Genomic DNA, 57,335 nt, shown 5'->3' with positions numbered 1-57,335 from the left:
GCCGGCCCTCGACGGATCCCTCGTCGGCTGCGCCTTCGCGCCGCGCTGTCCACTTGCGCAGGATCTCTGCCGCCATGTCGCGCCGCCGCTTGAGCCCAAGGTACCGGGCCATTCGGCCGCCTGCCACTTCAGCGAACTCGTTGCGGCATGATGCTCAGGGTGTTCATCGGACGATCGGCGTTCGCCCAGCAAAGGGGATTAGGGCATGACTCAGCTGCTTGAGGTGCGAGACCTCAAAACCTATTTTCCAATCCGAAAGGGCCTGCTGCGTCGGACTGCCGGCCAAGTGAAGGCCGTGGACGGCGTGAGCTTTACGATCGCGCCCGGCGAGACTTTGGGCCTCGTGGGCGAGAGCGGCTGCGGCAAGTCGACGGTCGGTCGATCGATCTTGCGGCTTCTTCCGCTGACGGCCGGCGAGGTCATGTTGAACGGTAGCCGGATCGACCATCTGCCTCCGGCCGGCCTGCGGTCCATGCGCCGCGAGTTGCAAGTGATCTTCCAGGATCCCTACTCGTCCTTAAGCCCGCGGCTCAAGGTCGGTGCCATCATCGCCGAACCGTTGCGCAACTTCGGCGTCGCATCAAGGGATGAGATCCGCGGACGGGTCCGCGATCTGATCACGAAGGTGGGCCTCCGCCCCGATGCGATCGACCGCTACCCACATCAGTTCTCCGGCGGCCAGCGCCAGCGCATCGGCATCGCCCGGGCACTTGCCCTGAACCCGAAGCTTATCGTGTGCGATGAGCCGGTCTCGGCCCTCGACGTCAGCGTGCAGGCGCAAGTCGTCAATCTGCTGAAAGACCTGCAGGCCGAACTGGGACTATCATATCTTTTTATCGCTCACGATATGGCGGTGGTCGAACACGTCAGCCATCGCATAGCCGTGATGTATCTCGGCAAGATCGTAGAGATTGGAGAGCGCAGACAGATCCTCGCCGAGCCGCTCCACCCCTACACACAGGCACTGCTTTCGGCTGTGCCTGTACCGAACCCTAAACTGCAGCGGCGACGGATCGTTCTCAAGGGTGACGTCCCCAGCCCTGCCAATCCACCCGCCGGCTGCCGCTTTCACACCCGCTGCCCCTACACATTCGACCGCTGCCGCGTGGAGGAGCCTCGCCTCGACGAGGTACGCCCCGGGCGCAGCGCTGCCTGCCATCTAGCGTCTGCATCTGGTACGCAACTTACGACCTGAAATTAGATCTTCGATCACTCGCCGACTTAAACACTGCAGTGATGATGCGGGCTGGGGTCGCGATGAAGCTTGGTGGTTTATTTCTATTCCTTTCCGCCACCTGCCGAACTGAGCCGTTGGGCGTGGTCTTATGAACGTCGGCTTACCCTGTGATTACAGAAGTTCGGCTTTCTTCTGCCTCGTGCCATTTTCAGACGTTCCAGGCATATGAGCGCGAATTTCGCAGAAGGCTTTTAATGGAACGACCCTCGTCACTTCCCCTAGCAGCGAGTATGATCGCCTCTGGGCCATCCGGAGTGAGGGTGATCCGATGAGAAGACGAGACCTCCTGCTTGGTGCGCTTGCCGTGCCGCTACTCCTTACTTCGCTCCTTGCACAGACGCCGGAGAAGGTCTGGCGGGTCGGCCTGCTGACTCCCAACCAGTTCGGCGCACGCATCTTCCGTCAGTTGAATCTCCCGGAACTGGCGAGGCTCGGGTTCGTGGAAGGGCGTAATCTCAGCGTTCAGGTTTTCTCCGCCGATGATGCCTACGAGCGCCTTCCTGCTCTGGCGGTCGACCTCGTCGCGACGAAGCCTGATGTCATCATTGCCGTTGCTCCGACTGCGATCAGGGCCGCTCGGGCGGCGACCAGCACCATCCCCATCGTGATGGCCTATGCAGGCGAGGACCCTGTCGCAGCAGGATGGGCACACAGTTACTCCCGTCCTGGCGGCAACATCACAGGTGTCGTTCTGCTCAACCCGGAACTGGAAGGCAAGCGCCTGCACCTCCTGCACAACACCTTCCCCTCGAGGCGGCGGATTGCAGTGCTCTTCCATAGCCGCTCCCGGAACACCCCCACGGATCGATCAGTCCAAGCGGTAGCGCAGAAGGCTGGGATCGCTATTCAGAGCTTCTACACGTCAGGCCCGGACGAGTACGAGGCGACCTTCAATGCGATCCGCTCATCCGGTGCAGACGCTTTGCAGATCGCAGGTGGGCCGATCTTTGCCAACGACGCCGCTCGTCTGGCAGAGTTGGCATTGAAGGCCGGGGTGCCGACGATCTGCGAGTGGCCTGACATGGCGAGGAGTGGCTGCCTGATTGGCTATGGGGTGGACCGTGCCGCGCTCCAGAGGCGTGTTGCCGACTTTGTTGCTCGCCTCCTTCGTGGCGCACCCGCGAGTGAAATGCCCATTGAGGACCCGACCACGTTCGAGCTCGCCGTCAACCTAAAGACTGCCAAAAGCCTGGGCATCGACGTACCAAACACGCTCCTCGCGCAGGCTGATGAGGTCATCGAGTAGAAACGGGAAACTACGGCGCAATCTGCAAAAAACGGTTTCACGGAACTGGACTCGTCACCCGAGCAAATCAAGGATAAAATTCGCTCCACAAAGGAGGCGTGCCATGGGCCGCTCCCGCACCTACGCTATGGCGATTTGCCTCTTGCTCACCTGCGCCGCTGAGGCCCAGCCTTCGACGAAGACAGCCCGGATCGCGATGCTGTGCCCCGTCCGCTGCATTGGAGCCGGCTACGCTGCCTTTGAAGACGAACTCCGCAGGCTCGGCTGGGTCGAGGGCAGTAACCTCACGGTCGAGCGGCGAGCCCTGGAGGGCCGCTATGAACGTGTGTCTGAGCTTGCAGCCGAGATCGTTCGGTTAAGACCTGACCTGATCGTTGGCCCAGGCGCGCCGATCGCCCGTGCCCTCAAGGAGGCCACATCAGACATCCCCATTGCCTTCTCCTTCGTCGCTCATCCTGTCGAGATCGGTCTGGTGCAAAGCCTTGCCCGTCCAGGGCACAATGTTACCGGGGTGGCCGCGATCACACCCGGCGCATTCCTCGTAAAGCAGCTTGAGGTCTTGAGGGAGCTGCTGCCACAAGCAAAACGGGTCGCGGTGCTGGCGACCGCAGCCAACGATGACTATCGCCTGGCCTTGTCGCGCGAAGTGCCCTTGGCCGCCCAACTTGGATTGCAGATTGAGGTGATCGAGGTTCGCACCCGCGACGAAGTCCCTTCTGCCGTCGACAAAGCAAAGACCCTTGGTGCAGACGGGGTGTTGGTTCTGGGCGACGCAATTCTGAACACTCCCCCAAACCGCATGCCTGAACTCCTCGCCCAAGCGCTACTTCCGGCGCTCTACTCGAATACCGAGGCGGTACGAACTGGAGGGTTGATCTCCTACACGTCGGATGTTGTTGCAATCGCCCGCCGCCACGCGCACTACGTGGACCACATCCTGCGAGGGGCCTCTCCGGCCGAGATGCCTGTGGAGCAGCCGACAGGATACATCCTCATTTTCAACCTCAAGACAGCCAAGGCGCTTGGGCTGACGGTGCCGTCTTCGCTCCTGTCACAAGCCGATGAGGTGATTGAATGAGGCGGTGCGGCTCCCATTCATCCTCCACCACGACTGGTCAGGGACCCTGGCTATGACTGGGGGGCGGCTTCGACCACATGGCCTCTTTCAGAAATATTTCCTTGTGCTGTTCCTGGCTGTGGTCATCCCACTTACCGCCAATGGGCTCAGCGAAGCCTGGTTCGGCTACCGCGACCAGCGGGCGAGACTGGACCAACTGCTCGGCGTCGAGGCGCGATCAGCCGCCGCCAGGATCCAAGGCTTCCTCGACGGCATCACGGGCCAACTCGGTTGGCTGGTGCAGCTCCCCTGGACCGAGGAGCCGGACGAGCGCCGGCGCATCGATGCCCTGCGTCTGCTGCGTCAGGTGCCCGCGATTGTCAGTCTCACTTTGGTCGACGGAACCGGACGGGAGCGGCTATACGTGTCACGCGTCGGTCTGAACCGAACCGAGAGCCGTACCGACCGCTCCACTGAAGCACCCGTCACTGGAGCGCGCTCGGCGCGGATCTGGTATAGCGAGGTCAGCTACTACCGCGGCTCCGAGCCCTATCTGACAGTCGCGATCTCCGGCAACCGTCCCTCCGTTGGTGTAGTTGTGGCAGAGGTCAACCTCAAGCTCATCTGGGACGTGATCTCGGCCATCAGGGTAGGAGAGACAGGCTTTGCCTTCGTTATGGATAGGCCAAGCCGGCTTGTCGCTCATCCAGATATCAGTCTCGTCCTGCGCGGGTCGGATGAGGCCACACTGGCTCCCTTCCAAGCAGCCCGACAAGCAGTTCAATCCGCCAATACAGGGTTTGTAACCAGCCGAGACGCCGAGGGCAGCCACATCGCGGTCGCCGCCGCGCCCATTGCGGGGCCCGACTGGACGGTGGTGGTCGAGCAGCCGCTCTCGGAAGCATTTGGACCCATCTATGCCGCCCTGTGGCGGACAGCAGCCCTCCTTCTCGGCGGTGCAGCCTTTGCCAGCCTGCTTGCCTTCGCTCTAGCCCGCCGGATGACCGAGCCGATCCGCTTGCTCGAGGAGGGCACCGAGCGCATCGGCGCCGGGCAGTTCGAGCACCGCATCGAGATTAGGACCGGTGACGAGCTCCAGCGGCTGGCCGACAGCTTCAACGCCATGGTGGCCGAACTCGCCCTATCGCAGGAGCGGCAGGAGCGGATCGCCAAGCTCAGGCGTTTCCTGGCCCCGCAAGTCGCCCAACTCGTCGACCATGTCGGGGACGACACGCTTCTCGAGGGCCACCGCACCGAGGTGGTGGTGGTGTTCTGCGACCTGCGCGGCTTCACTGCCTTCTCGGCCAGAGCGACGCCCGAGGAGGTGATGAGCGTGCTCTCGGAGTACTACGAGGCACTCGGCCATATCATCACCAAGTATGCCGCAACGCTCACCAGCTTCTCGGGTGACGGCCTGATGGTGCTGGTCAATGCCCCTGTGCCAGTCGCGGAGCCGGCGCTCCGAGCTGTGGATCTGGCGGTAGAGATGCAGCGGAGTGTGCAGGAACTGATCGTCGACTGGCAGACGCGCGGTCACCGCATCGGCTTCGGAGTCGGCCTTGCCATGGGGCCAGCCACTGTCGGGCGGATCGGCTACGAGAGCCGATTCGACTACACGGCCATCGGCAGCGTTGTGAACCTCGCTGCCCGGCTGTGCGCCGCCGCGGCAGATCGGGAGATCCTGACGGATGCAGCCGTCGCCGATGTCGTGAAAGACAAGTGCTCCCTTATTCCGCTCGGACCGCGTGCCATCAAGGGCTACGAGGACGAACTGCCCGTTTTCAGCATCCTCTTCGAGAGCCGGTCTGACGCCGCCTAGACGCTGTGCTCTGTCGGCGGGCGAGCCTCATTCGATCACTTCGTCGGCGCGAGCAAGCAGTGGGGTTGGGATTGAGACCCCGAGAGCATTCGCGGTTTTGAGATTAATCGCGAGCTGGAAATTCGTGGGGTTTTGGACGGGAAGCTCACCTGGGCGAGTGCCGCGCAGAATGCGGTCAGCATAGGATGCCGCGCGGCGATACATGTCCAGCACATCAAATCCATAGGACATGAGGCCGCCCTCAACGGCGAAAATCCGGTTCGTGTAGATCGCGGGCACACGGTGCTGGGCGGTCACCTCGATGATCAGTTCACGATGGTCGACCAGGAATGTGTCGGGCATAGCGGCGAGCCCGTTGCCGCTCCCGTGGTCGAGTGCGCGGACAGCGTCTTTGATCTCATCGCTGCTGTGCACGCGGGCGGGCACAACGACGATCCCGAGAGAGGACGCTGTAGCTTGGATCGAGCGCAGGAACAGCGACTCCACGTGCGGGGCTGTCTGCGGATTGAAGAGGAGGCTGACGCGGGCGAGACCTGGCGACGCCTCTTTGAGCAGTTCCAGCCACTTCGGGCCCATAGAGATCTCGAAGGCCGTAAAGCCTGTGACGTTCCCTCCGGGTCGGGCTAGGTTGGTCACGAAACCGGATCCGACCGGGTCGCCAACCCTGCAAAACACAACTGGAACGACGCTTGTCTCCCGAACGAGCGCGGCAACCGAAGGCGTCGCGTCGGCAAGCACGAGGTCTGGTGCCAAGGCGACCAACTCTGCTGCATACGCCCGGAAACGATCCGCGCCCCCGGCTGCCCAACGTCGATGGAGTTGGAGATTTCGACCCTCCATCCAACCCAGACCCTGGAGAGCATCCCGAAACGCCTGCACACGGGCCTGTCCGTCCGGATCGCTCTCCCCGCTGGCCATCAACAATCCCACCTGCCGGATACGCTCGTGTTCCTGGGCTGGGGCGGGTCGCGACAACACGACGCCGCTCCCGACAAGGATCAGAAGATCACGCCGCCTCACTCGATCACCTCGTCTGCCCGAGCAAGGACACTGAGAGGGATCGCCCAGCCAAAGCGCTTGGCCGCCCCCGCATTCACCACCAGCCGGAACTCGGTCGGCTGCTGGATCGGCAGGTCACCGGGATGCGCCCCCTTGAAGATCCGGTCGACGAAGTAGGCCGCCCGCCGCATCTGGGCATGGTCATCGATGCCATAGGTGAACATCGCGCCGGCGTGAGCGAAGAGGGAGTAATCGGCTACGATAGGCAGCCCTGCCGCGTTCGCGAGGTGGATGATCCTCTCCTGATGGCCCATGAAGATTGGCTGGACGATGACCGCTTCGGCTCCCTCGTGCCGCATGGCTTCGAACACCGCCCGATCGATCCTCGCTGGTCCATCGATGAGGTATGGAATGAGCCTCAAGCCGCTCCTGTCGGCTTCGGTCTGCATGTTTCTCAGGAACGTGCCGGTATTGACGTCCCTTGACGACCCGAGAAACGCGATGACGCGTAGCTCAGGCCTGATCTCCTTCATCAGCTCGACACGTTTGGCAACGAGGCCGGGGCTGAACGTCGTCATTCCTGTGAGATTGCCGCCGGGGTTCGACAGGGACGCGGCAAAACCCGCGGCAAGCGGGTCGGAGACCAGCGATATCACGATGTGTAACGAGCCAGCCTCCTCCTTGGTAACGGCAATGGCGGGTGTTGTGGACACGACCAGGATGTCGACCTTGTCCTCGATGAGCTTGCGGACGACTGCGCGGGTGCGATCCCGGTTGCCATCCGTGAAGTGAGCCTCGACAGTGATGTCGCGACCCTCGACGTAGCCTAAGTCGCGCAGTCCCTTGCGGAATTGTTCCGCATGGACCGCCACTTCAGGGGGCCACCAACTCACAAAGCCGATCCGACGCAGACCCTGCTGGGCACGAAGAGGCAGCGGGCATGTGGCTGCCGCACACCCGGCCAGGAACTCCCGTCGTCTCATTCGATCACCTCGTCGGCAGCTGCCAGGATGGTCGGCGGGACGGCCAAACCCAAGGCCTTCGCCGTTCTGAGGTTCACGCTTAGGCTATAGGTGGTGGGAGCCTGGACCGGCAGATCACTAGGCTGGGCGCCCCTCAGGATCCGATCAATATAGGAGGCCAGATTGCGATGCAGTCCCTCTATGGTCGGACCGTAGCTGATCAGCCCTCCTGTTGTTACTGCAAAACGGGTGCCATAGATCGCCGGAATCCGATGATGGGCCGTGAGGTTGATGATCGTATGCCGGTACGTGAGGGTGAACTCGTCGGGAAGGACGAGGAGCGCACCGCCGGGCTTGGCGGCAAGGCCAACCACCACCGGCTCGATCCCGGAAACATCCTGCGCAAAGGCGAGGATGGGCTCGACCGAGAGCATCGCTGCCGTGGCCTCGAACTCGCGGACATAAGGTGAGGCCCGGTTAGGAGCCGTCTCTGGATTACACAAGATGGCAACGCGCTGGATCTGTGGATCAAGCTCCCGCAGGAGTTGCAGCCACTTCCCTGTCAGGGACAGCTCGAAGGTGGTGAAGCCGGTCACGTTGCCTTCCGGACGCGACAGGTTGTTGAGGATCCTGTTTCCGATCGGGTCGGAAACTTCCAGGAAAAGCACTGGAAGCGTGCGCGTCTCCGCACGCACTGCAAGGGTCGCCGGTGTTCCGGTCGTCACGATCACATCAGGATTGCCGCCAACGGCAGCCTTGGCGATTGCCGGCAGCTGAGCAAGACTGGTCGGCACGTGAATGTCAGCCCGGACGTTGTCGCCCCTGATCCATCCGAGTGGCCGGAGCTGCTCGGCAACGGCGGTCCAGTTGTTGGTGCTGGGTGGCCCGCGCTCCCGATGGGCCTCGACCCAGCCGATCCGGCGCACCCGATCGGCTGCAAGTGCCTGCGATGGCATTAAGGAGAGCCATGTTGCTGCGCCAAGGAGTTGGACAATGTCGCGTCGCCTCATGTGACCCCTCTGCTAAGGGACCACATGAGTATAGCACGACAAGACGTGGAGGGCTGAACAGGCTGTCCGGCGGCTTCGATCCCATGGGCGCAATTCACTCCGATTAGTCGAGATCCCGGGCCGCGCGCAGGGCCTCGTTGTGGGTCGTCACGACGTCGGGGAAGTCGAGGCCCAGATCGTCGCAGCTTAGGATCTCGCCGTGGCACCGGATATGAAAGAAAAAGCGAGGCATAGTCTTCCATAAGCCTTTTGGCTTGGTCGCGTTTCAGCGGGACCAAGAGGAGAGGTCGGCGACGCCACGCTCCGACCCCTCTCCGCCTGGTCCCGAACACCAAGGGATTTGCCACATCTCCAGGGTAATCCAACCATAGCCGGCTTCAGGCATCCTGGCATCAGGACGATTCCCCTACTCTGAGGATATCAGCCGCAGGGCCGCTGTCGTTCAGCCTACGCCCGTCATTGGATCGAAGCCTTCGCAGCCGTCGGCGAAGGCGAGCCCAGTCCCTCGTCCTCCAGCCCTGCCCGTCCACGCCCGAGGGACATCGTGCGCTCACCCATGACGGCGCCCCCGCCGAACGGTCCCGCCCGGCAACGCAGGTTTGCTTCCTCTACTCCGGATGGATCAGGAACCCAGCAAGCTGGGCTACGTTGCTCCTCATCAAGGGAGACGGGAATGTCAAAGCCCCGGAGCCGGCTCGCGTCATTGGCGAGATCATGCAGCGTCCTGGCCGCAGCCCTGATCCTCCCGTTCGCGATCGGCGCCGTTCCTGCCCAGGCGCAGGGCATTTTCGGGTTGTTCAGGGCCTTCTCCCAGCCGACAGCCCCTGCGCCGGCACCGCAGCCGTCCGGTTACCAACCCGATCCAGGATCCGAGAGGCCCCGGCGCAAAGCCCGCCCGCGTCCCAAGCCTGTGGCCGTCGCGCAGCCGGAGGTCAGGAAACCAATCGAGCCGAAACCCATGGGAGAGATCGACAACCCCGTTCCGGCGCTCCTGGCTGACGGCACGTTGCGCCGGGGCGACATGGTGATGTTCCCCGACGGGCTGCGGGTCTTCGCGGGACGGACTGGCGGGCCGCACAAGCTCACCGACTTCAAGCCTGTCGCTCAGGCCGGAAAGCTCCTCTCGCGTGAGACACGAAAGCTGGTCAAGCATCTGCTCCCGGCAGAAAACATTGCGTGGAGCACGGATGCGGTCAGGTCCGGCGGCAAGCTGGCCGTCAGCACCGACGATGTGGCGACGACCGGAAGCGTGACCCGGCGCAAGGCTCGTTAAATGGCACGGCCTTGCTGATTGCGACTCGGCATTAGAGTCTCGCGAGTTCAAGGACGGTCAGGGGCACAGATAGCCGCGGTTGCCGTCCGAGACGCACCGTGCCCCGTTCGGGAGGATGATCCCGCCCGAGCCATCAGGCGGCACGACCTCCCCGTTCGCCAGAGTGAAACCGCCACCCGGCTCCGCGGCCACCGTCGTGCCGTCGGGCAAAGTGTACCTGCCGTCACTGTAGGTGACGCGTCTCGTGTACGTGGGTGCGGAGGTCGGCGCCGGGGACGTTGAGGGCGTCGCTTGCGTCGACCCCAGGTTCGCGGGCGGCATGGGTGTGGCTCGCTGCTCGCCTGACGAGACGCACGCTGACAGCGCGAAGGACATCAACACGATACACAGCAGGCGCATGAAGCCTCTCCCGTCAAATCAGGAACGTTGCGCGCCCGTTGAATGCAAACGCGATCAGGAAAGAAAAGACTTCCGGGAGCTCAGCCCGTTCCCGTGGCGGAGTTCGGGTCACCGAACATCGACAGCTTGCCGAAATGCTCGGCCAACAGATAGTAGAGGGTGACCCTGTTCTTCGTCCGGTCACCCTTCATCTTCTCGCCGACAGCCATGATCGCCCTGTCGAGATCAGCATCGGGCTCGGCCAGACCGAGCTTCTTTTTCAGAAAACTCTCCCGCACCCGGGCGACCTCCTCCCTGTCACTCAGCGAGACCAGCGATGAATCCCGCTTCTGCAAGGAGATCCCGCAGTAACGGACAATCCCGTTGATCGCATTCTGGTCCGCGTTCGCGGAGTATTTCTTCACGTCCAACGCCCAGTCTTCAGCCATCGCTTCCTCCCACATCGACAAAGGTGAGCTGGTGCATTCCCACGACACCCCTTGGATGCCTGATCAGGAACGCGGCAGGTCCGTCGCGTCAGGCAGGCGCCCGTCGGGGGTGACCTTATCGACGGTCTCCGGCAACATCGTCGTGAGCCGCGACAGGAGTTCCTCCCGCGACAGTCCGGTCTGCTGGGTCAAGGTCGCGAGCACCTCGGGGCCGATGGCCTGTTCGAGCTGATCGGGAGCGATGGGCTTGTTCGGCCCGGTGCCGACCCAGGACTCGGCGACGTCGCCTTGACCCTGCTGCCTGAAGCTTTCCATCAACTCACCGAGGCCACCGCCCAGCAAACCTCCAAGCCCGCCGCTGCCAAGGCCTCCGAGCAGCCCGCCAAAGCCGGACTGTGGATCGCCCTGGCCCGCTCCCCCCAGACTTCCGCCGCGATTGCCGAGGAGACCACCCAGCCCACCCTGTTGGTCACCCTGATCCGGAGTGCCCCCGGCGCTCGATCCCGCCCCTCTCAGCATCTCGGCGATCTTGTCCCTGTTCTGGAAGCCTGCGACGGCAAGAAGCCCCAGCAGGGCCGTCATCGATGGAAATCCGCGACTCATTTCATTGCTCCTCAGGATGGGTTGGCCCGGCGGGAGTATCGTCGGACCTTCGGCGTTCGCGACGCTCCCACCGTCGCACACGAACGCTTCACGGCCATGGGTGCCCCATGACCCCGCTCGGGTCGGTGTTCAGGGGCCTCTCACCGGCCGGATGCCAGCCTCTTGACCAGTTGCCAGCAGGTCCCTGATCTCCGACAGCAGCTTCACGTCGGCCGGGATCTCCGGAGCCTTGAGAACGTCGACCTTCGCATCCTCCTGCCGCTTCAGCTTGTTCATCCCCCGGATCACGAAGAACAGCACCCAGGCCACGATGATGAAGTTCAGGGCCACCGTGATGAACTGGCCGTAGCCGACCACCGCCCCTTGCTTCTTGGCGTCGGCGTAGGAGGCTCCGTCCTGCACGGCCGCGGACAGCGGCAGGTAGTAGTTCGAGAAATCCAGCCCGCCCGTGACCGCGCCGATGACCGGCATGATGATGTCCTCGACCAGCGAGGTGACGATTGCCCCGAACGCCACGCCGATGATCACGCCGACCGCGAGGTCGACCACGTTGCCGCGCAGGGCAAACTTCTTGAACTCCTCAAGCATGGGTCAGGCTCCATTGGTCGTGGTACATGATCGATGGCGGGATCTTGCTTTCGGTGGACGCGGAACACGCTTCGCGAGGTGCTCGCGGGACACCCCCTGCATCGCTCGCTTGGGCGGACCCCATCAGGATTATCCCGATGCAGGTGGCGATCAGCAGAACCAGGAGCGTGCGTGGATAGAGTGCCATATCCTTATCCTTCCCTGTCGCAAGCGTGGGGTTGAGGGCGTTCGATCTTCTAAGGTCCAAGACTGTCGGAGAGCATGAGGCCGTTCAACGGGTGTCGCGTGGTGACACCCTGCGTTTCATCTGAGACATGGGCACGGTCGGCACCGGCGAGGCCTCCCCCAGGTGAGGGTCGTCCCGCGCCCGAAGGATGGCCATTGCCCGCGCGACCGCGTCATCGACGCGCTTGGCGTATCCGTGAACAGGGACCCTCAGCACCATCTCCGTCCTGCTCGGCATAGTCCCTCTCCTCAATGGCGGGAAGCTTCCGCCTCTATGGCGCCCCTTTGTCCTAGTGCAGGTCTCGTACCCGTTGCTGCGCGCTGGCGATGAGTTCAACCGCCCGATCCAACTCGTCCTCGTCGAGCTCGTTACATCCGCAACTGTCGACCACCGTGCACTTGGCATGCGAGTAAAGTTCCAGCCAGCACGATGGCAGGCCCGGCAGCACTTGCGCTTCCGGAATTTCCATCAGCCTCGCCTCCAGCGCGCCGATTTGGGCAACGGTCACCATGCGGGTCCCGTCCGTTTCGGGTGTGTAGACAAGCTGGATGTAGGCGCGGATGACGCGCTGCTCGATCTCGTCAGGATTCATGGCGATCCCGTCGAAGCCAGTGGGGGTCCTTGTCACCACAGTCATCGCGTGTCCTCAACCGTCGCTTGGCGGCGTTAACCCGTTCCGAATCCGCACTAGTGGTCCCGACCACGGACGCAAGGATCGCCTTGTCGATCCTTGCTCCTGCCGATCGCCACCAGGAAGCCAGCCGCTTCCAGATCCGCACTGCCATACCCCTTGTCTCGTTCCCCGGCCGGTTCCGTTTCCTGACGGGACGTCGTCACCGATCAGCAAACCGCATCGCAATTCGGTTTGGAATCAGGTGAGGACCGGAGGAGAGGGTCAGGATTACCCTACCATCCGGTTCACCCCATCCTCTCGACGGTCAGGGCAATGCTCAGGCTCAGCCGGCACCAGCCCTGTTCATCCCTGACCCTGACCTGGACCTGCCGCGCAAATGGCAGCCAAGCCCGTCCGAGTTCGATGGCGGCCTGCGTCGCCTCCTTCTCGGCCGCCTCCAGGCTGTCGATCTCCAAGCCGTCGGCATCCGGGATGAGTTCTGTTCCCTTTTGAATGTCGAAGTAGAAACGTGGCATGTCACCTACCCGGTTGTGGCCCGGAGGGAAGGCCTTGGGCCTGCGGATCCCGAAAAGCAGCGCCGTGAAGGGAACACCGGCAGGATCTTGAGAGGAATCGGGTGAGGACCGGAGGAAAGGGTCGGGATTGTCCTGCCTTCCGCGGCGGGAGGATCAGGGTTCGATCAGCTTGTTGCGGACGGCGTAGAGGGCGAGCTCGACGCCGGAACGCAGGTTGAGCTTCCGCATCGCGGCCGTTCGGTGGCTTTCGACGGTCTTGATGCTGACCTTCCAGCGTTCGGCGATGTCGCGGTTGCTCTTTCCTTCCGCCACGAGCTGGATCACCTCCCGCTCGCGCGAGCTCAGGGTTTGCGACGCCACCACCTTGCCGCCGCTCACGAAGGTGTCGAGCAGCGTCTCAGCCACCCGTGGCGAGAAGTAGGGCTGCTTCCGCAGCAGCGCGTTCACGGCCCTGACGACCTCGGCATCGTCCTCCGTCTTGAGCAGATAGCCGCGCGCGCCCGCCCGCAGCACGTCCCGGATCACGTCCTCGTTGTTGTGCATGGTGTAGATCAGCACCTCGGTGCCCGGGCTGGCGAGGCGGATGTGGCGAGTGGCCTCGAGGCCATTCAGCCCCGGCAGGGAGTAGTCGAGGATGGCCACGTCCGGCCGGTGTTGCGTAGCGAGGTCTACCGCCTCCTGCCCGTTCTCGGCGGTGGCGCAGACTTGCCAGCCGGCCTCGGCCTCCAGCAAGGCCTGCAAGCCCCGGCGCACGATGGCGTGGTCGTCGGCGATGAGGAGCTTCTTGGTCATGGTTTGCCTTCAGGTTCCGACAAGGCTTACCTCCGCTGCCGCCTTGCGCCTATCCGGTCGGGAACGGAGGGGTGGCTCGGGATTTCCCTGAGAGACGCTTCGGGACGAGGCCGCACCTCGCCGGACCCGGCTGCCTCTGCAACGGCGTCTCCGTCAAGTTGCTCTTCCAGAGAAACGACCGGAAACAGGAGACGCACCGTCGTGCCGCGGCCTTCCTGGCTGTTCAGTTCCACATCGCCGGAACTCTGCTGGACGAAGCCCAACACCTGACTGAGGCCGAGGCCGTTGCCTTGCCCTTTGGTGGTGAAGAACGGATCGAAGGCACGCTCCAGCACCGCCGGAGCCATCCCGATGCCCGTATCGGTCACCGTAACCTGGACCCACCGCTCGACAGCGGAGGAGTCGAAATTCCCACTCGGGCTGCTGGACTGGCCGACGTCGTTCGTCTCCACGATGATGGTGCCGCCGTCCGGCATGGCATCACGGGCATTCAGCACGAGGTTGAGCAGCGTCGCCTCGAGTTGGACCGGATCGAGCAGAACGGCACGGCCATTGGCGGAGAGCCTCAGGTCGAGAGCGATCCGGGGACCGGTCGCCTGCCGCAGGATCGGAGCAAATCCTTCGATACGCTCGTCGAGCACCGTTATCTGTGGCCGGAGCTCCTGCCGCCGTGCGAAGGCCAGCAGGCGGTCGATCATGGACCTTGCGCCGGTGAGGGCCTGGTCGGCGTCAACGATCAGCGACAATGCGTCCGGACGGTCGGCTAGGGAGGGCCGCAGCAGCCGGAACGTGGATTGCATGATCCTGATGGTGTTGCCGAGATCGTGCGCGATGCCGCCGGCGATCCGCCCCAGCCCTTCGAGCCGCTGCGCCCGGCTGAACCGGAGCTGCTCCGCCTGCTCACGGCGCAGGCTTTTCTGGATAAGGACCATCAGGGCGCCGATCAGGCCCAGCAGGACGACTGCCGAGATGGACACCACGATCGCATGCTCCCGCCAGGGCCGGAAGACGGTCCGCTGCGCCAGCCCGACGTTGACCACGGCCGGCACGGTCTCAAGGGCCCGGTACCCGATGACACGAGTCCAGCCGTCGATCGGGCTCGTGCCCCAGAATACGCCCTGGGGACTTCGGGTCAGGCTGGTGTTGAGCGGTTCCACGGCGGCGAAGGACTTCCCGATGGCTTCCTCGGCGGCCGGGCTGCGGGCCAGAAGGGTACCGTTGCGCAACAGGAGCGCGATGAAGCCACCCTCGCCGACCGAGAGCCCGCGGTAGAACTGCTCGAAGTAACGCGGCTCCACGGCCGCGACGACGATCCCGCCGAAGCTGCCGTCGGGTCGGTTGATCCTGCGGCTCAAGCCGACGAACCAGACCCCGACCGAGCGGCTTCGGAGAGGCTGCTCGACATGCAGGCCGAGGCCGGGATCCTCCTGGTGCGCCTTGAAGTAGGGCCGGTCCGCCAGGCTGACCCTCGGTGTCGAGGGGTAATCGGTATCGTGCGTGATGAACCCGTCCGGACCAATGACGTAGAGCGCGCGTACATACGGCAGGGCCGCCAACCGCTCCCTCAAACTGTTTTGGAAGTGAACGTCGTTGTCGGTCATGCCGGGAGCAGCCTTGAGGGCATCCCGAATCCCCAGGAGGGTGAAGTCGACCGCCTGGAAGGTCCGATCCGTCTGCTCGGCCAGCACATGAGCCAGGTTCCGGGCGTCCTCCTCGCCGCGCCTCGCAGCTTCGCCGTAGGTTTGGCGGAGTTCCAGCCCCGCCAGCAGGAGGATGCCAAGGGCCAGAAGTGCGGCCGGAGCGAGCGGGATCGCCAATCTCACGGACCTTGATCTCATGCAGCAATCCCTCAAGGTCGGGGTGGAGGTGCAACATGGGTTAATGTAGCAGGCCCGGCTTGGCCCGCCACCGGCAACGCACTGGTTCTTTCGGACGACATTGATCTCGTGGCCACACGAAGAAACGGCCGTAGCCTGGGACAACAGGCGTTGCATCCTGTTGAGCCTGCTTGCCGGCGGAGGGTCGGCAACGTCCCACAGGCAAGATGGCTACCCTGCGGGGAGGCGCAGTGCCTGACCCGGCGTGGCCCAGGTATCATGACATGATCTTGCCACGCATCTCAACCCGGATGGCCCGAACATGCGCGCCGCTCGGACGAGCCATGGGCGCGCGGCACCCTCGAGGTTTAATCCAGCAGAGAGGGGGATCGTCGGGTTCGCGGCACCTTTGCGGGTCATCAGCCGCCCTAGCTGCTTCAGCTTGGCGACGGGGCCTGCTCCGGCAGACCCCGCTTCGCGTGGGTAAATCCACAGCCGCCTAGCTTTTCAGATCGTCAGGCACCTTGCCGCCGCTGGCCGCGAGCTTGGCCATGACCTGCTTGTGAAGCCAGATGTTCATGGAGGCGGAGTCGGAGGTGTCTCCGGTGTAGTTCAGCTCCTTGGCGAGCTCCTTGCGCGCATCGAGGCTGCTGTCGAGGTCGAGCAGCTTCATCAGGTCGACGATCGACTTGCGCCAGTCGAGTTTCTGACCCTTCTTCGCGGCGAGGCCGGTCAGCACGGCCTCGACGTCGACCTGGGACATCGGCGCGCTGCCCGATGCCGGCGTGCTCGCTGTCCCTTGCGTGGTCGAAGCGGTCGTCCCGGCAGGGGCTGCACCAGCTCCCTGGGTGGGCTGTGCCGGGGCGGATGGCGCCTGAGGCGCTTCCTGCGCCGTCGCGGATCCGAAGATGGCGTCCTTGATCCTGCTGAAGATGCTCATCGTTTCTTTCCGTTGAACTGCGTTCCCACAGGCTGCCCTGTGGCCAAGGAAGTAGAGCCGATCTCAGCCAGGGCAACGGCCGCCGTCCAGGCGCGGTTTCGACAGACCTTCCGATCGGCCAATGCTGCCGGACAGCGCAGGCGGACCCCGTCACCGCCGTGGCTGGCGATTGAGCCAAACCGTGGCCTGCATGCTCGTCCAGGCCGACAGGACCAGGAACTCGTGCCAGTGGCCGTCGGGCGCCAGGAGCCGTCGCACGTCATAGTCAGCCGATGCTTCTCTTGACGGGGCCGAAGCCCTGTCCGCCGGAGACATGGCAACGACGTCCGTCGGCGCCGACAGGCGAATTCGCCTCTCATCGATCGTGGTGTGGAGCATGCCGTCGCATGGGCCTCCCACGCATCGGTAGGTTCGCTCCCGCGTCGCCATCGCGAACCGCACTCACTCGGCCGGCGCGGGTGGCGTGATGCCGGTGACCTGCGCCGAGGGTTCCTCGCTGAGCCAGCGGTAGAGGATGCCGCCGAGCGCCCCGCCGATCAGGGGCGCCACCCAGAACATCCAGAGTTGCGCCAGTCCCCATCCGCCGACGAACAGCGCCGGGCCGGTGCTACGGGCCGGGTTCACGGAGGTGTTGGTAATCGGGATGCCGACGAGGTGGATCAGGGTCAGTCCGAGGCCAATGGCGATGGGGGCAAATCCCACGGGCGCCTTGCCGTGCGTGGACCCCATGATGATGAACAGGAACATCATGCTGAGCACCACCTCGGCGACGAAGCCCGAGATCAGGCTGTACTGGCCAGGCGAGTGCGCGCCGTAGCCGTTGGCGGCAAAGCCCTTAGCAAGATCGAAGGTCGGCGAGCCGGTCGCGATGGCGTACAGAGCCGCCGCGGCGATGACGGCGCCCACCACCTGCGAGGCCACGTAGGGTCCGATGCAGTTGGCCGGGAAGCGACCGCCGGCCCAGAGTCCCACCGTGACGGCGGGGTTGAGGTGGCAACCCGAGATGTGGCCGATGGCGTAAGCCATGGTCAGCACCGTCAGGCCGAAGGCAAGCGACACGCCCAGCAGGCCGATGCCGACGTCGGGGAAGCCCGCCGCGATGACAGCGCTGCCGCAGCCGGCAAACGTCAGCCAGAAGGTGCCGATGGCCTCGGCGGCGCATTTATGCATGGTGCTGCTGTGCATGGGCTCCTCCCGTGGGTCACGCAAACCAACTCGGGGACTGGAGCGACGTCGACAGAGGTGTCGATCAAAGCAGGCTCATCGCGAGCCGAGGTCCGACGCAGGAACGCTTCTCTGGTTGGCCACAATGATACCTCACCTCCGTTGTGGCCGTCGAGAGGGATCTCCGGCGGATGCCGCGAGCCAGGCCGGAAGACTCGCAGCCGGCTCCACTGATGAACCAGCGGCTCTCCCCTGCCCGTAACGGGCTTGAGCTTGCTCACCAACGTTGAGATGATGGAAGCTGGTTCATGCCAGAGATGTGGTTTCCGATCCTCCGCTTCATTAGAGAGAGAACCAGACCGAGACCAGTCGCGGTGGCTGGCTCGAAAGCTGCCCTATCGATTTTCCAGCTTTGAAGCTGAGGTGTACACTGAGCCAATCAACTTCCTGAGAATGGAGGCGGCGATGGCCCGCTTCACCGCAAAGGTTCTCGGACTGCTCGCGTGGCTGCCGGTGTTCCTTTGCGCTGCTCCTGGCCATGCGGACCCGTTCTTCGTCCGGGTCTATGGCAGGACGTACAAGATTGACCCTCGATATCCGACCAGCGAGCCCAAAGGTCCAAAGCCGCAGGAGGCCATGAAAGCCCTTCCTTCTGACCTTGCGAAAGGTCCTGGCTTCAAGCCGTCGCACGAGCAGGTGCTCGCTGAAGTCGAGGAACGGGTCTGGATCGCGCGCACCCAACTCGATGAAGCATCAGAGAAGACCACCCCCTCACGAGGCGCAGGGACGAACGCTACGGAAGTGACAGGATCCCTTGCGGCCGGAGCAGAGCAGAGTCGTTCACCGGAGGTGCAGAAGCTCTCCGATCGCCACAGGGCTCTGTACCTCCTCGTGCGGGAGTTGCGCGGGTCTATGGATCTGCCGGTGAGGACACCAGAGGCTGGATTCTCCCGGCCAAAGCTGTCACCTGAGATTGAGGCCGATTTCCGCAGCCTGAATTTTGATCCCCTGGAAGCCTACTACAGCTTCAGGCGCGTCAAGGCGGCTTTTCGATCCAACGACATCCAACTTCTCGCTAGGGTGATCCACTATCCTCTAGTGGTGACGGGAAAGAGTAGACGAAGCATTCGCAATCGTGATCAGCTCATGGCGGCGAAGGAAACAGTTCTGAACCCCCGCCTTCGAGAGGTCGCCGCGAAATCCACCTTTGAGACAGTCTTCGTTCGGGACAAGGGGATGATGCTTGGCGAGGGAGAGGTCTGGATTACTCACGATAAGGCGGGCTTCGGATTGGGAGCGATCAACGTGGAATAGCACTTAACGCACCTGCGCCTTGGTCCTGCTGGCAGCTTCCCCACCGCCGGAAAGGGCGCAATGTGACGGGCGCGAAAGCCAGTCGTCGCACCTCATCTCAGTGTGAAAGGATGTACGAATGTTCGTGGCCCGGCAATCTAAGATCATCGCGTTCGTAGCCCTGGCGTCACTCGTGGGAATACCCAATACGGCGGACGCAGCGCAGTGCGGCAGTACGGCGACTGGCTTTGAGGCTTGGAAGCAGCAGTTTGCCGATGAGGCAAGGGGGAGAGGCGCCAGCACCACGGCTATCGCAGCTCTCATGGGCGCTACCTATGCGACAGCGACCATCGCGGCTGATCGAGGCCAGAGGAGCTTCCGCCTGTCGCTTGATCAGTTTCTAGCAAAGCGGGGCGGCCCGATGATCACCGCTCGAGGGCGTGCACTCAAGCAATCTCAGGCGGCGCTCTTTGCCTCTCTTGAACAGCGCTATGGCGTCCCGCCAGGGCCGCTCCTGGCGATCTGGGGCATGGAGACGGCTTTCGGGGCCCAACGTGGCAACCAGAACACTCTGTCGGCTGTGGCAACGCTCGCCTATGACTGTCGACGGTCAGCCTTCTTCATCGAACAGCTTTACGCCACCCTGACCCTGATCGACCGTGGCATTCTCTCGGCAGGCACGCGCGGCTCCATGCACGGCGAGATCGGCCAGACCCAGTTCCTGCCCAAGAGCATCCTGAACTACGGCACCGGCGGCGACCTTAACAATGCCGCTGACGCACTCGCCTCGACGGCCAATTTCCTCAAGGCCCATGGCTGGCGTGCCGGTGCAGGCTACCAGCCCGGGGAGCCCAATTTCAGTGCGATCCAAGCTTGGAATGCCGCTTCCGTCTACCAGCGCGCCATCGCACTGATTGGCCAAGAGATTGATGAGCGAGAGCGCCCGTCGGCCAGGCGCTAGCAGTGCTACGAATGACCTTCGGCTGGCTGCGCATCCATGTGTCAGAACCAAGCACGATCAACCAATTACCCTTCCCGAATTCCACGCCAGTGCCGAAGCCGATATAGATCTAGGCTCTGTGTCGTTGGTTTTTTTTATAACCTCTGGACCTCTGATCAGTCCCAACCTGAAGGGTAGCTTCGGGTCAATCTTTCACTTTTCGGCTGTCCAGCAAACGTCGGCTCTCCGGTTACGAAGCTGACCAAGCTCATACGTCTCAAGAGTGCCAAAAGGGGACATTCATAATTCTCAAAGCCGAGCCACTGATTCGCTTAGGGACGTGGAAAAGGATTAAGGCGCAGCGATCAACGCGGTACCATCACGAGCGATTACCTTACCGCTCTTGATCACCATTCTGCGCGGCCGGCGGTCCACGACGGCCTCAGCCAAGGTTTCCCCATCAAGTAAAACGAGATCCGCCCTGCAGCCTGGATCCAGGCCATAGTCGACAAGGCCCATCATCCGCGCACCGCCGTAGGTGGAGGTGTCGAGAGCCAAGGCGACCTCATCGTCGCGACGCAGGTTGTTGCGCAAACCGACGAGCACGGCTCGCTCCAACATGTCGGGGTTGTTATAGGGACCCCAAGTGTCGCGCACCCCATCGGAGCCAGCCGCGACGACGATCCCCGCCTCCATCAGCCGCTTGACAGCGGGTGCCGGCCTTGAGGAGGGCGCCGTTGTCAAAATGTGAATCTGCGCTTGAGCCAATGCGTCGATCAGCGTTGCCACGTAATCCTGATCGGTCATGCCGAGGCAGAACGCATGGCTGATCGTGACCTTGCCCTGGAGGCCCAGAGCCTTCGTGCGCTCGATGATGAGCTCCATGGAGAACGCCCCCAGTTCAGCGGGCTCATGGAGATGGATGTCGACCGGGACGCCATATTTTTCCGCGAGGCCAAACACGACATCGAGATGGCCCTTCGGATCGCGATCAATCCCGGCAGGATCGAGCCCCCCGACGACCTGGGCGCCGAGTTGCAGAGCCCTTTCCATGAGTTCAACGGTGCCAGGCCGGATCAGCATGCCGCTCTGCGGGAAGGCCACGAGCTCGATATCGACCATGTCACGGTAGTGCTCCCGGGTTTCGAGAACGCCCTCGATGCCGGCGACGCCCACTTCCGTGTCCACGTCCACGTGCGTCCGGATATGCGTCGTGCCAAGGGAAGCTGCGAGCACGGCCTGCCGAGCGGACTGCCGGGCAGGATCGATGCCAAGAACGCGCCGTTGCATCCGCTCGTTGTCGATTTTGTCGATCAGGCGAGGTCCTACCTCATTGCGGTACCAGCCCATGCCAAGAAGGGTTTTGTCCATATGCGTATGGGCCTCGACGAGTCCGGGGATTAGGATGGCCCCGGCGCCATCCAGGATCTCCTCACCTTCCCGGACCTCGTCACCGAAGGCTGCGATCCGTCCGTCGCGGAGTATCACCGAGGTTGCTTCTCCACCCATTGGGCGCACGTTGCGGATCGTCAGGCTGTTCATGAGCATCCTCCTTATTCGGCCCAAACACGGCCATATGAGCATATTGTATTGCATTGACGATACTTTTGTATACAATTATGCATACATATAATCAGCGAAATTCGCCTTCCTGAGCCATGCTTTTTGTGGAACATAGTTCGGCTCACACGTTCCTTTGTAATCTTCGATGAACGCTCCTGTCAGAAAACCTAAATCAGCCGCCGGCAGCCGGAGCGATTCCGTCTACGCCGGACTTCGCCGTGCGATCATCGAGCAGGCGCTGATGCCAGGGGACAAGCTGACTGAAGATGTCATCGGGGAGCGGTTCGGCGTGAGCCGGACGATCGTGCGGACCGTTCTCGCGCGCCTGAATGCCGAGGGCCTCGTTGACATGCAGCCCAATAAGGGTGCCACGATTGCGCAGCCGAGCCTGTCGGAAGCCCATGATGTTTTCGAGACCCGGATGTGCCTGGAGCGCCAAGTCCTTGCCCGACTTTCCGAAAAGGTCACGGCGGACGATATCGAGCGCCTGCAGCGGCATGTCCAGCTAGAAATTAAGGCCAATGAGCACGATGGCCCTGCGGCCATCCGTCTGGCGGGAGAGTTCCATATTCTCTTGGCTTCTCTTTCCGGCAACGGGGTTCTTGCGCGTTACGTCGACGAGATGGTTTCGCGCTGCTCACTCATCTTGGCGCTCTACAGCCGGCCGCACTCCTCCGACTGCTCGATCAACGAGCATCAACAGATTGTAGATGCCCTTCGGGCAGGGAACAGCCAAGCGGCCATCGACGCCATGGACCACCACCTCAAAGCGGTGACGGATCGAGCATTGCTCTCTTCGGCTGCCGACAAGCACCGGGATATTCGGTCCATTCTCGACCGCTACGCTTCGTAAAAGGCGGTCGCAGGCGTCTGTCGGCAATCCGACACGACGGCTCTCTCCCGCGTTTGCTTGCCCGCTAGGGCATTGGACCCGACCCAGCAGGTCGGGTCAGCGATAGCAGGCCCCGTTATAATGCGAGATTTGTGAGGCGCTGCTTCCAGTCGCCTGAATTCGTTACCAACGGAATTGACGCATTTATCTTTGTATGCAAGTTTTTCCATTATTGTATCCAATAAAGAATCCATTCCAGAGGATCTTCGGAGGCCGAACATGAAAGCCAGACTCTTCGCCAGCCTGACCGTCGCCGCCGGCGCCCTGATGGGAATGCCGGCAGAAGCCAAAACCCTGAGATGGGCCTCGCCCACGGACATCACCACGCTTGATCCGTATGCCCATACGGAGAGCTTCACCACGAGCATGCTGCACCATGTCTTCGATCCACTGGTGCGCCGCAGCCGTGCTCTGGAACTGGAACCCGCACTGGCCGTGAGCTGGAAGACAGTGAAGCCAGATACTTGGCGCTTTGAACTCCGCCGGAACGTCAAATTCCATAATGGCAACCCCTTTACCTCCGACGACGTGGTCGCCTCGATCAATCGCATTCTCGATCCTGGCGCCCGCGCCCGCGGCAATCTCGCGACCGTCGTCAAGGCGGAAAAGGTGGACGACTTTACGATCGACATCGTCACTAAAGGCCCCTACCCGCTTCTTCTCAACGATCTTGCCGGCATCTACATTCTCGACAAGGAATGGATGGAAGCCAACGGGGCTCTGAAGCCCGGCAACATCGCCACCGGCGTCACCACTGCGGCGTCGACCGCAGCCATCGGCACCGGACCTTTCAAGGTTGAATCCTACAAGCCGGATGCCGGCACGACCTTCGTGGTCAATCCTGAATGGTGGGACAAGCCCCAGCACAACCTCACCCGCATCGAGTTCAAGCCGGTGAAGTCGGACGCCACCCGTGTCGCAGCTCTCCTTTCGGGGGAGCTGGACCTGATCGCGCCCGCCCCTCTCCAGGATCTTCAGCGGATTTCCTCGTCGCAGGGCTTCAAGGTCATCGAGGAGCCGTCCCTGCGCCTGATCATGCTCTCGCTCAACTTCCGTCCCGAGCTGAAGGCGATGCCGGGGCAGAAGAACCCGCTGCTCGACGTCAAGGTGCGACAGGCCATGTGGCATGCCATCGACCTCGACACGATCAAGAAGCGCGTCATGCGCGACAAGTCGCGCAACACCGGCACGCTCGTCGCTCCGCCCGTTCCCGGTTATGCGAAGGACAACGACGTTCCGCTCGCCTACAACCAGGCCAAGGCGAAACAGCTCCTCACCGAGGCTGGGTTTCCGAACGGGTTCAAGACCAAGCTGAATTGCCCGAACGATCGCTACATCAACGACGAGCAGACCTGCGTCGCCATCGCATCCATGTGGGCGAAGGTTGGGATTCAGGCGGAACTCCAGAGCGAGTCCCGGGCAACCTACTTCCCGCGCCAGGACCGGGGCGAGTTCGACGTGTCCATGGTGGGCTGGGCCACCCTGCCGCCGATGGATGGGTTCAGCGTGCTCTCCTCCCTGCTCACGGAGCAGAAGGATGGCTATGGCGGCTCCAACGCCGGCACCTACAGCAACCCCAAGGTCGAGGAGCTGACCCGTGCGGCGGCCGTCGAACTCGACGAAGCCAAGCGCCGTGCCATGCTCGCCGAGGCGCTCAAGGTCGCGTGGGACACCGTGGCCTACATTCCGCTCCACCAGCAGCCCGTAGCCTGGGCCGTCCGCGACGGTGTCGACGTTCCGCAGTTCCCGGACGAGTACGTCCGCCTGTGGTTCGCCACCGTCAAGTAAACCAGCAGCAGGAGACTGGCGGCTCGCCCGATCCCGGCGGGCCGCCGGGGAAACGCCCATGTTCAAAGTCCTCCTCTCCCGGCTGGGCCAAGCGGCCCTCGTGATGCTCGTCGTGTCGGCCGTCTCGTTCGTGATGTTCCGCTATGTCGGCGATCCCGTGGCGACTATGTCGCGCGAGAACGCCTCCGTGGAGGAGAAGGCGGAACTTCGGCGCTCCCTCGGCCTCGATCAGCCATTGGCGGTCCAATACGGACGCTTCCTGACGCGCACGCTCAGCGGCGATCTCGGCATCAGCTACCGCAATCAGCGCCCCGTGACGGCGCTGATCGCCGAGCGCCTTCCCGCGACGCTCGAACTCGTGATCGTCGCGACCATCCTGTCGCTCGCGCTCGGCATCCCGCTCGGCGTGCTGTGCGCCCTCAAGCCGGACGGCATCGCCGCGCGACTGGTTCAGGCCGTTTCTCTCATCGGCATCTCGACCCCGACCTTCGTGACCGGCATCGTGCTCATCCTGGTTTTCGCCGTGTCGCTCGGTTGGCTGCCTTCGTTCGGGCGCGGCCAGGTGGTCGATCTCGGCTGGTGGTCGACGGGCTTTCTCACGGTGAGCGGCTGGAAATCGCTCATCCTGCCCGGCATCACGCTCGCTCTCTACCAGCTCACCCTCATCATGCGCCTGGTGCGGGCCGAGATGATCGACGTGCTGTCGAGCGACTACATCCGCTTCGCCAAGGCGCGCGGCCTGCCGACCCGCTACATCCACTTCCGGCTCGCCTTGAGAAACGCGCTCATGCCGGTCATCACGGTCACCGGGCTCCAGATCGGCTCCCTCATCGCCTTCGCCATCGTGACCGAAACCGTTTTCCAATGGCCGGGCATGGGCCTTCTTTTCATCCAGGCCGTAAGCTTCGTCGATATTCCCGTCATGGCAGCCTACCTGCTTTTCGTCGGCCTGCTGTTCGTCCTCATCAACACCGTCGTCGACATCCTCTATGCCGTCGTCGATCCCCGCCTGCGCGCGAGGTCCGCATGAAAACGCTCGCCTCCACCCCCAGTCTGTTCATCCGACTTGGCGCCCCGATCTCGGTGATCCTCGCCGCCGTCTTGGCCTTGTTCCTTGTAGCCTGCGCGTTGCTCGCTTCCTGGATCGCACCTTACGACCCCACCGACCTCGCTTCCTTCGAGCTCATCAACGCCGAGCTCCCGCCGGCCTTCACGGCCGATGGCGATCCACGGTTCCTCCTCGGCACGGACAACCAGGGCCGCGACCTGCTGTCGGCCATGCTCTACGGCGCGCGCGTGTCCATTGCCATCGGCGGCGGCGCGGTCCTGCTCGCAGCCACTCTCGGCGTCACGCTGGGCCTTCTCGCCGGCTATTTCGGCGGCAGGGTCGATGCCTTGATCATGCGGGTCGCCGATGTGATCCTGAGCTTTCCCACCATCCTGCTCGCGCTTCTGGTGAGCGGCATCGCGCGAGCGATCTTTCCGGGAGCGGCAACGGCGGAATGGGCGCCGATCATCCTGATCTGCGCCATCGCCATCCACGAATGGGTGCAGTATGCCCGCACCGTGCGGGCCGCCACCATGGTCGAGACGGCGAAGGATTACGTTCGCGCGGCCAAAGTCATCGGCCTGCCAGTGCGGCGGATCATGCTGCGGCACATCCTGCCGAACGTGATGAGCCCGGTTCTGGTCATCTCCACCATCAATCTCGCGGCGGCTGTGCTCACGGAAGCAACCCTGTCGTTCCTCGGAGTGGGGATGCCGCCGACCTATCCGTCGCTCGGCACGCTCATCCGCATCGGCAACGAGTTCGTCTTCTCGGGGATCTGGTGGATCGCCCTCTTTCCGGCCCTTGCCCTCGTGACCCTCGTGCTTGCCGTCAACATCGTCGGCGACTGGCTCCGCGATCGCTTCAATCCCAAGCTGAGGGTGAAACGATGAACGCGCATTCCACCCCGGTTCTCGCCATCGACAGCCTCAGGGTCGAATACCCGCTCGCGAACGGCAGCGTTTTCACCGCCGTCGAGAACGCGTCCCTCGTCATCCAGCCTGGCGAGATCCACGCGCTGGTGGGTGAATCCGGCGCCGGCAAGACAACCATCGGCAACACGGTGATGGGGCTGCTCGAGAAGCCTGGACGCATCGCCTCCGGAAGCATCCGGATCGACGGCAAAGCGTTCGATGCCACCAAAGGTTCCGCCGCCGGCATCGTGCTCGGCCGCGACGTGGGCGCCATCTTCCAGGATCCCATGACGAGCCTGAACCCGCTGTTCACGATCGAGGACCAGCTTATGGAAGCCATGCGCTTCCATCTCAAGCTCGACAAGGCAGCGGCCAGCGCGCGCGCGCTGGAACTGCTCGAATCCGTGGGCATTCCTGAACCGAGGCGACGCCTCAAGGCCTATCCCCACCAATTGTCCGGCGGCCAGCGCCAGCGTGTCGTAATCGCCGCCGCTCTATCGTGCAATCCCAAGCTCGTGGTCGCCGACGAACCGACGACGGCGCTCGACGTGTCGGTTCAGTCACAGATCCTCAAACTCCTGCGCGACCTGGCCGATAGCCGAGGCATCGGGATTCTGCTCGTCACGCACAATATGGGCGTCGTGGCCCAGATCGCCGACCGCGTCACCATCATGCATCGCGGCAAAGTCATCGAGACAGGATCGACGCAAGAGGTTCTGCGCCACCCCAAGGCCACCTACGCCAGGGCTCTGATCGGCGCCGTGCCGCGCATCGACCAGCGTCTTGATCGCTTCCCGGTTCTCGGCGACGAAGGCAAAGGACGCGCCGAGGAGGCCCGCGCGGAGCTGCGCGCGAAGGCCGAGCGCCAGGAGGCCGGTGTCGATGAAGCCCCCATCCTGTCGGTCGAGAACCTGTGCGTCGATTATACCACCAGCGGCTGGCTTCCGGGCTCGGCAGGCCATCGCTTCCGCGCCGTAGACGGGGTTTCCTTCTCCGTCCGCAGCGGTGAGGTGTTCGGCCTCGTGGGCGAATCCGGCTGCGGCAAGACCACCATCGCCAATGTGGTGTCGGGCCTCGTGCGACCCACGGCGGGCCGTGTGACCTACCGGGGTCAAAGCATTGCAGGCGAAGGCGCGACCCATCGGGTCGGGCCGCTGCGCCAGGCGATCCAGATGATTTTCCAGGATCCCTACTCGTCGCTCAACAGCCGCATGCGCATTGGCTCGATCCTGTCCGAGCCGATCCTGTTCTACCGCCTCGCCGGATCCCGCGCCGAGGCGGAGAGCGATGTCGCCCGCCTCATCGAGGCCGTCGGCCTGGAAGTGGACGCGGCCCAGCGCTTTCCGCATGCTTTCTCGGGCGGCCAGAGGCAGCGCCTGTCGATTGCGCGGGCGCTCGGGGCGCGGCCCAAGCTGATCGTCTGCGACGAGCCGACATCGTCCCTCGACGTATCGGTGCAGGCGCAGATCCTGAATCTGCTGAAGGACCTGCGCGATGCCACGGGGCTGACCCTTCTGCTGATCAGCCACGACCTCGCGGTGGTGCGCCAGATGTGCGACCGCGTCGCGGTGATGAGACAGGGCCAGATCGTCGAGCAGGCCGAATCCGAAACCCTCTTCGAAAACCCGCAGCATCCCTACACGCAGGAATTGCTGTCGCTCGTTCCGACCCTCGACCGCATCCGCGGCGAAACCCAAGCCGCCTGACCGACCGGAGTGTACCGCATGGCCGACATCATCATCACCAACGGCATCGTCGTGACGATGGACCCGCAACGCAGGGTCATCGAGAACGGCGCCGTTGCCATCGACAAGGACCGGATCGTCGCAGTCGGAACGACCGAGGAGGTGCTGGCAGCCCATCGGGCGGCCACGACGATCGACGCCAGCCGCAAGATCGTCATGCCGGGCCTGATCGACGGCCATGCCCATGCGGGTCACGGCCTCATCAAGACCATGGGCGGCGGCGACAGCGACGCCTGGTATGAGGCCTGCCACAAGGCCTATACGGTGGCGTCGACTCCCGAGTTCTGGCGCGCCGAGGCGCGTCTCGCAGCCCTTGAGCGCTTGCGCTTCGGCGTGACCACGGGCGTTTCCCTCCTGGGCGGCGGAGACACCATCCTTCGCACGGACGAGCCCATATACGGCGATGCCCATTGCGAAGGCGTGCGAGAGGTCGGCACCCGGTCGGTCGTCGCTGTCGGGCCCACACGTCCGCCCCATCCACGCACCTATGCGCGCTTCGTCGATGGTAAGGCAGTCGAACGTCCTGTGACGTTCGAGGAGCAGTTCGAAACCTGCAAGACGCTGATCGAGACCTGGCATGGCAAGCATGGCGGCCGCCTGAACATCGCTCTCATCACGCCTACGCTTCGCGCCGAGCATGTCGAGGAGCTTGGACGGGAGAACCTCGAGGAAGCCCGGCGCCAGGCGCGCATGACCGCCGATCTCGCCCGCGAGGCCGGCCTCGTCTTCACCCAGGATGGCCATACCAACGGCAGCGTGGCTTATGCCAACGAACTGGGCATCCTGGGACCGAACGCGCTGCTGTCGCATTCCACGAACCTGTCCCAGGAAGAAATCCGGATCGTGGCCGACACGGGAACGAACATCGCCCACAATCCGAGCGCGATCGCCTCGATCCTCGGCCGCTGCCCCGTGCCCGAACTTCTGGAAGCAGGCGCGAATGTATGCCTCGGCTCCGATGCCACGGCCCCCGACCGTTCCGGAGACATGTTCCGGCACATGCAGCAATGCATGCATTACCACCGGACCTATTTCAAGGATCCCACTTGGCTGCCGCCGGGGCGCGTGCTGGAGATGTGCACCATCGACGGCGCGAAGGCGCTCGGGATGGAGAAGGACATCGGCTCGCTCGAAGTCGGCAAGAAGGCGGACGTGGTGCTGCTGGACCTCAGGCGGCCTCATCTCTACCCGCTCAACATGCCGGTCTTCCGCCTGATCTATTTCGCCAACGGCAACGATGTCGATACCGTCATCGTCGACGGCCGCATCGCCATGCAGGATCGCAAGGCCGTCCTGGTCGATGAGGACGAGATCCTCGACGACGCCCAACGCGAAACCGACGCGATGCTCGACCGCACCGGGTTCCGGTCCACGCTGGAAACCCCGAAGATGTTCTGGCGCCACGTGAGGGCAACCGACCAGATCGAGGGCTGATGGGCCTAGGGCGACGGGATCCATCCGGTCCTTGTCGCGCCGCTCCTCACCACCACTGTGCCGACCGCGCCGATGCGGTTGGAAGGGCAGAGCATGCTGATTGTACGTGAACACGATACCACCGAGGCGCGGACGCTGCGCGCCGGCGGGCGGGCCGGGTTCCTTCTGGCCGGGTTCGTCGTGGCCTGCGTCGTGATGGCAGCGCTCAACCTTCGCCCGGCCCTGACCTCCACCGCGACCATGGTGGCCGAAATCCAGGCGGGGCTGGGCCTCGGTGGGGTGTGGATGGGCGTCCTGACCACCATGCCGGTGCTGTGCTTCGGCGCGTTCGGGCCTCTCGCCCCCTTCCTGTCCGCCAGGCTTGGCCTCGAACGGACCATCGCGGCTCTTCTCGCAGGGCTCGCGGCGGGGCTCGCCCTGCGCGCGCTGCCGACGGGCCTCGCGCTGTTCGCCGGCACGCTGGTGGCAGGGGCGTCCATCGGCATGGCGGGCGTGCTTCTCCCGGTGGTCATCCGCCGGCGCTTTCCCGAGCGGATCGGTTCGATGACGGGTCTCTACACGATGATCCTCAGCATTGGCGGCGCTAGCGCCGCGGGACTGACGCCCGTTTTCGAAAGAGCATGGCACTCGTGGACTTTGGCCCTGGCGAGTTGGAGCGTCCTCGCCCTCGCTGCCGGCATCATGTGGGCTGCTCTTGCTGCCGTCGAGCCGCCTTCGGTCTCAACGGGGCGCCTGCCGCGTTTCTCGCTCCTGTTGCGCGACCGACTGGCTTGGTCGGTCACGGCGTTCATGGGGCTTCAGGCGGGACTGGCCTTCATCGTTCTCGGCTGGCTGCCGACGCTGCTGCGCGACCGCGGTCTCGATGTGCTCGATGCCGGCGTCGTCACCTCCGTGTCGATCCTGTCGCAGACCGCCACGGCGCTGCTGGTGCCTTCGCTCGCGACGCGACGGGTATCGGCCCGCCTTCTGGTGGTGCTGGTTCTCCTGGCCACCTGCACGGGATTTCTCGGCCTGCTTTATGCGCCGCTCGCCTCACGCCTCCTGTGGGCACTCGTTCTCGGTCTCGGTCAGGGCGGCCTGTTCGGCCTCGCGCTTCTGTTCGTGTCGCTGCGCTCTCCGAGCGCCGATGTCACGGCGATGCTGTCGGGCATGTCGCAGAGTATCGGCTATCTCGGCGCGTCCCTCTGCCCCTTCGCGGTCGGCATGTTGCGCAGCGGCGGAGACACGCTCCTCGGGCCGGCCGTCATGGTGGTTCTGATCACGGCAGGCTGCACTTGGGCCGGCCTCCGGGCCGCGGCGCCTGCCTATGTGCTGTCGCATCTCAAGCGGGACTGACGCAGGCCATCCTTCAGGTGCGGTCGGGCGCGGCATAGGCAGACACGTCGCGGGCGAGGATCCGCCCGGCCCCCTTGGCACCGACGATGCGCCCGCCCTCGGCCACGACTTGACCGCGCAGCAGCGTCGTCACCGGCCAGCCGGTGACCTCGAAGCCTTCCCACGGTGTATAATCGGCCCCATGATGCAGGATCTCCTGGCGGATCGTCTCGCGACGGTTCGGATCCCACAGCACGATATCCGCATCGAAGCCCACGCCGATGGAGCCCTTGCGCGGATAGAGGCCATAGATCTTGGCGTGATTGGTGGCCGTCAGCTCCACGAAGCGGTTGAGGGAGATCCGGCCCTTCGAGACCCCTTCGGAGAACAGGATCGGCAGGCGGGTCTCGACGCCTGGAATGCCGTTCGGCACCCACCGGAAGGAGGTTTTGCCCTTCGGATGGAGCTTGCCGGCTGGGCTGTCATAGCGGAACGGGCAATGATCCGATGAGAAGGTCTGAAACACGCCGCTGCGCAGTCCCTCCCAGATGGCCGCCTGGCTCTCCACATCCCGTGGCGGAGGCGAGCAGACGTACTTAGCGCCGCTCATGTCCATGTCGGGACCCTGCAGATCCTCGACAGTGAGCGTGATGTATTGCGGACAGGTCTCCGCATAGACCTTGAGGCCACGGGATTGTGCCCATCGGATCTGCTCCATTGCCTCGCGTCCAGATACATGCACGATCATGATCGGCACGTCGACAAGCTCCGCATGGCTGATCGCCCGATGGGTCGCTTCACGCTCGACGATTTCGGGTCGGGAGACCGCATGGTAATAGGGTGCAGTCCGGCCCGCCCGCTCGAGGCGCTCGGTCATGTAGCGGATGGCATCATATCCTTCGGCATGAACCATAACGAGGGCGCGCTCCCGGCGGGCAACCTCGAACACGTCGAGAAGCTCGTGATCCTTCAGCACGAGATCGTCATAGGTCATGAACACCTTGAACGACGTATAGCCATCCTTGAGCAGCGCGGGGAGCTCCTGTCCCAGAACCTCGGGCGTCGGATCAGATATGATCAGATGAAAGGCCGTATCGACATAGCACTCGCTCTCGGCCTTCCGCCTATACTCCTCGACGCAGGCCCGCAGGGACTTGCCTCGCTGCTGGAGCGCGAAAGGAAGAACCGTCGTATTGCCGCCGGCTGCAGCGGAGGCCGTGGCCGTGGCGAAGTCGTCGGCCATAACGACGCCGGGTCCGGACGGCTGGGCGATGTGCACATGGCTGTCGATGCCCCCAGGAAGCACGAGAAGCCCGGTGGCGTCGATTTCTCTTGGAGCGCGAAGATTCTCACCCAGCATGACGATGCGCTCGCCTTTGATTCCGACGTCGCAACGAATCGTATCGGACGCCGTACCGACGGTGCCGCCGCGAATCGCGAGATCGAGATCCATCTCCCATCCTCCTCAGCCAAGCGCTCGGTCGAGGCTTCCGATCAGCCGGTCGACCTCCTCCGGCGTATTGTAGTGCACCATGGAGACGCGCACCACGCCATTGCCGTCGGCAAGGCCGAGATGCTCGATCAGGCGCCGGGAGTGGAAATCGCCGTAGCGGATGCCGATCCTGTCGGCTTCGGTCGCGCGCACGATCTCGGCCGAATCCCGCCCGTCGACCTTGAAGGCGATGGTTGGCACCCGGCGATCCGTCGCGCTGCCGCGGCGGCCGATGATCCTGACGTCGTTGCGGTCGCGCAGATAGGCCAGGAGCTTTTCTCCCAGCAGTGTCTCGTGCGCTGCGATCTTATCGAAGGCGCGGTTGATGGCGCCGCGATCTCCGGTTCCGCCGCCGAGAGTGTCGATGTAATCCACGATGCCGGCCGAGCCCCAGGCGAGCTCATAATTGGTGTTGCCAGGCTCGAGCTTCATCGGCACCTTCTCGCGGCCGTAAAAATAGTGATAGAGCCCGTCGAGCTCGAGCAGCTTCTCATACTTGCCGTACATCACGGCGAAGTGGGGGCCGTAGGTCTTGTAGAAGCTGAAGATGTAATAATCGACGTCGAGATCTTTCACGTTCACCGCCCGATGAGGCGCATAGGCGACGGCATCGACGACGATTTCGGCGCCCCGCTCGTGCACGCGGCGTGCGATCTCCTTGACCGGGTTGATGGTGCCCAGGATGTTCGAGGCGTGCGTCACCGCCACGAGCCGGGTCCGCTCGGTCATCAGGCGGTCGAGCTCATCCAGGTCGATCTCGCAGCTCTCGCGGTCGATGGACCACTCCTTGATGACGATGCCACGCTTCTCCAGGGCACGCCAAGGACCGATATTCGACTCGTGGTCAAAATTCGTAACGACAATCTCGTCACCCGGCTTGAGGCTCCCTTCCACAGCGCGCGACAGGAACTGGGCGAGGACAGTGGTAGAAGGCCCTAGCACGATTTCTTCCGGTCGTTCTGAGCCGAGCAGGCGCGCAATCTTGGCACGCGCCTCCATGAGCCGGCTCGTGGCCCGTTGCGAGTGCTCGTAGCTGGCACCAGTTTGCACGCTCGTGGTCAGGAGATGTTCCGAGATGCGTTCGGCAACGTTGCGCAGGACGAGAGAGCCGCCAGCATTGTCGAAATAGGCGAACCCGTCCGCCAAGGCTGGGAACTGCGAGCGGACGAAGGTGAGATCGAGCGACATGGATGCACCTATTCTGCAGAAGGTTGGGGTTGGCCGACGACGAGCGGCTCTTGGAGGTGATGGAGAATGCAATCCTCGGAGGAGCCGCTTTCCCACATGAACATGAGGAAATCGCCGTCCGGGCCAATTGCTGCGATCGGAGCATGCCAGAGGTTGCGGGCATAATTGACGCCTTCCCCCCGACACCCGACGAATGCTTCCGCACGGGCGAGGTCGGGCAGCCCCGCCTGATCCTGCGGCGCTACGACGATCAGGAAGCACTCGGCCGAAAGAGAGACGAAGGTCTGAGACGACAAGGGATGCCGTTCGAAGATCACGAGCGGCATCGGCAGCGGCCCGCCCTTGGCCCGATAGACCGCGAGCACGGGATCGCCCTCGGGAGATGCGTGATCGAAGCGGGTATCGGTGTCGAAGCGCAGCGCCCGGCCATCGTTCACCATGCGGCTGCGGTCAGAATCGAAAAACAGCACCTCCCCGAATGGGCGGAAGGCCGAAGGCGTCAGGCGTTTGGGAAGCAGGGTCAGCACGGATAGATAAGCCTAGTGGGATAGGACGGCCTGAAGGAAGCTTCTCAGGCGAGGATCGCGGGGCGCATTGAAGATCACGTCGGGAGGCCCCTCCTCGACGATCCGTCCCCCATCCATGAAAACCACCCTGTCGGCGACCCTGCGGGCGAACCCCATCTCGTGAGTCACGACGACCATAGTGACCCCAGTCTTAGCGAGTTGCTGCATCACATCTAGGACCTCACCCACCATCTCGGGGTCGAGTGCCGAGGTCGGCTCGTCGAAGAGCAGAACCTTCGGCTCCATGGCGAGCGCCCTTGCGATCCCGACGCGCTGCTGCTGTCCGCCGGAGAGTTGCGCCGGATATTTCGGCGCCTGATCCGCGAGCCCGACACGGGCCAGAAGGCGCTGAGCGCGCTCCTCCGCTTCCGCCCAAGACAGGCCGCGCACGCGGACGGGGCCGAGCGCGACGTTGCGGAGCACGGTCATATGGGGAAAGAGATTGAAGCTCTGGAACACCATGCCCACCTCTGTGAGCACGGTGCTCTTGCGGTCGTGGCTGACCTCCGCTCCGTCGACAATGATCTCACCGCCGTTGTGCTCCTCAAGCTGGTTGATGCAACGGATCAGCGTTGACTTGCCCGAGCCGGACGGACCGATGACGACGACGATCTCGCCTTCTTTCACCTGGAGGTCGACGCCATGCAGCGCCATGAAGAGACCGAACGACTTGACGACGTTCTTCATCTCGATAATCGCGCGCGTCATCGTCCCCTCACCGCAAGTCGCTTTTCGAAAACCCCGACGAGACGCACAAGCGGCATCAGGATCAGGATATAGATGACGGCCGCACTAATGAGGGGCGTCGGGTTTGCGGCCAGCGCCTGCGCCTGCGTCGCCTGCTTGAGCAGGTCCGGCATCGCCACCACGGATGCGAGAGCCGTGTCCTTCATCACGTTGATGGAATTGGATGTGATCGGTGGGATGACTATCCGAAGCGCCTGCGGCAGCACCACGTCGCTCATTCGGCGCCAAGGGCTGAGGCCGAGGGCGCGGGCGGCCTCGAACTGGCCCTTCGGCACGGCCTCAATGCCGGCCCGGAAGATCTCCGCGGAATAAGCGGCAGACACGAGGCTTAGCGCTGAAGCGGCGGCTCCGAAGGGGGAAAGCCGCAACCCGACGAAAGGCAGTGCATAATAGATGACGACGAGCAGGACCAGGATCGGGATGGAACGGAAGACGTCGATATAGGCGACGGTGATCTGCCTCAGGGGTGATCTGGCATAAAGCCGGAGCAACGCGAGAACTAGGCCACCGATGAAGCCCAGGGCTATGGCCGTCACTCCAAGAGTCAGCGTAGTGGTCAGACCCGATAGCAGGAGCGGAAGGGTTTGAACGAAAACCTTCCAGTTCAGGAAGGTGTCGAAGATGGACATGACAGGCAGCACCTCGATATTCGTGATCATGCCGAGCGTCCGGTACGGATACCAGACGCTCGGGGAGAGTTGCTGTCAGAGCTTGGGCATCTCCATGACCTTGATGGTCGCCGAGGTCGGCTCGGCTTTCGCGCCGAACCACTGCTCGTGGATCTTCGCCAGGGTTCCGTCCTGCTTCATCTTCGTGATCTCGGCGTTGACCTTTTCCGCCAGGGGGCTGTTTTTCGCGAACATCATCGAATACTGCTCGCCGGTCGGAATGCGCTCCACCACCTGATAGATCGGCTTGTCCTTGATGTAATACTGGACGGCCGGGATGTCGCTGACATAGCCGTCGATGCGGCCCGCTGCGAGGTCGAGCATCGCGGGAGCCAGGCCCTCGTAGCGGCGGATATCGGAGAATTTGTACTTCTGCTGGTTCTGAGTCGACCACATGTCACCGGTCGAACCGGTATCGACTGCAGCCACCTTGCTCGCCATACCTTCCAGGTTCTTGATGCCTGAGTTGGCGCGCACCGCCAGCGACTGGTCGCTATCGTAATAGGGCTGGGCAAAGGATACCGACTCGAGACGCTTCTTGGTGATGGTGATCGAGGACACAGCGGCATCAACCTGACCCGATTGGACCGCAGCAAACAATCCGTTGAACGGGATGTTTACGAAGGACACGTTCATGTTCAGGCGCTTGCCGGCTTCCTTGGCGAGGTCGATCTCGAAACCGACGATCTCGCCCTTCTCGTTCTGGAACTCCCACGGAACGTTGCCGACGTTCGCTCCTACCTTCATGTCGGCAGCAGAGGCCATCGTCCCTGCTGATATGACCAACACGGCGGCTACTGTTGCGACGAATGTGCCGCGTCGGGTAATTTTCGCTGACATCTGGTCCTCCATCTTGCACGCCGGGCCCATGGCCGGCGATCGATTCGATGCTGCCATCTGGTAGCCGGCTCTTTGGAGACTTGTGTAGGCCGGCAATATTGGTCAAACTGGTCTTACCAATCTGACCAGTTGATCGTGCAGCTATCCTGACGCATGGTCAAGATCAATGTCGCTCGGAGCTGATGAAAAATGAGGCCTGTAGGCACGATCCGATGCACCACGCCCTTTCGATGTGATAATGGAGCAGGGACGGCAGATGACGACTGATCCAGTGAACCTGTTGGAATTAGAACTCGCCGACCGCACTCCCGTGCCACGCGGCATTGTTGAACATATCCAGCGCCTGATCCTGAAAGGCGGCCTCAAGGCTGGCCAGCGCCTTCCTTCCCAGCGGGAACTGGCGGAGCAACTCGGGGTAAGCCGGCCGTCAGTGCGAGAGGCACTGACCGTTCTTGAAACGATGGGTCTTCTGACTGTGCGGGCCGGTAGCGGGGTGTTCGTCGCGAAAGCCGATGCACGTCGGCCGCTGTGGCGCTACTCCGACCGCTGCACGCCCGCTGATGTCTATGAGGCGCGCCTGGGACTGGAGGGCTACGCCGCCAGACTCGCAGCCGCTCGCATCGACAAACCGGCCGAGGAACGCCTCAGGCGGTGCACCGACTCTATGCATGAGGCTCTCAAAGTAGGCGACGTGATCAGCCTCGCGGTCAATGACACGGAGTTCCACGATCTGATCTTTGAACTCTCCGGCAACCCGGTTTTGGCCGCCATGTACAGGCCAGTGCGTGAATTGCTAGTCGAGAGTCAACGCCTTCCCATGGCACAACTTGATCGCCTGAGTGAAACCGTGCGTGAACACGAAGCCATTCTGGAGGGTTTAACCAGCCAAGATCCCGACACGGCGGAAGCGGCCATGCAAAGCCATATCCGCTCGGCTGCGGGCCGGTTCGGCGTCTCACTCTGAGGAGGGCTCCGCCCGCGACGCAAGCGACTTTGACGGCTGCCGGGGCGACGGTGCCCGAGCGGACGTCCAACGAGTTCCTAACGACTCGCAAAACCAATTGTATTCCAATGATTGGTTCAGCGGTCCAAGTGCCGATAAACCCGCCAGCCATGATTTCTAAGCCGTCGACCTCCGCAGGGGCATGCTTCGGAAGGTCGTCTTTGGGTCACGCACTGACGATCCTCGATCTTCTGTAAACGTGCGGTGTTCCTGGCGCGAGCAGTCCCTCAGCCTATTTCGGAGGAGTGCCATCTCGGAACATTAGCCAGTGTTGCGCGAAGGTCGACCTTCATCGGATCCTCACACAGCAGCGGCGTTCGCCACGATGGGCAGCAACTCGGACATGGTGTTGATCAGGCGGTCTGCACCGAGTTCCGCATGGGGCTTGTGGCTGTATCCATAGGTAACCGCGAAGGCGCGCACGCCGGCTGCCCGGGCCGCCCGCACGTCGTGGTAGTTGTCCCCGACCATGAGCGCCGCCTCAGGCGCCACGCCGAGATGCTTCAGCGCCGCGAGGATCGGGGCCGGGTGCGGCTTGCGCTCGGGAAGGGTGTCACCTCCGACAACCGCATCAAAATAGGCTCGCAGCCCGAGCGCCTCCAGGATGTCGATGGTGGCGGTGTAGGGCTTGTTGGTAACGACTGCCAGCGGAAGCCCAAGCCCCCGCAGACTGGACAAGGTCTCCACGACACCCGGGTAGGCCTCTGTGTGGCGGGCTGCATTGGCTTCGTAGATCGGCAGGAAGCGGGCCACCAGCTCAAGAAGGCGCGACAGGTCCCCTCCGGTCGCGGAGACGGCCCGCTCGACGAGCTTGGCTGCCCCGTCGCCGATCATGGACTTTACCTCATCGAGGTCGATCTGCCGGAGGCCCTCCTCTGCCAAGAGGACGTTCACCGCATCCCGTAGGTCGCGTGCGCTGTCGACGAGGGTTCCGTCCAAGTCGAAGATGATGGCTTTTAGCGAAGACATGGGGTCGTATCAATTTTCGCGAAACAGGGTGACAACGACAGAATGGATGATCTTCCTTTCCGTCCGAGAGCGAGTTTATGCGGCGTGGCGCCTCAGATGGCCAGCCAGAGCACCGAGCGCAGGGATAGGCTGACCTCCACGGCGGAGCCCGTCTGGTGGAGCGTCTCTCCCGAATGGAACGGCGTGTCGATGGAGACCTCCGCAGCACCAATCCTCACTACATAGCGTAGCGTAGAGCCAAGGAACTCACTATGCACGATGGTGCCCGGCAGCAGGACGTCGCCCGCGCCGCCTCTGGTCAGGGACGCGTGCTGCGGTCGGAAGACGAGCTTGGCGCCCTCCGGCACGACGACATGCGCCGGGATCGGCACGCGAACCCCGCCGTCGATGTCGAAGAAGCGCTGCCCCCCCTCGCGCACCACGCGACCTGGCAAGATGTTCGCCGTGCCGAGAAAGTTCGCCACGAATAGATTCGCGGGCTTCTCGTAGAGTTCCATAGGCGTGCCGACCTGCTGGACCACACCGTCGTTCATGACGGCGATCCGGTCGCAGATCGTGTTGGCCTCTTCCTGATCGTGCGTGACGAAGATCGTCGTTAGGCCCAGCCGCTGCTGGAGATCCCGCAGTTCCCGCCGCACCTGCACACGCATCTTGGCATCCAAGTTCGACAGGGGCTCGTCGAGAAGGAGAACCTTCGGCTCGATGGCAATCGTGCGGGCAACCGCGACGCGCTGTTGCTGGCCGCCGGAGAGCTGGGACGGACGACGGTCCGCGAGGTGCGCGAGCCCGACGAGTTCAAGGGCCGCCGCGACGCGCCTGTCGACCTCCGCTCGTGGGACCTTTCGCTCCTCTAGGCCGAATGAAACGTTACGCCTTACTGTCATGTGGGGCCACAGGGCGTAGGATTGGAACACCATGCCCACATCCCGTTTCCAGGGCGGCAGGTGCGACACGTCCTGGCCGCCGATCAAGACTTCGCCCCCGTCAGCCTCGTTGAATCCGGCGATGAGGCGCAGCAGAGTGGTCTTTCCGCATCCAGACGGGCCGAGGAAGGCGAAGAACTCCCCCGGACGAATGTGAAGAGTGATGCCCTTGAGGACATGGTTGGTGCCATAGGACAGACCGATGTTACGAATGTCGACATCGACGGCACTGGCGCCAAGCTCGGAGATGGGAAAAGGCTGGTTCATAGGTGTCATTTCCTCGGGTCGGGCCGCAATCAGCGTCCGGCTCCTTTTGCCTTCTGGCTTTTCTCGATGATCATGTGGGATGCAAAGGTGCACACAGCGACGAGCAGCACGGCGATGACGCCCAGCGCTGCCCCAGGGCCACGCCCGGCCGCTGACTGCATGAAGACGTAGAGGCCGTAGGCGAGAGGTGCATCTGCGTTCGACTGGACGAGCATCAGCGTCGCCGAAAGCTCCACGGCGGCTGTCGCAAAGCTCGTGACAAAGCCGGCCAGGATGCCACCAGCCATGAGCGGCAGAACCACGCGCCGGACCGTGCGCACCTTGGTGGCGCCAAGATTCTCCGCCGCCTCCTCGAGCGAGACTGAAATCTGCTGCAGGGCTGCGTAGCAGGCGCGCAGAGCATAAGGCAGACGTCGGATTGCCAGCGCCAGCACGATCGTGATCCACAGGGTGGCGAGCGGCGTGCCGTCGGGCAGCTGCACACCGTAGAACGTCCGTAGATAGCCAATGCCGAGCACAACCCCAGGGATGGCCAGGGCCGCGGTCGCGGCCCAGTCGAGCCATTCGCGGCCGATCAGCTTCGTTCTTAGAACCAGATAGGCGATGGCAGTGCCGAGAACCACATCGATCAGGCCCGCGATGGAGGCGTAGAGGAGAGTGTTCTTGACGTACACGAAGCTCTCGCCGAACACGCGGCCGTAATGGGCCAGAGTAAAGGCGTCCGGCAGCGGGCTGAAGGACCAGATCGTCGCGAAGGAGAGTAGCAGCAATCCGATATGAGGTGCCAGCACCAGCAGCAGAATGAGCAGGACGGCCGCATAGGCGAGCACGCTCTCCCAGGGACGCATGCGGCGCTTCGCCAGGCCGCCGCCGCCCCGCTGCACGGTGGCGTAATCCTTGCCGCGCATGGCACGGGCCGAGATCCACATGGCAAGAACCGACATGCAGATCAGCACGACGGAGATCACATATCCCATTGGGTCGGCGATGCCGATGGAAGTGACGCGCAGGTACGCCTGCGGCGCCAGCATGTCCTTGACATTCAGGAGAAGCGGTGTCGCAAGATCATCGAAGACCTTGACGAAGACCAGCGATGCACCTGCGATGTAGCCCGGCATGGCTAGCGGGAAGACGATGCGGCGGAACAGCCGGAACCCTGAGCTGCCGAGATTCTGTGCCGCCTCCTCCATTGATCGGTCGATGTTGCGCAGGGCAGCCGAGAGATTGATCAGGATGAAAGGGAAGTAATGCACGGCCTGAACGAAGATAACCCCGTTCAGGCCCTCCATGAAGGGAATCTTGATGCCGAACCACTCGTCGAGAAGCAGGTTCACCGTGCCGTTCCGGCCGAACAGGAGCAGCATCGCGACCGCGCCGACGAAGGGCGGCATGATCAGCGGTAGGAAGCCCAGCGTCTGGATCAGCATGGCGCCGCGGAATTCGAACCGCGTGGTGATGTAGGCAAGCGGAAGCGCAAAGACCGACGCGACAACCACCGACATGGCGGATACATAGACCGAATTCCAGAACGAGCGGATGAACAGGTCCGTTCGGGCGAAGTCGAGGAAGTTGACCAGGGTGAACTCGCCCGTCCCCTTTTCCGTGAAGGCGACATAGATCACCGTGCCGACCGGGACGATGAGGAACAGGGCGAGGAAGACAATGATCCCAAGGGCAAGGGCGATCTGCCCCGGCGTCGCCGACAGCCTCAAGAAATGCCTGGAAGACGCGGACGGCACATGCGCTCGCCCGGCGGTCGTGGCACCAGCCATGGACGCTCTCCTAAAATCCGAAGATGGTCTTTGCGGGCGGCTCGTTCGTGCGAGCCGCCCGCCGGAACGATCAGCGTACCAGCTTCAAGGCCTGTTCAGCCTTGGACTGAGCCTGCTGGTAACGTTCCTTGGCGAAGCTCGCCCATTGCTGCTCGAGTTCGGCCTGACGCGCGCCCTTCTCCTTGCCGCCGGTGAAGGCGCCAGCGATCTCAGGCGACGAAGCCTGTTGCTCGGTGACCGGCATGGCGGCTACCAGGTCGCGGGCTTCCTTCACTAGAGCCTTGGCCTCCGCGTTATCCTTCGTGGCGATCGCGGCCTCAGCGTCGTGGATGGCCTTGGTAGCGGCCTTGAGCGCGTCGAGCTGGAAGGTCACAGTCTGGTCGTAGAGGACATCGACGACGTTCGTGCGCTTCTCCGATACATTCACGTCGAACTTCACCCGTGCCCCCAGGGACGGATCCTTGAAGGGGTTTGGATAATCCGCCGGAGCCTTGGCGTAGACCGCTGGGTTCACGGGCAGGCGGCGGATGCTCGGCTCAAGCAGAACTTCCTGCCCAGCGGGAGAGACGAGATAGTCGACGAAAGCCTCGGCCCCGGCCTTGTTGGGAGCGTTGGCAACCACAGCGACATTCGCCGGCACGATCGTCGTCACGGTCGGGTAGACGAACTTCACCGGGAAGCCCGAGGCCTGAGCCGAGAAGGCGAAGAAGTCTATCACGATGCCGAAGCCGACCTGCCCCGAATTGACCGCCTCCGGCACGCCGAAGGAGCGCTCCGTGATCTGGCGGAAGTTTCCGGACATCTCTTTCAGCGTACGCCAACCCTGCTCCCAGCCCTCGCCCTGGAGGATCGTCTCGATGGTCAGATGGGTCGTGCCCGAACGTGACGGCGCCGCCATGGCGACGTGGTCGAAGTAGACCGGCTTGGCGAGGTCCTGCCAATCCTTGGGCTCGGGCAGCTTGTTCGCTTTAGCGTAGCGGTCGTTCCACATGATCCCGTAGCCGGATGCCGCGAAGCCCGAATAGAAATTTTCAGGGTCGTTGATCGGATAGGAGCCGATCTTGTCCGGAATGCCCTCGGCCTTCGGCTTGTGCTTCTGGAGCAGGCTCTTGCCCTTCAGAACCTCGAAGGCATCCGGAGCGGAGGCCCAGAAGATGTCGACTTGGTTGTTGGCCTTCGTCTCCTCAATGAACTTCACGCCTGCATTCGTGTTCCGGTTCTGCACGTCGAGGGTCACACCAGGGTGCGCCTTCTCGAAGGCCTGCTTGAACGGATCAGTGACGTCCTTAGAAAATGAGGTCACAATAGTGACCTTGCCAGACTGAGCGATGGCAGTGCCCGTGAACAGGGCAGTGCCAATCAATACCGCCGCGGCGACGGAATGGCGTAGCATCAGCTTCCTCCAATATGTCTACATAATTGGGCTCGCCACTAGGGCGTCCAAGGACAGCATACCCATGGACCGGATCAATTTGCACTTGGTCCTTTGGCGAGAGCTGGGGCTATCATTCCATGAGCGACCGGAAAATGTTGTACTGTTTCCATAAAGTCGCTTCAAACTGACGCCTTTTATAGAGCCTTTTCCTCGACAGTTAATGAGCGTGGGTTCGGTGGAGAGCGTCAAGGCCTAGCTAAGCGACCCGCGGCTGGATCCAGATCTCTCAGTCGTATGAATTCTCAAAGAATATCGGCACATCAGCGCGAAGGTGTTAAAGCACAAACCTGGGCTATCGGTATGGCTGTGTAGCCGTCAACTTTCCGCCTGAACGCAACGCCTCCGCTAACGTCGCAGGCATGGCACGAGCAGCCGTTGGCATTCCTGAGCGTTCATTGAATGCGTTCATCCTTTGATGGAGCAACAGTAATCACTATGCTTTTGGAAGGAGGCTAATAGGATAGTTGTCCACAGCCCGGCCTGCCCTTGATATAGAGGTGCGAGCCTTTAGGATGGCTCTAAGCGCCGTTCACAGGCGTAGGAACCGCTCAATTCTCATGCCTGAATCACAGATCGCCCCAGCAGTTTTGCTTCGCAGTGTGGCCATCACCTTCGGGCCAAAGGTGGGTGGCTACACGGCCGTTCAGAACATTGACCTTTCCGTATCGCCAGGGGAGTTCATTGCCATTGTCGGGCCGACTGGTTGCGGTAAATCCACCCTGCTCAACGCATCTGCGGGGCTGCTCAAGCCATCCGATGGTAAGGTCGAGATCTTCGGTGTGCCTCTGCATGGCCTCAACAGCCGCGCGGGATATCTCTTTCAGCAGGATGCCCTGATGCCTTGGAAAACGGCCCTTCAGAACGTGGCCGTCGCCTTGGAGCCCAAAGGTGTTTTGCGCAAGGAGGCGGAGGCAATGGCCCGCGATTGGCTGCGGCGGGTAGGGCTCGCTGCCTTCGTTGACCGCTACCCGCATATGCTGTCGGGCGGTCAGCGAAAGCGGGTCGCTCTGGCGCAGATGTTGATCCGCGACCCCGAGATTCTCTTAATGGACGAGCCCTTCGGTCCCCTTGATGCGCAGACCCGCCAGATTATGGGCAACCTGCTGCTGGAGCTCTGGGCTGCCAATCGCAAAGCCGTTCTCTTTGTCACGCACGATCTTGAGGAGGCAATAGCGCTCGCCGATAGGGTGGTGGTCATGTCAGCCGGTCCCGCGGCCGGCATCATCGGGGAGTTCCCCGTGCCGCTTCCACGCCCACGCGACATTGCGGAGGTGCGGCTTGAGCCTGCCTTCCATCACATCCACAAGAAGATATGGGCGAGCCTTCGCACCGAGGTGCAGAAGGCCTATGCCCAGGGAGAGGGAGCCACGCAATGAACCGCTTGAAGCTTATCCTGCTGCAGGTTGCGGTAGGCTTTGGTTTCCTGCTGCTCTGGCATGTCCTGACCAACTACCCTATCCTTGCCCCGACGCGGCAGACACAGTTCTTCTTCTCGACTCCTCTCGACGTGCTGGCGAGGGTCTGGAAGGAATTCGCTTCCGGAGAGATATGGCGGCATCTCTGGATCACGCTTATGGAGACGATCCTGGCCTTCGCTTTTGGGGCGGGCGGCGGGATCCTGTTTGGCTTCCTGTTCGCCCGCCGCGAGCTCCTTGCTGCCGTATTCGATCCGTACATCAAGGCCGCCAATGCCCTGCCGCGCGTGGTACTCGCGCCGATCTTCGCCCTCTGGTTCGGCCTGGGGATTTGGTCCAAAGTAGCCCTCGGCTTTACGCTGGTCTTTTTCATTGTCTTCTTCAACGTGTACCAGGGCGTGCGCGAGGTGAGCCCGGTTGTGTTGGCTAACGCTAGGATGCTCTGCATGAACGAACGTCAGCTTCTGCGGCACGTTTACTGGCCGGCAGCGCTGACATGGATGTTCTCGTCTCTGCACACCTCTGTAGGGTTCGCTCTTGTTGGTGCAGTGGTGGGTGAGTATCTCGGCTCGTCTGCGGGGCTCGGCTACAAGATCCATGAGGCAGAGAGCGTGTTTGACGTCACTGGCGTTTTTGCCGGCATGGTGATCCTTTCGATCTTCGTTATTCTCATCGATTTCGTCGTGACCCTTATCGAGAGGCGCCTCCTGGTCTGGCGCCCTGCCCCATCGACAAACGGGCAAGGTTGAGCAATCCTTCCCGTCCACAATCTGCATCGAAGCAGGGAGAAAGAGGATGGAACGCCGTACATTTCTCATTGGGACAGGCGCCGTTGCTCTGTCCACCGGACTCAGCCGCAACGCCTTCGGTCAGACGAAGCCGGAAAAGAGCAAGGTCACGTTGGGCGTGGGCGGCAAGCCACTACTCTATTACCTTCCGCTGACCATTGCTGAACGAAAGGGGTTCTTCAAGGAAGAAGGGCTTGAGGTGGAAATCAACGATTTTGGCGGCGGCGCCAAGTCGCTCCAGGCCCTGATCGGTGGCTCCGTCGACATCGTCACCGGGGCTTATGAACATACCATTCGCATGCAAGCCAAAGGTCAGGATGTTCGCGCCATCACCGAACTAGGCCGCTTCCCAGCCATCGTGATCGCAGCCAAGAAAGACAAAGCCGGTCAGATCAAGTCCGCGGCCGATTTCAAGGGCCTAAAAATCGGCGTGACGGCACCGGGCTCCTCCACCGCGCTGACGGCACAGTACGCCATGGTGAAGGCAGGACTGAAGCCGACTGACGCAGCCTTCATTGGTGTTGGATCAGGTGCGAGCGCTGTTGCCGCCATGCAGAAGGGTGAGATCGACGTGATCTCACATCTCGACCCAGTCATTTCCAAGCTCGAGTCGGAAGGAGATATCACGATCCTGATCGATACGCGCACAGAAGCTGGAACGCGAGCGCTCTTCGGCGGCTCGAACCCGGCGGCAACCCTCTATACCAAGAAGGACTTCATCGACGCCAATCCTGTGACGACCCAGCGCCTCGTGAACGCCTTCATGAAGTCGCTCAAATGGCTTCAGACAGCAAAGCCGGAAGATGTCGCTGCAACAGTGCCGCCAGAGTACCATCTCGGCGACCGTCCACTGTACCTCAAGGCTGTACAGAATTCTCTCGAGAGCTATTCCCGTGACGGCATTGTGCCACCCGACGGCATGAAGAGCGTCATGGATATGCTGCAGCAGCTCGACCCCGAATTGAAAGATGCCAAGGTCGATCTCTCCGCAACGTTTGACAACCGCTTCGTGAAGCAGGCCGCCAGCTAGTCGTTGGGCTGTGTCAGTCGAACACGTTGATAGGGGCCGCTTCTGACAAGGCTCACTTCGCCACAGGGTTGCAGCTTGCCCATAATCCTGTGGCAGATCGAATCCGTCTCTGAGCTCCCCAAGTGCTCAGAAGACAGTTCTGATAGGCAGCTTCAATTAGCCATCCGAACTGCGACCAATCCGCCTGCCAAGCTATCAAGTCCATCCTAAGAGCGTGCTCCTAAAGCTCACCTTTGGGTCATCCGACGAAATTGCGAACACCTCGGGAATATCTGTTGTCCTCTTTGTCAGCAGACATTCGTTCTACTGCGCAAATGTGCCAAATAGCGGCATCCGTTCCTGCTGACATCACCCTCCCTCCGGGCACTTTCGAAACAATTCTGGGCAAACACAGTTGCGCTGAAAGGAAGCCTACGTAGAATACCCATGGTAAAGCGCCGGGAACAGGCGCAGCCATGGCTGGGGACTAGCCGGGAGGAAATGCATGTCTTCGTTCACGAGACGCGGTGTTATCGCGTCGGCGTCCACCTTACTTGCAAGCTCGATCGTCGGAATAAAGCCAGGTTTCTCGCAAGCCAATTATCCAAGCCGGCCGATAACGCTCATCTGTCCCTGGGGGGCAGGCGGCGGCACCGATGCAACGGCCCGCATCATTGCGCAGGTGATGGAGCAGAAGCTCGGTCAGCCCGTGAATGTGGTGAACCGAACCGGCGGAAACGGCGTGGTCGGTCATACGGCCATTTCAACCGCCTCGCCGGATGGCTACACGATCGGTCTGCTCACGGTCGAAATTGCGATGATGCACTGGCAGGGCCTAACGACCCTGACGCCGAAAGACTATGCTCCCCTGGCGCTGATGAACGTCGATGCGCCGGCCATTCAGGTCAAGGCGGACAGTCCTTACAAGACCATCAATGAACTCGCCGACGCCATCAAGGCGGCGCCTCCCGGCAAGCTGAAAGCTTCGGGGACTGGCCAGGGCGGCATCTGGCACTTAGCCCTCGTGGGATGGCTGCAGTCTCTCGGTCTTCAACCCAATCACGTCGCCTGGGTGCCCTCCAACGGAGCCGCACCAGGGATGCAGGACCTGGCGGCCGGCGGCATCGATATCGTGCCCTGCTCGCTGCCCGAAGCGCGGCCGATGATCGACGCGGGCCGGGCCAAGAGCCTAGCCATCCTGGCGGCGGAACGGAATCCGCAGTTCCCGAACGTGCCGACGCTCAACGAGCAGATGGGGCCTCACAAATCGGTTGGCGTGTGGCGCGGCATCGCCGGTCCCAAGGGGCTCCCGGCAGAGGTCCAGGACAAGCTGGTCACCGTGCTCAAGGATGTTTACGAGTCCAAGGAGTACAAGGACTTCATGAGCAACCGAGGCTTCGGCACTCAATGGGCCGAGAAAGCCGCATTCGGCCAGTTCATGGATGAATCCGACAAGCAGATGGGCGAGGCCATGAAGGCCGCAGGCCTGGCGAAGGCATAGACGGGTCAGGATAAGGCCGCCTCCAACTGCCCGGGCGCCGCTGCTTCGATGGGGCGCCCGGGTTCACCCTGCTCATCTGCCGGAAGAGACCCCCGCTCATGCGCCTGTCCGACCGCGTCACCGGTTCATTCGTCGCCACCTTAGGCGTGCTAGCTACCTATGGCGGCTCACAATTTCCTCCGGTGCCGGGCCAGGATGTCGGGCCGAGCGTATTTCCGATGGTGATAGGCATAGGCCTCATCCTATGCGGGCTCATGATCGCCCTTGGGATCGGGCACAGCTACGAAGACGAAGCCGAGGCCGACCTTGCCGCCGTGCAGGGACCATCGCAGCAGGCGGAGCCTGCAAGCCCTCTGGGGTCCAGGCTTTGGGCATTGCTCCCGCCCGGCCTGCTCCTGTTTTATGTCTATGCCGTGGACCGGATCGGGTTCGTCCCAACTGCGGCACTCATGATCTTCGCCTCGGCCCTCGCCTTCGGCGCCAGGCTGCGCGTAGCCCTTCCGCTCGCCGCCCTCGCCCCAATCGCGATTCATCTGATCTTTTACAAGCTCCTGCGCGTCCCACTGCCTCCCGGCCTTCTACCGATGCCCTGGTGATCATGAACGAACTCCTCGAAGCTTTCCGCCTCGTTCTCGCCCCCGACGTGCTGATCGCGATCCTGCTGTCTTCGATCTACGGCCTCGTCGTCGGATCGCTGCCGGGGCTCTCGGCCACGATGGCCACGGCACTGCTGGTGCCGGTGACGTTCTATCTGTCGCCCATCGCCGCAGTAGCGTCGATCATCGCGGCTTCCGCGATGGCGATCTTCTCCGGCGATATTCCAGGCTGCCTGCTCCGCATTCCCGGCACTCCCGCCTCGGCCGCCTACACCGACGAGGCCTATGCGATGACCCGCAACGGCCAGGCGGAGGTTGCGCTTGGAGCAGGGCTCTGGTTCAGCGCGCTGGGTGGCATCGCAGGCACGATCTCACTCGTCGTGATGGCCCCTGTGCTTGCGGAACTGGCGCTGAACTTCTCCACCTACGAGTATTTCTGGCTCGCCTTTCTGGGCCTGATGTGCGCCACCCTCGTGGCGCGGTCATCCCCGGTAAAAGCCATTGCGAGCATGCTCATTGGGCTTCTCGTTGCCTGCATCGGCATGGAAAACCCCGGCGGCGTGCCCCGCTTCACATTCGGAGTCGCGGAGCTTCTCGGCGGAATCGAGCCTATTCCGGCCCTGGTCGGCGTCTTTGCCGTGTCGGAGGTGATCCGCGCCATCGTCTCACCGGAACCGCCTCCCCTGCCGGCTCGCAAATTCGGCAGGATCCTGGCCGGTCAACTCGCCCTCACCCGCAAGTACTGGCGGCAGATGACCAGGGGCAACGTCGTCGGCATCATCATCGGCGTTCTGCCGGGGGCAGGCGCAGATATGGCGGCCTGGGTCAGCTATGCGATGTCAAAGCGGTTCTCCAGGGAACCGAAGAAGTTCGGCACCGGGCATCCGGAGGGTCTCGTCGAAGCGGGAGCGAGCAACAATGCGAGCCTGGCGAGCGGCTGGGTGCCGGCGCTGCTGTTCGGCATTCCTGGAGACACTATCACGGCAATCGCCATCGGCGTCCTGTACATGAAGGGTCTCAATCCCGGCCCGACTCTCTTCACGGAGAGAGCCTCGAGCATGTACGCGCTCTACATCATCTTCATCCTCGCCAACATCATCATGATCCCGCTCGGGATCATGATGATCCGTGCGGCGAGTTCCATCCTGCGAGCTCCACGCGCAGCGATCATGCCGGTCATCCTGGTCTGCTGCGCGGTGGGAGCCTTTGCGACCGGCAACAACCTGTTTGCCGTCATCCTGGTCGCAGTTTTCGGCATCATTGGTTATGTGATGGAGAATAACGGCTTTCCGGTTGCTGCGATGGTGCTTGGCATCGTGATGGGCACCATGGTTGAGCAAAGCTTTGTCACATCGCTGATCAAATCCGATGGGAGTTTGCTGCCCTTCTTCGAACGTCCGGTTTCCGCTGTTTTGGCAGCGATGACGATTTCTGCCCTACTATGGCCTGCATTCATCTGGTCATGGAGGCGATTCCGGCTACGACGGCAGGAACATGCGTTGTAAGAACTAGATCCAAATTAGGAAGCTGAACGGTCGTAGGTCTACCGGGCTGCTCGAGCGCGGTATCGTCGTGTCCTACGAGGCGATCCTCGTTTGGGTGAGAAGTTCGCTACTCCGTCCCCTGCTACCCGTCTGCATCGCCTTGATGCCTTGCCGGAATGGAGAACTATAGCAGGCAATGCAGCCTGAGCATTTGTACCGCCGGTCAACTCTTATTGCATCCAACAGCAGGCAACGTCGCAAGCTCCTTAGGGGTGTCTGAGTAATTCTAAGAGCTGTATTCTTTGATTTCGCTCGCGCGCTGGCACTTTGAAGTAGATAGAAAATAAGTGTGTTAGTACGTTGCACGCCCGCCGGAGATATCAAAAACGCCGCCAGTGGTGAACGAGCATTCCTCGCTCGCTAGCCAGCAGATCAAGGCGGTCACCTCCTCCACTGTCCCGAACCGCCCTATGGGGATCTTCGATAGCATGAAGTCGATATGGGTTTGGCTCATCTGGTCAAAGATCGGTGTGCGGACTGCTGCCGGCGTCACGCAGTTCACCGTGATGTTGTTCTTGGCAAGCTCCTTGCCAAGCGATTTTGTCAAACCTATCACGGCAGCCTTGGATGCGCTGTAGGCCGAGGCGTTCGGATTGCCTTCCTTGCCAGCAATGGAAGCCACATTGATGATGCGGCCATAGCCGCCCTCCAGCATCGTTGGGACGACAGCGCGATTACAGTAGAACAGGCCATTGAGGTTGACGTCAATTACCCTCCGCCAAGCATCGACAGGATACTCCCACGTCGTCGTATTCGGTCCTGTGATACCGGCACTTGCCACAAGAATATCGACGCCGCCGAGCGCAGAGAGTGTTTGCTCCATGGCAGCGTGCACACCCGCGGGGTCCGTGATGTCAACGTGGATGCTCGTCAAGCTGTCACCGATTCTGCTGCGGGCGTCCGCAAGCGTGCTTGGGCCTATATCCCAAGCTGCCACTTGCGCTCCCTCGGACACGAACCTCGTGGCTACAGCAAAGCCAATGCCCGATGCGCCTCCAGTCACAACGGCTCTGCGCCCCTGAAATCGCCTATCGCCACTCATTGCTTATCCTTCCCTTGATTGCAAAGCTAAGTGTGCCCCAATTCTCAGGCAAGTACGACCGAGGGGCGCATGTACTAGATTGCTTAGCAATGTGTGCCATTCCCGCCGCGGTGACAATTGTCCCTATAATGCTGGGGATGCGCGTTCGAAGAGCGTCGGACGAAGGGCTTGACGCTGGCGAGGATCTCGTCGGTGGACTGTATCCACACAAACGGCTTGGGATCCCGGTTGGTCTGGTCAATATAGGCTTGGATTGCGGCCTTGCGGCCATCAATACTGACAAAGGTGCTGTGCTGCAGCAAGTGTCGGGTCAGGATTGAGCACCAGCATTCCACCACGTTAAGCTACGAGGCAACGGTCGGGGGTATCCTTGCACCAATTCACGCAACTTTGAAGGCCTGCAGCGCCTCGCAATGGTCTGGAATGGGTCACTTGGCGAAATTGCGAACGCCTCGGGAATGTCTGTAGTCCCGTTTGTTAGCAGACCTTCAGTCTAGCTCGCGTATGTGCCATCAGCAGCCCTTCCGCTCCAGGCCCGCAGGGCATTAGATATGCGAGGCGGGCCCGCGGTCCTGAGGGCGGGTTGAGATCGCTTCCTGTCTGCTTTTTCCCAGCGGGCATATATATATAACCTGGAGTATAAACAAAGGGGCATCTCAGACGGCTTCGGGTAGGCGGTCGATGAGCTTATCGAGCGTGATTGGATAGTCGCGGACACGAATGCCAGTGGCATGGTAGACCGCGTTTGCGACAGCCGCCCCAACGCCGCAGATGCCGAGCTCGGCTACCCCCTTTGCCTTCATAGGTGAGGACATCGGGTCGACTTCGTCAAGAAAGATGACATCTTGATGTGGGATGTCGGCATGGACCGGCACCTCATAACCCGCAAGATCGTGGTTGACGAAGAAGCCGCGCCGCTTGTCCACGGCCAGTTCCTCCATCAAAGCCGCGCCGACGCCCATCGTCATCGCGCCGATCACTTGGCTCCTGGCGGATTTCGGATTGAGGATGCGTCCCGCCGCGCATACGGCGAGCATGCGCCGAACCCGAACCTCACCCGTTGCTGCGTCGACCCCAACCTCGACAAAATGCGCCGCAAAGGTCGATTGCTGATGCGTTTTGGCGAGGTTGCCGTACTCAATGAGATCTTCGGCAACGAGGTCACCCGCACTTGCGGCGTCGGCCAGTAGCACGCTGCGATTGCCCGACCGCACGTCGCCCCCTGAGAATACGGCATCGGCAGAATTGAAGCCGAGCTGCTGCACGACGGCTTCGCGAAGCTTGACACAGGCGGCATAGACACCAGCCGTCGCGTTGTTCGCGCCCCATTGTCCGCCGGAGCCTGCGGAGGCGGGGAACGAAGAATCACCAAGCCGGACAACAACCTTATCCAAGGCCACACCCATCATTTCCGCCGCAGTCTGGGCGATGATGGTGTAGGACCCCGTTCCGATATCGGTCATGTCGGTTTCTACCGTGACAACTCCCTCGCGGTCGAGCCGAACGCGCGCTGCGGATTTCGTCAGAAGGTTGTTGCGGAAGCCCGCTGCCACGCCCATTCCAACAAGCCAGTGTCCATCCCGCACCTGGGTAGGCTGAGGATTGCGCTGGTCCCAGCCAAAACGCTCAGCACCCAGCCGGAGACAGCCGACGAGATCGCGGTGGGAGAAGCGCCGGTCGGGGTTTTCCGGGTCGATTTGGGTGTCGTTGAGGATCCGGAACTGGACAGGATCAAGTCCAAGCTTTTCAGCCATCTCGTCTATGGCAACCTCAAGCACCATCATGCCGGGCGCCTCACCCGGGGCACGCATCGCATTGCCTTCTGGCAGGTCAAGCGGCGCGAGCCTCATGGCCATGAGGCGGTTTGCGCCCGCGTAGAGCAGCCTCGTTTGTGACACCGCCGTCTCAGGCTTGCCGTCGGCCAGATTGCCAGAAGTGCTCTCGTGCGCGATGGCCGTGATGATGCCGTCAGGGTTCGCACCGATGCGAATGCGTTGCATCGTGGCAGGCCGATGTGTCGTATTATTGGCGATCAATGGGCGGGCGAGCGCCAGCTTCACCGGCCGCTGTGCCGCTTTGGCGCCGAGCGCTGCCAGCACGGCATCGGCCCGGATGAACAGCTTTGCTCCGAAGCCGCCGCCGATATAGGGCGAGTCGAGGCGAACCTTCTGTGCCGGAATGCCAAGGATTTTGGCAATGCTGCGTTTGCCCCAGGCAATCATCTGGTTCGAAGTCCAGAGGGTGAGCTGATCCCCGTCCCACGCCGCGATCGTGGCGTGCGGCTCCATCATGGCATGGCTCTCATCGGGCGTCGTATAGCTCTCGTCGAGTTTGATCTCCGCCGCTGCGAACGCGCCTTCGAAGTCGCCGACGCGAACCTCGGGAGGCCCGCTGCTGCCCTCGCCGCTATCGTCCCCAACGAGCGGAGCATTCGGCGCCTCAGCGGCTAGGTCGAACTTGCCCGCTTCGGGCTCATAGTCGACGCGGATCAGGTAGGCCGCAGCCCGTGCTTGCTCAAAGGTTTCTGCAACCACCACGGCGATGGCTTGGTGGTAATGCTGAATAACAGGTCCGCCGAACAGATAGGCGGCATTCATCATGCCGCGCTCCAACCGTGGCATGTCGAGCGTCGTGACGATCGCTACAACGCCTGGCGCCGTTTTCGCTTCCTCCAGGTGCATGGCAGCAACCTGGCCCTTGGCGATCGCAGCACCCAGCACAAAGCCATAAGCCTGATCCGGCACTACGTCGTGCCTCTCATAGGCATAATGTGCCGTGCCGCTTGTCTTGTGTCGGCCATCGATCCGGTCGGTGGGCTTCCCAACAACTTTGAGCTGGTCGATGGGATTGGTTGTGGCGGGAGTGTCGAACCGCATGCCTCAGTTCCTCGCTTGGGATATCACGGCTCCGAGCGTACGCTCCACCAGTGGTCGCTTGAACGCATTGTCGTGGGTTGGCTTGGCATCGGCCAGAAGCTGTTCAGTGACCACCTTGGGACCGCGCGGCAAATCTGCCTCTGCGGCCTCAATCCGCCAAGGCTTATGCGCCACCCCGCCGAGAGCCACGCGTCCCGTGCCGTCCTGGTGGATGACAGCCGCTACGGAGACGAGAGCAAAGGCGTATGAAGCGCGGTCACGTACCTTGCGGTAGATCTGCCGACCGCCGAGGGGTGGCGGCAAGGTTACCGCGATGATCAATTCCCCCGCCTCCAGCGCGGTTTCCACGTGGGGGGTATCCCCAGGCAGGCGGTGAAATTCAGCAATCGGGATCGTTCTGCTGACCCCGCCGGGCTTCACCGTCTCGACCGTGGCGTCGAGCACGCGCATGGCGACTGCCATGTCGCTCGGGTTAGTGGCTATGCAGGCATCGCTCACCCCAACGATGCCGAGTTGTCGGCTGACCCCGTCCAAGGCCGAACAGCCGCTGCCGGGCTGCCGTTTGTTACAGGGCTGAGCGGTGTCATAGAAGTAAGGGCAGCGGGTGCGCTGAAGAAGGTTCCCTGCCGTTGTCGCCCGGTTGCGCAATTGTCCGGATGCGCCAGCGAGCAGAGCCCGGGATAGGACAGCATAGTCGCGGCGAACGCGTTCGTCGGCGGCAAGATCAGTGTTGCGGACAAGTGCGCCGATCCGGAGCCCACCTTCCGGGGCCGGCTCAATGGTATCGAGCTTCAGGCCGTTCACGTCGACGAGGTGCGTGGGTGTCTCGATCTGCAGCTTCATCAGGTCGAGCAGATTCGTGCCACCCGCAATGAACCTCGCGCCCGGCGTGCGGGCGACGGCGGCTGCGGCTTCACCAGGGGTGTTCGCACGCTCATACGTGAAGGATCTCATCCCTGTTTCTCCGCGACCTCGGTCATAGCCTCGACGATGTTGGAATAGGCGCCGCACCGGCAGATGTTGCCGCTCATCCTCTCGCGGATTTCCGCCTCGCTGAGTTGCACCGAGCCTGTGAGGTCAGCCGTGACATGACTTGGGATCCCAGCTTTGATTTCGTCGAGCACCGCTACACCCGAGCAAATCTGTCCGGGTGTGCAGTAGCCGCACTGATAGCCATCATGCTTGATGAACGCTGCCTGCATCGGGTGCAGGTTGTCTGGAGTGCCAAGCCCCTCGATGGTGGTGACGGTGTCGCCCTGGTGCATCACGGCTAGGGTCAGGCAAGAGTTGATCCGTCGCCCATCAACCAGAACCGTACAAGCGCCACACTGGCCGTGGTCACAGCCTTTCTTGGTGCCCGTGAGATGCAAGTGCTCCCGCAGAGCGTCAAGCAGGGTCGTACGAGTATCGATCTCCAGGGTATGAAGTTGCCCATTCACATTGAACGAGACCTGGGTCAGCACAGGCGTTTCAACGCGACTCCGCTGCGCCCCTGCCGGTAGCGGCGCTGCCGCAACCGCCGCACAAGCTCCGGCTCCAGCGATCACCTCGCGCCGATTCACATTCAGCTCACTAGGATGCGCCATGTCGGTCTCTTTCTCTGATTACAGCGGGGCAAATTCCACCCTGCCGCAGTCCGCAGGTGGCCTCGCTCGCGGGAGCGCGACCGGCTTCGGATCACTCAACAACGGCTCGCTGCCTAAAGAGGTTCAACCTGAATGCCACAAAGCTGAGCCGCTAGGAGTCTTGAGAATGTGCCGGCAAGGGTATTGTCCTGATTTCGGGGCCGAGTGCGCTAGCGCAGTCCCTGATGTCAGGCCGTGAACGCCCCTAATCTGTAAATCTTCACCTTCAAGCTAACGTCGGGATTGGATCAATCAAGGGGAATTGCAGGTGCCCTTGGAAAGTCTGCTACTCGCTTTAGCGGGTATTCGGCCTACTACGCCGATGTGCCAGGAGCTGACATGGTATCGAAGGCCTAGACGTCAGATCAGGCCTTTCCTCCCTACCCTTTTCTTAAGCCATTGCTCAACAGGTGTTACGAGTGTGGTGCTCAGAACGACGACGGCTGCACCGATGCATAACGACAATGATGGAACTTCGCTAAAGAAAATCCAGCCTGCAAAACTCGAGAAGATGATGGACAGGTAACCGATAGGGGCCAGAAGCCGCGCCTCCTGCTTCTGATAGGCCTGCAGCCAGCAATATTGGCCGACCTGGGCCAGAATCCCGATCAAGATGATGCTCGGTGCCTCAGCCCAAGGGATCGGCACCCACACGAGGGCCGCTGGAATTGATGTCAGAAGTGTGAGGCCTACTGTGTAGAAGAGCATCAGAACGATCGTGTCCTCGCCGGCTAGGCGGCGGGTCTGCACCACGGAGAGCGCGCCGAAGAACACGGACCCGAAGGCAGCGAGAAGCCCGATGCTCCAGGGAATCTCGTCGGGCCGCAGCATGATGACAACTCCGATAAAACCCACGGCTGTAAGTGCATAACGGATCCGGCTCACCCTCTCCCCGAGCATAACTGCCGCCATGGCCAGCAGGATCAGGGGACGGGTGTAGCCAATAGCAGTAACGAGAGCGAGCGGGAGAGCCGCGAAGGCTGCGAAATTGCAGGTCAGTGCCGTGGAGTTGAAGGCAACGCGCACGAGATGGCTGCGGATGTTCGACAGGTTCGCCAGCTTGGCACGGTGGTGCCACATGAGCGGCGCTACCGTCAGGAACCCGACGAGGGAGCGTAGGAAGACGAGTTGAACAGCCGGGTAGACGTCACCCTTCGCCTTGACCATAGCCTGCATGACCGTCACCAGGCTCATGTCGAGCAGCAGCCATGCCGCGCTGCTCCACAGGGAGGCTGCGGAACCGGCGGATCGGCTTTCGGCTTCAACAACCATCGACTCAGGCAGGCTGAACGAGGTTGGCCAGCAGGCGGAACGCGCCGGAGACCAGCTTGTCCAGCTGGTGGTGCAGCACGAGCGACACATGCGTGTGTCGCCCGAGCCCGATCCGAGCGGAGATCAGGGAGCCCCTGAGCGGGTTCTCGCCTGGATCGTTCAGGGCCAGCAGTTCCTCGTAGACGGGATCGTACTCCGCCGCCAAGTAGAGGCCTCTCTCCTTGTCCCAGCCCTGCCAGTCACCTGCCTCTATGCTGTTCGGGGAGGTCAGCAGAGGATGCTCAGGCATCAGGACCTTGACGGGAGCGGCGGGATCGGTCACGCGCCAGCGCAGCGAGGGCGAGCCAATGACGAGGCGGCGCGGCGGTGTGGCGGTAGGGTCCCACCCATCGGTCGGACGGTGGTAGAGCGTCACCAGATGACCGCCCTCCTCTACGAAGCGATGCAATAACACCGTCGCATCTCGGAGGTCGCGCCTGAGACCGAAGGCGAAGATGCCGATGACGATGGTCGTGAAGGCGGAAAGCGAACCAGCCTTCAGCTCGGCTTCCCCGAGATCCGTCACGTCGAGGCCGAGGCGGCGCAGGTGGGCGCCGACATTGTCGCTCCCGCCGCCCACATAGCCGATCCTGGCCCCCGCCGGGAGAGTGACATTGAGCGAGAGGACCTTCATCTCCGCCGGTTCAATGATCGATGTCGGCCGAATGTGCGGATAGGCGATGGTCCCCGCAGAACTCGCCGGCCTGCCGTTCACGATGGGAACGAACGTTGCAAGGCCAGCGCCGACCTCACGGGGCGGCACGGCAACCCAGTCGCTTCCCTCCTGGCGAATTGTCCACCCCGTCGGTACCTTCCAATCCGCCAGCTCAGCCCCGACCGCTCGCACCCGGATTCCAGAGGTAGGCTCTCCCATCCTGATGAGTGCTACCGCAGGATCAAGAGACAGAGAGTGACGTGGCCCGATCTTCAGGGGCTCTTCTGGATCGAGATCGACGTCAATCATGCGGTCTCCGACCTTTCCCGAGATGCGAAGGCCGGACGCGCCGTTGCCGCCCAGCGGATCGAAGGACTCGGGATAGTTCCCCGTGTGGGGCGCCGCTTCAGAGATCGCAATCTCATATTGCACGTGACCTGGCTCGTCACGCGTCACAGTGGCG

At 62.4% G+C, this 57,335-nt stretch carries 53 protein-coding genes (2 of these 53 only partly in view); 22 read left to right on the top strand and 31 right to left on the bottom strand.

Annotated elements, in window-relative coordinates:
• From FHR70_RS19805 to FHR70_RS19785, 5 genes are all read left to right on the top strand, one after another.
• Nucleotides 1-151, top strand: partial view of an ABC transporter ATP-binding protein gene (locus FHR70_RS19805; RefSeq protein WP_183453396.1) — the final stretch only. The gene continues 857 nt to the left of window position 1, outside the view; only the last 151 of its 1,008 coding nucleotides appear in the window; its start codon lies beyond the left edge, outside the window; the stop codon is at nt 149-151.
• A gap of 54 nt (nt 152-205) precedes the next feature.
• The gene (locus tag FHR70_RS19800) at nt 206-1,195 is read left to right on the top strand and encodes an ABC transporter ATP-binding protein (protein ID WP_183453395.1); all 990 of its coding nucleotides are present in this window, start codon (nt 206-208) and stop codon (nt 1,193-1,195) included.
• A 310-nt stretch (nt 1,196-1,505) separates the two neighbouring features.
• A complete protein-coding gene (locus tag FHR70_RS19795; protein ID WP_183453393.1) occupies nt 1,506-2,483 on the top strand; it encodes an ABC transporter substrate-binding protein in 978 nt (325 codons plus the stop codon).
• 103 nt (nt 2,484-2,586) lie between these two features.
• Nucleotides 2,587-3,561 (top strand): ABC transporter substrate-binding protein, encoded by a 975-nt coding sequence (locus FHR70_RS19790; protein WP_183453391.1) that lies wholly within the window; start codon nt 2,587-2,589, stop codon nt 3,559-3,561.
• A gap of 52 nt (nt 3,562-3,613) precedes the next feature.
• The gene (locus tag FHR70_RS19785) at nt 3,614-5,359 is read left to right on the top strand and encodes an adenylate/guanylate cyclase domain-containing protein (protein ID WP_183453456.1); all 1,746 of its coding nucleotides are present in this window, start codon (nt 3,614-3,616) and stop codon (nt 5,357-5,359) included.
• A 27-nt stretch (nt 5,360-5,386) separates the two neighbouring features.
• Here the strand turns inward: FHR70_RS19785 and FHR70_RS19780 are convergent, their stop codons facing one another.
• The 4 genes from FHR70_RS19780 to FHR70_RS24410 form a co-directional block, all read right to left on the bottom strand.
• A complete protein-coding gene (locus FHR70_RS19780; protein ID WP_183453389.1) occupies nt 5,387-6,277 on the bottom strand; it encodes an ABC transporter substrate-binding protein in 891 nt (296 codons plus the stop codon).
• Between the two features lie 98 nt (nt 6,278-6,375).
• Nucleotides 6,376-7,251: an ABC transporter substrate binding protein gene (locus tag FHR70_RS19775; protein WP_183453387.1), complete on the bottom strand. Its 876-nt coding sequence runs from the start codon at nt 7,249-7,251 to the stop codon at nt 6,376-6,378.
• Nucleotides 7,252-7,337: 86 nt separating this feature from the next.
• On the bottom strand, nt 7,338-8,330 hold the full coding sequence (locus tag FHR70_RS19770; protein ID WP_183453385.1) for an ABC transporter substrate-binding protein: 993 nt from the start codon (nt 8,328-8,330) through the stop codon (nt 7,338-7,340).
• Between the two features lie 103 nt (nt 8,331-8,433).
• Nucleotides 8,434-8,562, bottom strand: coding sequence for a DUF6894 family protein (locus FHR70_RS24410; RefSeq protein ID WP_281381392.1), 129 nt, complete (start codon nt 8,560-8,562; stop codon nt 8,434-8,436).
• Between the two features lie 441 nt (nt 8,563-9,003).
• Here FHR70_RS24410 and FHR70_RS19765 point away from each other — a divergent pair, with 441 nt between their 5' ends.
• Nucleotides 9,004-9,603, top strand: a complete 600-nt coding sequence (locus FHR70_RS19765; RefSeq protein WP_183453383.1) for a hypothetical protein — start codon at nt 9,004-9,006, stop codon at nt 9,601-9,603.
• A gap of 479 nt (nt 9,604-10,082) precedes the next feature.
• Here FHR70_RS19765 and FHR70_RS19760 read toward each other — a convergent pair whose 3' ends face one another.
• From FHR70_RS19760 to aqpZ, 10 genes are all read right to left on the bottom strand, one after another.
• Complete coding sequence (locus FHR70_RS19760; protein WP_183453381.1) at nt 10,083-10,430, bottom strand: DUF2853 family protein; 348 nt, start codon at nt 10,428-10,430, stop codon at nt 10,083-10,085.
• 63 nt (nt 10,431-10,493) lie between these two features.
• On the bottom strand, nt 10,494-11,033 hold the full coding sequence (locus FHR70_RS19755; protein WP_183453379.1) for a YidB family protein: 540 nt from the start codon (nt 11,031-11,033) through the stop codon (nt 10,494-10,496).
• 129 nt (nt 11,034-11,162) lie between these two features.
• Nucleotides 11,163-11,621, bottom strand: coding sequence for a large conductance mechanosensitive channel protein MscL (gene mscL, locus FHR70_RS19750; protein WP_183453377.1), 459 nt, complete (start codon nt 11,619-11,621; stop codon nt 11,163-11,165).
• 515 nt (nt 11,622-12,136) lie between these two features.
• Nucleotides 12,137-12,475: a hypothetical protein gene (locus FHR70_RS19745; RefSeq protein ID WP_183453375.1), complete on the bottom strand. Its 339-nt coding sequence runs from the start codon at nt 12,473-12,475 to the stop codon at nt 12,137-12,139.
• Between the two features lie 290 nt (nt 12,476-12,765).
• Nucleotides 12,766-12,996, bottom strand: coding sequence for a DUF6894 family protein (locus FHR70_RS19740; protein ID WP_183453373.1), 231 nt, complete (start codon nt 12,994-12,996; stop codon nt 12,766-12,768).
• 153 nt (nt 12,997-13,149) lie between these two features.
• Nucleotides 13,150-13,788, bottom strand: a complete 639-nt coding sequence (locus FHR70_RS19735; RefSeq protein WP_183453371.1) for a response regulator — start codon at nt 13,786-13,788, stop codon at nt 13,150-13,152.
• 26 nt (nt 13,789-13,814) lie between these two features.
• Nucleotides 13,815-15,626 carry a hybrid sensor histidine kinase/response regulator gene (locus FHR70_RS19730; RefSeq protein WP_183453369.1) on the bottom strand — a complete coding sequence of 604 codons (1,812 nt, stop codon included), beginning with the start codon at nt 15,624-15,626 and terminating at the stop codon, nt 13,815-13,817.
• Between the two features lie 478 nt (nt 15,627-16,104).
• Nucleotides 16,105-16,545: a DUF3597 domain-containing protein gene (locus tag FHR70_RS19725; RefSeq protein ID WP_183453367.1), complete on the bottom strand. Its 441-nt coding sequence runs from the start codon at nt 16,543-16,545 to the stop codon at nt 16,105-16,107.
• A 150-nt stretch (nt 16,546-16,695) separates the two neighbouring features.
• Nucleotides 16,696-16,923, bottom strand: coding sequence for a hypothetical protein (locus FHR70_RS19720; RefSeq protein ID WP_183453365.1), 228 nt, complete (start codon nt 16,921-16,923; stop codon nt 16,696-16,698).
• 63 nt (nt 16,924-16,986) lie between these two features.
• Nucleotides 16,987-17,730: an aquaporin Z gene (gene aqpZ / locus FHR70_RS19715; protein WP_246408314.1), complete on the bottom strand. Its 744-nt coding sequence runs from the start codon at nt 17,728-17,730 to the stop codon at nt 16,987-16,989.
• 252 nt (nt 17,731-17,982) lie between these two features.
• Between aqpZ and FHR70_RS19710 the strand changes: the two genes are divergently transcribed.
• Nucleotides 17,983-19,023 carry a hypothetical protein gene (locus FHR70_RS19710; protein WP_183453363.1) on the top strand — a complete coding sequence of 347 codons (1,041 nt, stop codon included), beginning with the start codon at nt 17,983-17,985 and terminating at the stop codon, nt 19,021-19,023.
• 118 nt (nt 19,024-19,141) lie between these two features.
• Nucleotides 19,142-19,963 (top strand): lytic murein transglycosylase, encoded by an 822-nt coding sequence (locus tag FHR70_RS19705; RefSeq protein ID WP_183453361.1) that lies wholly within the window; start codon nt 19,142-19,144, stop codon nt 19,961-19,963.
• Nucleotides 19,964-20,293: 330 nt separating this feature from the next.
• Here FHR70_RS19705 and FHR70_RS19700 read toward each other — a convergent pair whose 3' ends face one another.
• Complete coding sequence (locus FHR70_RS19700; RefSeq protein WP_183453360.1) at nt 20,294-21,484, bottom strand: amidohydrolase family protein; 1,191 nt, start codon at nt 21,482-21,484, stop codon at nt 20,294-20,296.
• Nucleotides 21,485-21,650: 166 nt separating this feature from the next.
• Between FHR70_RS19700 and FHR70_RS19695 the strand changes: the two genes are divergently transcribed.
• From FHR70_RS19695 to FHR70_RS19665, 7 genes are all read left to right on the top strand, one after another.
• Nucleotides 21,651-22,358 (top strand): GntR family transcriptional regulator, encoded by a 708-nt coding sequence (locus FHR70_RS19695; protein ID WP_183453358.1) that lies wholly within the window; start codon nt 21,651-21,653, stop codon nt 22,356-22,358.
• Between the two features lie 258 nt (nt 22,359-22,616).
• Nucleotides 22,617-24,185 (top strand): ABC transporter substrate-binding protein, encoded by a 1,569-nt coding sequence (locus FHR70_RS19690; protein WP_183453356.1) that lies wholly within the window; start codon nt 22,617-22,619, stop codon nt 24,183-24,185.
• A gap of 58 nt (nt 24,186-24,243) precedes the next feature.
• Entirely contained in the window at nt 24,244-25,215 is a 972-nt protein-coding gene (locus FHR70_RS19685) for an ABC transporter permease (RefSeq protein ID WP_183453354.1), read from the top strand.
• On the top strand, nt 25,212-26,126 hold the full coding sequence (locus FHR70_RS19680; RefSeq protein ID WP_183453352.1) for an ABC transporter permease: 915 nt from the start codon (nt 25,212-25,214) through the stop codon (nt 26,124-26,126). The genes FHR70_RS19685 and FHR70_RS19680 overlap by 4 nt, the downstream gene beginning before the upstream one ends.
• Complete coding sequence (locus FHR70_RS19675; protein ID WP_183453349.1) at nt 26,123-27,853, top strand: dipeptide ABC transporter ATP-binding protein; 1,731 nt, start codon at nt 26,123-26,125, stop codon at nt 27,851-27,853. The genes FHR70_RS19680 and FHR70_RS19675 overlap by 4 nt, the downstream gene beginning before the upstream one ends.
• Before the next feature lie 18 nt (nt 27,854-27,871).
• Nucleotides 27,872-29,326 (top strand): amidohydrolase family protein, encoded by a 1,455-nt coding sequence (locus FHR70_RS19670; protein ID WP_183453347.1) that lies wholly within the window; start codon nt 27,872-27,874, stop codon nt 29,324-29,326.
• Nucleotides 29,327-29,419: 93 nt separating this feature from the next.
• Complete coding sequence (locus FHR70_RS19665; protein ID WP_183453345.1) at nt 29,420-30,661, top strand: MFS transporter; 1,242 nt, start codon at nt 29,420-29,422, stop codon at nt 30,659-30,661.
• Between the two features lie 13 nt (nt 30,662-30,674).
• Here the strand turns inward: FHR70_RS19665 and hydA are convergent, their stop codons facing one another.
• From hydA to FHR70_RS19635, 6 genes are all read right to left on the bottom strand, one after another.
• Nucleotides 30,675-32,093: a dihydropyrimidinase gene (gene hydA, locus FHR70_RS19660; protein WP_183453343.1), complete on the bottom strand. Its 1,419-nt coding sequence runs from the start codon at nt 32,091-32,093 to the stop codon at nt 30,675-30,677.
• A gap of 12 nt (nt 32,094-32,105) precedes the next feature.
• Complete coding sequence (locus tag FHR70_RS19655) at nt 32,106-33,320, bottom strand: cysteine desulfurase-like protein (protein ID WP_183453341.1); 1,215 nt, start codon at nt 33,318-33,320, stop codon at nt 32,106-32,108.
• A gap of 8 nt (nt 33,321-33,328) precedes the next feature.
• On the bottom strand, nt 33,329-33,847 hold the full coding sequence (locus tag FHR70_RS19650; RefSeq protein WP_183453339.1) for an ureidoglycolate lyase: 519 nt from the start codon (nt 33,845-33,847) through the stop codon (nt 33,329-33,331).
• 12 nt (nt 33,848-33,859) lie between these two features.
• Nucleotides 33,860-34,594, bottom strand: coding sequence for an amino acid ABC transporter ATP-binding protein (locus FHR70_RS19645; protein WP_210277711.1), 735 nt, complete (start codon nt 34,592-34,594; stop codon nt 33,860-33,862).
• Nucleotides 34,591-35,262 carry an amino acid ABC transporter permease gene (locus FHR70_RS19640; RefSeq protein WP_183453450.1) on the bottom strand — a complete coding sequence of 224 codons (672 nt, stop codon included), beginning with the start codon at nt 35,260-35,262 and terminating at the stop codon, nt 34,591-34,593. The genes FHR70_RS19645 and FHR70_RS19640 overlap by 4 nt, the downstream gene beginning before the upstream one ends.
• 75 nt (nt 35,263-35,337) lie before the next feature.
• Nucleotides 35,338-36,141, bottom strand: coding sequence for a transporter substrate-binding domain-containing protein (locus FHR70_RS19635; protein WP_183453337.1), 804 nt, complete (start codon nt 36,139-36,141; stop codon nt 35,338-35,340).
• A 256-nt stretch (nt 36,142-36,397) separates the two neighbouring features.
• Between FHR70_RS19635 and FHR70_RS19630 the strand changes: the two genes are divergently transcribed.
• Entirely contained in the window at nt 36,398-37,105 is a 708-nt protein-coding gene (locus tag FHR70_RS19630) for a FadR/GntR family transcriptional regulator (RefSeq protein ID WP_183453335.1), read from the top strand.
• Between the two features lie 339 nt (nt 37,106-37,444).
• On the opposite strand, the gene gph is transcribed toward FHR70_RS19630, so the two are convergent.
• The 4 genes from gph to FHR70_RS19610 form a co-directional block, all read right to left on the bottom strand.
• Nucleotides 37,445-38,113: a phosphoglycolate phosphatase gene (gene gph, locus FHR70_RS19625; protein ID WP_183453333.1), complete on the bottom strand. Its 669-nt coding sequence runs from the start codon at nt 38,111-38,113 to the stop codon at nt 37,445-37,447.
• Nucleotides 38,114-38,205: 92 nt separating this feature from the next.
• The gene (locus FHR70_RS19620) at nt 38,206-39,303 is read right to left on the bottom strand and encodes an ABC transporter ATP-binding protein (protein ID WP_183453331.1); all 1,098 of its coding nucleotides are present in this window, start codon (nt 39,301-39,303) and stop codon (nt 38,206-38,208) included.
• Nucleotides 39,304-39,332: 29 nt separating this feature from the next.
• Entirely contained in the window at nt 39,333-41,075 is a 1,743-nt protein-coding gene (locus FHR70_RS19615) for an ABC transporter permease (RefSeq protein ID WP_246408312.1), read from the bottom strand.
• Between the two features lie 70 nt (nt 41,076-41,145).
• Complete coding sequence (locus FHR70_RS19610; RefSeq protein WP_183453329.1) at nt 41,146-42,468, bottom strand: ABC transporter substrate-binding protein; 1,323 nt, start codon at nt 42,466-42,468, stop codon at nt 41,146-41,148.
• A gap of 599 nt (nt 42,469-43,067) precedes the next feature.
• Here FHR70_RS19610 and FHR70_RS19605 point away from each other — a divergent pair.
• From FHR70_RS19605 to FHR70_RS19580, 6 genes are all read left to right on the top strand, one after another.
• Entirely contained in the window at nt 43,068-43,886 is an 819-nt protein-coding gene (locus tag FHR70_RS19605; protein ID WP_183453327.1) for an ABC transporter ATP-binding protein, read from the top strand.
• Nucleotides 43,883-44,674 (top strand): ABC transporter permease, encoded by a 792-nt coding sequence (locus tag FHR70_RS19600; RefSeq protein ID WP_183453325.1) that lies wholly within the window; start codon nt 43,883-43,885, stop codon nt 44,672-44,674. Before FHR70_RS19605 ends, FHR70_RS19600 begins: the two co-directional genes overlap by 4 nt.
• 46 nt (nt 44,675-44,720) lie before the next feature.
• The gene (locus FHR70_RS19595) at nt 44,721-45,743 is read left to right on the top strand and encodes an ABC transporter substrate-binding protein (protein WP_183453323.1); all 1,023 of its coding nucleotides are present in this window, start codon (nt 44,721-44,723) and stop codon (nt 45,741-45,743) included.
• Between the two features lie 484 nt (nt 45,744-46,227).
• Nucleotides 46,228-47,223, top strand: coding sequence for a tripartite tricarboxylate transporter substrate binding protein (locus tag FHR70_RS19590; RefSeq protein ID WP_183453321.1), 996 nt, complete (start codon nt 46,228-46,230; stop codon nt 47,221-47,223).
• Between the two features lie 98 nt (nt 47,224-47,321).
• Entirely contained in the window at nt 47,322-47,819 is a 498-nt protein-coding gene (locus FHR70_RS19585) for a tripartite tricarboxylate transporter TctB family protein (RefSeq protein ID WP_183453320.1), read from the top strand.
• Nucleotides 47,820-47,821: 2 nt separating this feature from the next.
• On the top strand, nt 47,822-49,324 hold the full coding sequence (locus FHR70_RS19580; protein WP_210277710.1) for a tripartite tricarboxylate transporter permease: 1,503 nt from the start codon (nt 47,822-47,824) through the stop codon (nt 49,322-49,324).
• A gap of 331 nt (nt 49,325-49,655) precedes the next feature.
• Here the strand turns inward: FHR70_RS19580 and FHR70_RS19575 are convergent, their stop codons facing one another.
• From FHR70_RS19575 to FHR70_RS19550, 6 genes are all read right to left on the bottom strand, one after another.
• A complete protein-coding gene (locus FHR70_RS19575; RefSeq protein ID WP_183453317.1) occupies nt 49,656-50,405 on the bottom strand; it encodes an SDR family NAD(P)-dependent oxidoreductase in 750 nt (249 codons plus the stop codon).
• A 656-nt stretch (nt 50,406-51,061) separates the two neighbouring features.
• Complete coding sequence (gene paoC / locus FHR70_RS19570; protein WP_183453316.1) at nt 51,062-53,281, bottom strand: aldehyde oxidoreductase molybdenum-binding subunit PaoC; 2,220 nt, start codon at nt 53,279-53,281, stop codon at nt 51,062-51,064.
• A 3-nt stretch (nt 53,282-53,284) separates the two neighbouring features.
• Nucleotides 53,285-54,235 (bottom strand): FAD binding domain-containing protein, encoded by a 951-nt coding sequence (locus FHR70_RS19565; RefSeq protein WP_183453314.1) that lies wholly within the window; start codon nt 54,233-54,235, stop codon nt 53,285-53,287.
• Nucleotides 54,232-54,867 carry an aldehyde dehydrogenase iron-sulfur subunit PaoA gene (gene paoA, locus FHR70_RS19560; protein WP_183453312.1) on the bottom strand — a complete coding sequence of 212 codons (636 nt, stop codon included), beginning with the start codon at nt 54,865-54,867 and terminating at the stop codon, nt 54,232-54,234. Before paoA ends, FHR70_RS19565 begins: the two co-directional genes overlap by 4 nt.
• Nucleotides 54,868-55,266: 399 nt before the next feature.
• Nucleotides 55,267-56,178, bottom strand: a complete 912-nt coding sequence (locus FHR70_RS19555; RefSeq protein ID WP_183453310.1) for a DMT family transporter — start codon at nt 56,176-56,178, stop codon at nt 55,267-55,269.
• A 4-nt stretch (nt 56,179-56,182) separates the two neighbouring features.
• Nucleotides 56,183-57,335, bottom strand: partial view of a PIG-L family deacetylase gene (locus FHR70_RS19550; protein WP_425487885.1) — the end only. The gene runs 1,244 nt beyond the window's last position; the window shows 1,153 of its 2,397 coding nt (coding positions 1,245-2,397); the start codon falls outside the window, past its right edge — the gene reads right to left on this strand; it ends in the stop codon at nt 56,183-56,185.

Origin of the sequence: Microvirga lupini (assembly GCF_014191055.1) — a bacterium.
Lineage (GTDB): Bacteria > Pseudomonadota > Alphaproteobacteria > Rhizobiales > Beijerinckiaceae > Microvirga > Microvirga lupini_A.
Note: the sequence above shows the minus strand (reverse complement) of the source record. Positions and strands in the feature narration are given on the sequence as shown.

Coding starts and splice junctions, on each gene's coding strand:
- FHR70_RS19800 (WP_183453395.1), top strand. CDS start 206: ATGACTCAGCTGCTTGAGGTGCGAGACCTCAAAACCTATTTTCCAATC.
- FHR70_RS19795 (WP_183453393.1), top strand. CDS start 1,506: ATGAGAAGACGAGACCTCCTGCTTGGTGCGCTTGCCGTGCCGCTACTC.
- FHR70_RS19790 (WP_183453391.1), top strand. CDS start 2,587: ATGGGCCGCTCCCGCACCTACGCTATGGCGATTTGCCTCTTGCTCACC.
- FHR70_RS19785 (WP_183453456.1), top strand. CDS start 3,614: ATGACTGGGGGGCGGCTTCGACCACATGGCCTCTTTCAGAAATATTTC.
- FHR70_RS19780 (WP_183453389.1), bottom strand. CDS start 6,277: ATGGCCAGCGGGGAGAGCGATCCGGACGGACAGGCCCGTGTGCAGGCG.
- FHR70_RS19770 (WP_183453385.1), bottom strand. CDS start 8,330: ATGAGGCGACGCGACATTGTCCAACTCCTTGGCGCAGCAACATGGCTC.
- FHR70_RS24410 (WP_281381392.1), bottom strand. CDS start 8,562: ATGCCTCGCTTTTTCTTTCATATCCGGTGCCACGGCGAGATCCTAAGC.
- FHR70_RS19765 (WP_183453383.1), top strand. CDS start 9,004: ATGTCAAAGCCCCGGAGCCGGCTCGCGTCATTGGCGAGATCATGCAGC.
- FHR70_RS19760 (WP_183453381.1), bottom strand. CDS start 10,430: ATGGCTGAAGACTGGGCGTTGGACGTGAAGAAATACTCCGCGAACGCG.
- FHR70_RS19755 (WP_183453379.1), bottom strand. CDS start 11,033: ATGAGTCGCGGATTTCCATCGATGACGGCCCTGCTGGGGCTTCTTGCC.
- mscL (WP_183453377.1), bottom strand. CDS start 11,621: ATGCTTGAGGAGTTCAAGAAGTTTGCCCTGCGCGGCAACGTGGTCGAC.
- FHR70_RS19740 (WP_183453373.1), bottom strand. CDS start 12,996: ATGCCACGTTTCTACTTCGACATTCAAAAGGGAACAGAACTCATCCCG.
- FHR70_RS19735 (WP_183453371.1), bottom strand. CDS start 13,788: ATGACCAAGAAGCTCCTCATCGCCGACGACCACGCCATCGTGCGCCGG.
- FHR70_RS19730 (WP_183453369.1), bottom strand. CDS start 15,626: ATGAGATCAAGGTCCGTGAGATTGGCGATCCCGCTCGCTCCGGCCGCA.
- FHR70_RS19725 (WP_183453367.1), bottom strand. CDS start 16,545: ATGAGCATCTTCAGCAGGATCAAGGACGCCATCTTCGGATCCGCGACG.
- FHR70_RS19720 (WP_183453365.1), bottom strand. CDS start 16,923: ATGCTCCACACCACGATCGATGAGAGGCGAATTCGCCTGTCGGCGCCG.
- aqpZ (WP_246408314.1), bottom strand. CDS start 17,730: ATGCACAGCAGCACCATGCATAAATGCGCCGCCGAGGCCATCGGCACC.
- FHR70_RS19705 (WP_183453361.1), top strand. CDS start 19,142: ATGTTCGTGGCCCGGCAATCTAAGATCATCGCGTTCGTAGCCCTGGCG.
- FHR70_RS19700 (WP_183453360.1), bottom strand. CDS start 21,484: ATGAACAGCCTGACGATCCGCAACGTGCGCCCAATGGGTGGAGAAGCA.
- FHR70_RS19695 (WP_183453358.1), top strand. CDS start 21,651: ATGAACGCTCCTGTCAGAAAACCTAAATCAGCCGCCGGCAGCCGGAGC.
- FHR70_RS19690 (WP_183453356.1), top strand. CDS start 22,617: ATGAAAGCCAGACTCTTCGCCAGCCTGACCGTCGCCGCCGGCGCCCTG.
- FHR70_RS19685 (WP_183453354.1), top strand. CDS start 24,244: ATGTTCAAAGTCCTCCTCTCCCGGCTGGGCCAAGCGGCCCTCGTGATG.
- FHR70_RS19680 (WP_183453352.1), top strand. CDS start 25,212: ATGAAAACGCTCGCCTCCACCCCCAGTCTGTTCATCCGACTTGGCGCC.
- FHR70_RS19675 (WP_183453349.1), top strand. CDS start 26,123: ATGAACGCGCATTCCACCCCGGTTCTCGCCATCGACAGCCTCAGGGTC.
- FHR70_RS19670 (WP_183453347.1), top strand. CDS start 27,872: ATGGCCGACATCATCATCACCAACGGCATCGTCGTGACGATGGACCCG.
- FHR70_RS19665 (WP_183453345.1), top strand. CDS start 29,420: ATGCTGATTGTACGTGAACACGATACCACCGAGGCGCGGACGCTGCGC.
- hydA (WP_183453343.1), bottom strand. CDS start 32,093: ATGGATCTCGATCTCGCGATTCGCGGCGGCACCGTCGGTACGGCGTCC.
- FHR70_RS19655 (WP_183453341.1), bottom strand. CDS start 33,320: ATGTCGCTCGATCTCACCTTCGTCCGCTCGCAGTTCCCAGCCTTGGCG.
- FHR70_RS19645 (WP_210277711.1), bottom strand. CDS start 34,594: ATGACGCGCGCGATTATCGAGATGAAGAACGTCGTCAAGTCGTTCGGT.
- FHR70_RS19640 (WP_183453450.1), bottom strand. CDS start 35,262: ATGTCCATCTTCGACACCTTCCTGAACTGGAAGGTTTTCGTTCAAACC.
- FHR70_RS19635 (WP_183453337.1), bottom strand. CDS start 36,141: ATGTCAGCGAAAATTACCCGACGCGGCACATTCGTCGCAACAGTAGCC.
- FHR70_RS19630 (WP_183453335.1), top strand. CDS start 36,398: ATGACGACTGATCCAGTGAACCTGTTGGAATTAGAACTCGCCGACCGC.
- gph (WP_183453333.1), bottom strand. CDS start 38,113: ATGTCTTCGCTAAAAGCCATCATCTTCGACTTGGACGGAACCCTCGTC.
- FHR70_RS19620 (WP_183453331.1), bottom strand. CDS start 39,303: ATGAACCAGCCTTTTCCCATCTCCGAGCTTGGCGCCAGTGCCGTCGAT.
- FHR70_RS19615 (WP_246408312.1), bottom strand. CDS start 41,075: ATGGCTGGTGCCACGACCGCCGGGCGAGCGCATGTGCCGTCCGCGTCT.
- FHR70_RS19610 (WP_183453329.1), bottom strand. CDS start 42,468: ATGCTACGCCATTCCGTCGCCGCGGCGGTATTGATTGGCACTGCCCTG.
- FHR70_RS19605 (WP_183453327.1), top strand. CDS start 43,068: ATGCCTGAATCACAGATCGCCCCAGCAGTTTTGCTTCGCAGTGTGGCC.
- FHR70_RS19600 (WP_183453325.1), top strand. CDS start 43,883: ATGAACCGCTTGAAGCTTATCCTGCTGCAGGTTGCGGTAGGCTTTGGT.
- FHR70_RS19595 (WP_183453323.1), top strand. CDS start 44,721: ATGGAACGCCGTACATTTCTCATTGGGACAGGCGCCGTTGCTCTGTCC.
- FHR70_RS19590 (WP_183453321.1), top strand. CDS start 46,228: ATGTCTTCGTTCACGAGACGCGGTGTTATCGCGTCGGCGTCCACCTTA.
- FHR70_RS19585 (WP_183453320.1), top strand. CDS start 47,322: ATGCGCCTGTCCGACCGCGTCACCGGTTCATTCGTCGCCACCTTAGGC.
- FHR70_RS19580 (WP_210277710.1), top strand. CDS start 47,822: ATGAACGAACTCCTCGAAGCTTTCCGCCTCGTTCTCGCCCCCGACGTG.
- FHR70_RS19575 (WP_183453317.1), bottom strand. CDS start 50,405: ATGAGTGGCGATAGGCGATTTCAGGGGCGCAGAGCCGTTGTGACTGGA.
- paoC (WP_183453316.1), bottom strand. CDS start 53,281: ATGCGGTTCGACACTCCCGCCACAACCAATCCCATCGACCAGCTCAAA.
- FHR70_RS19565 (WP_183453314.1), bottom strand. CDS start 54,235: ATGAGATCCTTCACGTATGAGCGTGCGAACACCCCTGGTGAAGCCGCA.
- paoA (WP_183453312.1), bottom strand. CDS start 54,867: ATGGCGCATCCTAGTGAGCTGAATGTGAATCGGCGCGAGGTGATCGCT.
- FHR70_RS19555 (WP_183453310.1), bottom strand. CDS start 56,178: ATGGTTGTTGAAGCCGAAAGCCGATCCGCCGGTTCCGCAGCCTCCCTG.